Here is a 55,611-nt window from a genome sequence, read left to right on the forward strand (position 1 = left end):
CCGCCCACCGCATGCTCAGCCGCATACTCTCGGCCACCGCCTTATCGGTCGCGGGCAAGGCGGGGCATTCGTCAAAACACATCACGATGTCAGACCCCAGCAACCGCTGGATTTCCATCGACCGCTCGGGCGTCAGCTCATGCTTGGACCCGTCGATATGGCTCTTGAAGGTCACACCCTGCTCGGTCAGCTTGCGCAACCCTGCAAGGCTCATCACCTGAAATCCGCCCGAATCCGTCAGGATCGGCCGCTCCCAGTTCATGAACCGATGCAACCCGCCCAAGCGATCAATCCGCTCAGCCCCCGGCCGCAGCATCAGGTGATAGGTATTGCCCAAGAGGATATCCGCCCCCGTGGCGCGCACGCTTTCGGGCATCATCGCCTTGACTGTGGCCGCCGTGCCCACCGGCATGAAGGCTGGCGTGCGGATGTCACCGCGCGGCGCGCGGATCACCCCTGCCCGCGCCGCGCCGTCCTGTGCCAGTTTCTCGAACCCGAACCGCATGCCGTCAATTCCTATCGCTTTAGCCCTTTTGCCCCCCTTTAAAGCGGTTTACCCTGCCTTGTAAAATGCCGTCTTGGCCGCCCCAGTGTGAGAGTTCCCATGACCGAAGACATGATCCTGAACCTGATTTCCACGAATGTCGTTTGGCTGCTGATTGCGCTTTTGGGGATCATCATAATCTTTCGCGGGGTCAAGATCGTGCCCCAGTCAGAGCAATATGTCGTCGAACGCTTTGGCAAACTGCACAAGGTGCTTGGCCCCGGCATCAATCTGATCGTGCCCTTTCTCGATGTGGTGCGGCACAAGATTTCGATCCTTGAGCGGCAATTGCCCAACGCAAGCCAGGATGCCATCACCCGCGACAACGTGCTTTTGCAGGTCGAAACCTCGGTGTTCTACCGCATCCTCTACCCGGAAAAGACCGTCTACCGCATCCGCGAGGTGGATGGCGCGATTGCCACCACCGTGGCCGGCATCGTGCGCGCCGAAATCGGCAAGATGGACCTAGACGAGGTGCAATCCAACCGAACTCAACTGATCACCACGATCAAATCGCTGGTTGAAAACGCCGTCGATGACTGGGGCATCGAAGTGACCCGCGCCGAAATTCTCGATGTCAATCTTGATCAGGCCACCCGCGCCGCGATGCTGCAACAGCTCAACGCCGAACGCGCCCGCCGCGCGCAGGTGACCGAGGCCGAGGGGCATAAACGTGCCGTCGAACTTCAGGCCGATGCCGAACTTTACGCCGCCGAACAGGCCGCCAAGGCCCGCCGCATCGAGGCCGACGCCGAGGCCTATGCCACCGGCGTGGTCGCCGCCGCCATCGCCGCCAATGGGCTGGAGGCCGCGCAATATCAAGTGGCGCTGAAACAGGTCGAGGCGCTCAACACCCTTGGCAATAGCCCCTCGTCCAACACCATTCTCGTGCCCGCCCACGCGCTCGAGGCGTTTGGCAATGCCTTCAACATGCTCAAGGGACGCGGCTGATGGAAACGGTCCTGTGGCATCTCTGGTGGGTCTGGCTTGCGGCAGCCCTTGGGCTGGCCATCCTCGAAATCCTCGTGCCCGGTTTCATCTTTCTGGGCTTCGCCATTGGGGCTGCCCTCGTGGCGCTGCTGGTACTCTTGCCGCTTAATCTTGGCCTCACCGCGCTTCTCGCCCTCTTTACGCTCCTCTCCTTGGCCGCCTGGGTGATCCTGCGGCGGCTCTTTCGCGCTCCCGATGACCAAAGCCGCGTGATCCGCGAAGATATCAACAAGTAACCTGCCCCCCCATTCCTTGCATCCTCAGGGCCATCCCAAGTAGAGAGGCGGCACGCGCGCCCCCGCCGCGACTCAACGCAACAGGACACGCCCGATGACCGATACCCCCGACAGCCCCCAGCCTCTCCAGTTCGGCTGGGAGGAATGGGTCAGCCTGCCTGATCTTGGCGTCCCCGCGATCAAGGCCAAGGTCGACACCGGCGCGCGCACCTCGGCGCTGCATGCCTTTGACATCGAAACCTTCGGTCCCGCCTCGCGCCCCAAGGTGCGCTTTACCGTGCATCCAATTCCCGGCCGTGATGATCTGATCATCCCCTGCTCCGCCCCGATCATCGACCGGCGCGATGTGACCTCGTCGAATGGCGAGCGGGAATTGCGCTATGTCATCGCCTCCAAGCTCTCGGTCGGCGGCGATACATGGCCGATTGAGATCACGTTGACCAATCGCTCCAGCATGACAAGCCGCATGCTCTTGGGCCGTCAGGCGCTCAAGGATCATATTTCCATCGTCGCCACAGACCGCTTTCTGCAACCCGAACTCAGCTATGATGTCTATCACACCGCCCGCGTCCGCACCGCACAGCCCAAACGCGCCCTGCGTATCGCCGTGCTCAGCCGCGAGGATAATTACTCCACCCGCCGCATCGTCGAGGAAGGCGAGGCGCGCGGTCACACCGTCGAGGTGATCGACACCACCCGCTGTTACATGGCGATCAACGCGCTCGCCCCCGAAGTGCATTACGATGGCAAACGCCTGCCCCGCTATGACGCGGTGATCCCGCGGATCGGCGCGTCCATCACCGCCTACGGTGCCGCCGTGATCCGCCAGTTTGAAACCATCGGCACCTTTTGCGTCAATCCCTCGGCGGGCATCATTTCCAGCCGCGATAAACTCTACGCCCACCAGCTGATGGCGCGCGCACAGGTGGGCATGCCCAACACCGCCTTCGCCGCCTCGCCCAAGGACACCGGCAATCTCATGGGCCTTGTCGGCACAGCCCCCCTGATCGTCAAACTGCTCGAATCAACCCAAGGCAAAGGCGTGGTTCTGGCAGAGACCAAAAAGGCCGCCGAGTCGGTGATCGACGCCTTTCGCGGGCTCAAGGCCAATTTTCTCGTACAGGATTTCGTCAAGGAAGCGGCAGGCGAAGACATCCGCTGCCTTGTTGTCGGCGGCAAGGTCGTGGCCTCGATGAAACGCACCGGGGCCGAGGGCGATTTCCGCTCCAACCTGCACCGTGGCGGCACCGCCAAGACCATCCGCATCACCAAGGCCGAGCGCGATACAGCCATCCGCGCCGCCCGTGTGTTTGATCTTAACATGGCGGGCGTAGACCTTTTGCGCTCCGACAGCGGCCCCAAAGTGCTCGAGGTCAACTCCTCCCCCGGCTTTGAGGGGATCGAAGGGGCCAGTGGCAAGAACATCACCGGCGCGCTTTACGAAATGATCGAGACCCGCGTGCGCCCGGTCCCGGTACGTCGGCGCAAATCTGGCACCGACTAAGCTGCGTGGTGCCCGCTGACGTCCCCCTCTGGACGCGGGCCTCGATAAACCCTATATGTTTGCTCAGGATAACCGCAGGATACGATCATGATGAACAGTTCAGAGCCGCTCGAAGGCGCCCCCTTGATCGCGCCCTCCAGCACCGATCACCCGCTCTTCGAACAGGTGGTCGAGGCCTGCCGCACCGTCTATGACCCGGAAATTCCGGTCAATATCTACGATCTTGGCCTCATCTATACTATTGATATAGATGCCGAAAACACAGTCTCGATCACCATGACCCTGACCGCCCCCGGCTGTCCCGTGGCAGGCGAAATGCCCGGTTGGGTGGCCGACGCGATCGAACCCTTGGCAGGTATCAAACAGGTTGATGTCAACCTCGTTTGGGAACCGCCGTGGGGTATGGATATGATGAGCGATGAAGCCCGCCTTGAACTCGGGTTCATGTAACGAAATCAATCGACTGGAAGGCTGACCTCATGTTTGGCATACCCGGAAAACCGCCCGTCTCCATAACCCCGGCCGCCGTGACCCAGATCACCCGCCTGATGCAGCGCGACGGGCATCAAGGGCTGCGGATCGGGGTCAAAAAGGGCGGCTGTGCCGGTATGGAATACACCATGGACTACGTGACCGAGATTGATCCCCATGACGAGGTGATCGAACAGGACGGTGCGCGCGTTCTCATTGCCCCTATGGCCCAGATGTTCCTCTTCGGCACCGAGATTGACTACAAGACATCGCTCCTTGAATCCGGCTTTGTCTTCAACAATCCCAACGTGACAGAGGCCTGTGGCTGCGGCGAGTCGATCAAATTCGCCAATATGTGAGCTTCGCCTCACAAGTCTTTGTAATAAATGGACAGTGCACGTATGAGACGCAAGCTTGCCGCCGGCAATTGGAAGATGAACGGCACCAATGCTAGCCTGACGGAATTGCAAGCTCTCATCGCCGCCCATCCCACACCGCGCGTGGATACCCTGATCTGCCCACCCGCCACGCTCATTGTGCAGGCCGCAGGGCTCAGTGCCGACAGCCCCCTGATGATCGGCGCACAAGACTGCCACGCTGCCGCCTCCGGCGCGCATACCGGCGATATTTCCGCACCGATGCTGGCCGATGCCGGTGCCGTGGCGGTCATCTTGGGCCATTCCGAACGCCGTCAGGATCATGCCGAGTCGAGCACCCTTGTCGCCGCTAAGGCCACCGCCGCCCATGCCGCCCATCTCACGGCACTCATCTGCCTGGGCGAATCCTTGGCCGAACGTGAGGCGGCACAAACCCTTGATGTCATCGCCGAGCACCTGCGCCACTCTCTGCCCGACAGCGCGACTGCGGCCAATACCGTCATCGCCTATGAACCGATCTGGGCCATCGGCACCGGCCTCACCCCCAGCCCTGCACAAATCTCCGAGGTGCATCGCTTCCTGCGCGCAGAACTTACCGCGCGCTTTGGGGCAGAAGCCGCCCAAGGCATCCGCCTGCTCTATGGCGGCTCCGTCAAACCCGCCAACGCCCCCGAGATTTTCGCACTGGCCGATGTCGATGGCGCGCTTGTGGGCGGCGCAAGCCTGACCACCGCCGAGTTTTCGCCGATCATCACCGCGCTTGAACAGGCCTGATCCCGCTTCTTTTTGGCAAAAATACTCCGGGGGTGGCCGCCGCAGGCGGCCGGGGGCAGCGCCCCTATGCCCCGCTCAGAGCGGCAGCATCGTGGTTGATTTGATCTCTTCCATCGACAAGAGCGCTGTCACATTATGCACCTTCACCTCTGAAATCAGGGCTTGATAAAACACGTCATAGGCCCGCGCATTGGCCACCCGAACCTTGAGGATATAGTCGATATCCCCCGCCAGCCGGTGCGCCTCCTGCACTTCGGGCCGCGCCTTGAGCGCCCTGAGGAATGCCGCCTGCCAACCCGCATCATGCTCTGACGTGCGGATCAGCACGAAAAAACACGCCTCGAACCCCAGCGACTCAGGATCCAGCAAATAGGTCTGCTGCCGGATCACCCCGGCCTCACGCATTTTGCGAATCCGGTTCCAGACAGGCGTCTTGGAACTGCCGACGTTCTTGGCGATATCATCCAGCGACTGCCCGCCATCCTCCTGCAGCTGCACGAGGATTTTCCGATCCAGATCATCGAGACGAACAGCCATTCCAAATTCTTCCTTTTGCCGAAACTTTCCAACTGACCTGCGCTGCAATTGGAACAAACTTCCTTATTCCGCCCAGCATATGGCGCTTAACCGGGAATATTTCCTATATTAGCCGCAGAGTCAAACCGTTCCCCGAGGCCCGCCCGATGAAACATTTCCCGATCTTTGTCGCCGTCGAGGGACGTCGTATCGTGCTTTCCGGTGGCGGCGAGGCCGCTCTGGCCAAACTGCGCCTCCTGCTCAAGACCGAGGCGCATGTGACCGTCTTCACGCTCGAACCTGCCCCCGAAATCGTACAATGGGCCGCCGCAGGCCGCCTGCGCCTGCAGCAGCGCGCCATGCAGCCCGGTGATGCCCTTTGCGCTGTCCTGTTCTATGCCGCCGATGAGGATACCGCCGAGGATGCCCGCACATCGGCCATCGCGCGGGCGGACGGGGCGCTCGTCAATATCGTGGACAACCTCGAGGATAGCCAATTCATCACCCCCGCCATCGTCGATCGCGATCCGGTGACCGTGGCGATCGGTACAGAAGGTGCCGCACCGGTGCTGGCTCGCGCCATCAAATCCGATCTCGAGGCGCGCCTGCCCACCACGCTTGGCCCTCTTGCCCGGTTGGGCAAGGCCTTTCGCAAGGCCGCCGATGTGCTGCCCATGGGCCGCCGCCGCCGCGATTTCTGGGCCGATTATTATTTCAACGCAGGCCCCCGCGCGATGGATCAGGGCGGCGAAGAGCAGGTCAAAACCACGCTGCACGCAATCCTTGATCAGCATCTGAACGCACAAGAACGTGACGGCCACGTCGCCTTTGTCGGGGCCGGTCCCGGCGATCCGGATCTTCTGACCCTCAAGGCGCGCAAGGCGCTCGACACCGCCGATGTGGTGATCCACGACCGTCTGGTAACGCCCGCCATCCTCGAACTCGCCCGCCGCGAGGCAATCCTGATTGACGCCGGGAAAGAGGGCTTTGGGGCCTCCATGTCGCAAGACGCGATCAACGCGCTCATTGTCGAACATGCCGCCACCGGCGCGCAGGTCGTGCGCCTCAAGGGTGGCGATCCCACCGTCTTTGGCCGCTTGGATGAGGAAATTGAGGCCGTGACCGCCGCTGGCATCGCGTGGCATGTGGTGCCCGGCATCACTGCCGCCTCAGCCTCGGTGGCCAGCATCGGTCAAAGCCTCACGCAACGTGGCCGCAACGCCTCGGTGCGGTTTCTCACCGGCCATGACATGAAGGGCTTTGCCGATCACGATTGGTCCGCGCTCGCGCGGCCCGGCGAGGTGGCCGCGATCTACATGGGCAAGAAATCCGCCCGCTTCATCCAAGGCCGCCTGATCATGCACGGGGCCGACCGTGCCACGCCCGTGACTGTAATCGAGAATGCCAGCCGCCCCGATCAACGCATCCTAGCCACAACGCTGGATCGCTTGCCCACGGATCTCGCAGAGGCCGCAATCACCGGCCCCGCCCTCACCTTTCTCGGTCTCGCGCCCCGCGCGGCAGAGGCCCAAATTGCCCAATCCCAACAGGAGCTTGCCTGACATGGCCCAAGAATTCACCCCCAAGGTCGTCACCGCCAACGCCCTGATCGAGGGCGATGTCGTCTATCTCACCGCCGCCGACACATGGGCGCGCGATCTGGCTCAGGCCGAGGTGCTGACCGACGAGGCCGATGCCGACTATCGCTTGCTGCAAGCACAAGCACGCGCAGGCGAAATCGTCGGGGCCTATCTCGCCGATGTCAAACATGGCCCAAACGGCCCCGAACCTACCCATTTCCGCGAGGATTTCCGCCGCAAGGGCCCCTCGAACCTCTTTCACGGCAAGCAGTCCGAAGGACTGTCCCGGGCTTGACCCGGGACCTCCCAAGGTAAGGAACCCAGAAAATGTATCAATACAACGACTTCGACACCGCTTTTATCGCAGAGCGTAACCGCCAATTCCGCGCGCAGGTGGACCGCCGCGTTGCCGGCAACCTGACCGAGGATGAATTTCGCCCCCTGCGCCTGATGAACGGGCTCTACCTGCAACTGCACGCCTATATGCTGCGCGTGGCGATCCCCTATGGCTCGCTTGATCCGGCCAAGCTGCGCCAACTGGCCTATCTGGCAGAGCGGTGGGACAAGGGCTATGGCCACTTCACCACCCGCACCAACATTCAATATAACTGGCCCAAGCTCAGCGATATCCCCGATATGCTCGATGCTCTGGCAGAGGTGGGGATGCACGCCATCCAAACCTCTGGCAACACCATCCGTAACGTGACCTCCGACCATTTCGCAGGCGCCGCTGCGGATGAAATCGAAGATCCGCGCCCGGTGGCCGAACTTGTCCGGCAATGGTCCACCGACCATCCTGAATTCCAATTCCTGCCGCGCAAGTTCAAGATTGCCGTCATCGCCTCTGACAGCGACCGCGCCGTGATGAAGAGCCATGACATCGGCCTCAAGATCGTCGAGCGTGATGGCGCGCGCGGCTTTGAGGTCTGGGTTGGCGGTGGCATGGGCCGCACGCCGATGGTGGCCAAACTGCTGCGCGATTTCCTGCCGCGCGCAGATTTGCTGCCCTATCTGGAATCGGTGCTGGCGACCTACAACCGCATCGGGCGGCGCGACAACAAATACAAGGCGCGTATCAAGATCACCGTGCACGAGAACGGCCTTGATGAGATCCGCGCCCTGGTCGAGGAGGAATTCCCCCGCCGCCGCGCCGCCTTCTCTGGCGTCGATCAGGATTGGCTGGCGCAGATCAACGCGGCCTTTGTCACGCCCACCCTCTCAGAACGGGATGCCGCCCCCTATTACGCCGCCCGCGATGCCGATCCGGTGTTCCGCGCGTGGGCCGATACCAATGTGACAGCGCACAAACACGCCGATCACGGCATCGTCACCATCAGCCTCAAGGCGCATGGGCAAACACCGGGCGACGCCTCCGCCGACCAAATGCGTCTCGTGGCGGATCTGGCGGAAAACTACGGCCATAACGACATCCGCGCCACCCACGCGCAGAACCTTGTTCTGCCGCATGTGGCCTTGGCTGACATTCCCGCCGTGCATGCGGCCCTGAAAGCTGTCGGGCTGGCGACGGCGAACATCGGCCTTGCCTCGGATATCATCGCCTGCCCTGGCATGGATTATTGCGCGCTGGCAACCGCCCGCTCGATCCCCGTGGCCCAAGGCATCGCCACCCGCCTCGAAGAGCTCAAGATCGAGCATGAGGTGGGCCACCTCCAGATCAAGATCTCGGGCTGCATCAACGCCTGCGGGCATCACCATGTGGGCCATATCGGCATTCTTGGCCTCGACCGTGCGGGCGTTGAAAACTACCAGATCACCCTTGGCGGCGATGCGTCGGAAAAAACGGCCATCGGCACCCGCACCGGGCCGGGCTTTGCCTATGACGAGATTGTGCCCGCCATCGAGCGTCTGATCTTTGCCTATCTCGATCTGCGCGAAGGACCGGAAGAGACCTTCCTCGAGGCCTATAATCGCCTCGGGATGGCCCCCTTCAAATCCGCGCTCTACGATGCAGAGGCCCGCGCCCATGCCGCAGAGTGACCTGACCACAAGGGTTCACGCGCTCAACGACCGATACCGCCATCATTCGGCGGTGTCGGTGCTCGAGCATGCGTTGCGCGATCCACAAGCGGGCAAGCTGGCGCTTGTCTCAAGCTTTGGCGCGGAATCCGTCGTGCTCTTGCACATGGTCTCAGTCACCCGTCGCGACACGCCGGTGATTTTCATCGACACCGAAATGCTCTTTGCCGAAACGCTTGTCTATCAACAGGAATTGGCAGAGCGGCTCAACCTCAGTGGCCTGCGCATCATCCGCGCGGACGCGGGCGATCTGAGGGCCCAAGACCCCGATGCGACCCTGCATCAACGCGATACCAATGCCTGCTGCGCCCTGCGCAAATCCGCGCCGCTACAACGCGCGCTCACAGGCTTTGATGGCTGGATCACCGGGCGCAAACGCTATCAATCCGGCACCCGCGCCGCGCTCGATTTCTTCGAGGTCGAGGACGAGACCGGGCGCATCAAGGTCAATCCACTCGCCCATTGGGCACCCGAAGATATCCGCACCTATATGGACGAAAACCGCCTGCCCCGGCATCCGCTGGTCGCGCGCGGCTACCCGTCCATCGGCTGCATGCCCTGCACAACACCCGTTGCACCGGGCGAAGATCCCCGATCCGGCCGCTGGCGCGATCAGGACAAAACCGAATGTGGCATCCATTTTGTCAACGGCAAGATGGTGCGAAAAGGAGTATCCGCATGACTGTCATCATCACCGACCGGGGCTTTGCGCCCGACGACTGGACCGCCCCGATTACACCCTTGGCCGAGGCGGGTGCCGAGACGACAGCGCTCGATTTGCCCAATGACACCAACCCCGCTACGCTCGCCGGGCGGCTCGAGGGTATCACCTTCATTCGCGTCGATTTCCCCGCGGCTGCTGACGGGCGCGGCTATTCCATCGCGCGTCAACTGCGGCTCATGGGCTATACCGGGCGCTTGCGCGCGCGCGGCCATGTCATCGCCGATCAATACGCCATGGCGCGGCGGTCGGGTTTCGACGAGGTCGAGATTTCCGATACCCTCGCCGCCCGACAGCCCGAGGCAGATTGGCTTTTTCGCGCCGATTGGCAGGCGCATGACTATCAGGCGCGGCTGCGCGGCTGATTAGCCCTTTCACCTGACCTGAATCAAAGATTAGAAAAGGATGTCGGTTTAAATGACCGGCAGTTGACACCATGAACGAGATAACCGCCGTGACCCAAGCGACCGCTAAAGCGCCCAAAACCCTTGCGATCCCCGATGCGCAGATCGTGACAGAGGTGAAACACTGGACCGACCGGCTGTTTTCGTTCCGCGTGACGCGGCCCGCCAGCTTGCGCTTTCGCTCGGGCGAATTCGTGATGATCGGCCTCATGCAAACGGATGAGAAAACCGGCAAGGAAAAACCGCTTCTGCGCGCCTATTCCATCGCCTCGCCCTCTTGGGATGACGAGCTGGAATTCTACTCGATCAAGGTGCAGGACGGCCCGCTCACCTCGCGCCTCCAGCATATCGAAGTGGGCGATGAAATCATCCTGCGCCCCAAACCCGTGGGCACGCTGGTGCATGACGCGCTCTTGCCCGGCAAGCGGATCTGGTTCTTTGCCACCGGCACCGGCTTTGCGCCTTTTGCCTCGCTTCTGCGCGACCCGCAGACCTATAGCGATTATGACGAGGTCATCATCACCCACACCTGCCGCGAAGTGGGCGAATTGCAATATGGCGCGGATCTGATCGAGAGCATTCGCAACGACGAAATGCTGGCCGAACTGATCGGCGAAGGCTTTGCCGACAAGCTGCGCTATTATCCCACCACCACGCGCGAAGAGAGCCCCAAGATGGGCCGGATCACCGACCTCATGCGCTCGGGCGAGGTCTTTGCTGATCTGGGTGTGGCCCCGCTCAGCCCAGAGACCGACCGCGCCATGGTCTGCGGCAACCTGGCCTTCAACCTCGAGATCAAGGACATGCTCGAGGGCTACGGGCTGCGCGAGGGGGCCAACTCCGACCCCAAGGAATATGTCGTGGAAAAAGCGTTCCTCGACTAAAAACCCCAAGTGTCAGGCATAAAAAAACCCGCGCAAGGCCAACACCTTGCGCGGGCTTCTTCATGTAATCTCAGGGCTCAGTAGCCGAGCGCCGCGCGCGCTGCTTCAAGGGCCGCTTTCAGCAGTTCGGGATTGTCCTGCGCCGCCTTAACGCCTTCCAGCAGCATCGTCTTTTGCAACGCACCAACGTCAGAGCCTTCAATCAGCGTCTGAACCGTGGCCAGGTCAAAACCCTCAACCGTCAGCGCCTCCGGGGCCACTTCTGCCGCCGTCGCAGGCTGATCAACCGCTGCCGAAACCGCATCCGCCGCGGCCTCTGTGGCCGTATCCTGCGCGCCCTCAACCGCCTCTGTGGCCGTCTCCTGTGCTGCGTCCGCGGCCTCGGTCGCGGTCTCGGTTGCAGCCGTGGCTGCTTCGGTCGCGGTGTCTGCGGCCTCGGTGGCCGTGTCCTGCGCGCCTTCAACCGCCTCTGCGGCAGTCTCCTGTGCTGCGTCCGCTGCCTCGGTCGCAGTCTCGGTCGTGGCGTCTACTGCGGTTCCTGCGGCCTCGGATGCCTCGGTCGCGGTCTCTGTCACAGCCTCTGTCGCGCTCTCAACCGCCTCTGCTGCGGCATCGCCTGCGGCCGCTGCCGTATCGCTCACAGCCTCAACGGCTGTCTCGGCGGCCTCTTGCGTGGCCTCGACCGCCTCGGCTGCGGTGTCCGCCACGGCCTCTGCCGCGTCACCAACTGCCGTTGCCGCATCTTCCAACGCGGCCGGCGCTTCGACTTCGGTCTCGGTCGGGCTCACGCTCTCGACAACCTCTTCCACCGACTTGCCGGAAAAGAGCAGATAGCCCCCCCCAGCACAACCGCCGCCACGAGAATCCAAATCAGGTTTTTCATAACCATCTCCCCAAAACTGTCTGGCCCGCACGCTTGTCGCGCGGTCCTTGGCTAACTCCCTCCCAAATGTAGACACAAAAGGAAAGGCGCAAGGGGGAATTGACCGGCTTTCGGCTCAGATCAGCCTATTTGCAGCTTGAAAGCGCGGCGCACCGCGTTTACCTTGCAGCGTCAAATTCACCCGACCCGAACAACAATCGAAGGAACAAAGCCATAGCCCGCAGACCCCACAACGCGCCCCCTACGCGCGAAACCGGCCCCCGTATCAATGACCGCATTCGCTGTGATGAAATTCGCCTGATCGGCGCAGATGGCGAAAACGTCGGGCTCATAACCCCACAACGTGCGCTTGAAATGGCCGAAGAGGCAGGACTTGATTTGGTCGAAATCTCGCCAAGCGCCACGCCGCCGGTCTGCAAGATCATGGATTTCGGGAAATACAAGTATGAGCAGCAAAAGCGTGAGGCCGAGGCCCGCAAGAAGCAGCACATCATCGAGATCAAGGAAATCAAGTTCCGCCCCGGCACTGACACGCATGACTATGACGTCAAGATGCGCAGCGTCGTGAAATTCCTGCAAGGCGGCGACAAGGTAAAGATCACCTTGCGCTTCCGTGGTCGCGAAATGGCGCATCAGGACTTGGGCCGTCAACTTCTTGAACGCATCGCCGATGACATCAAAGAGGTGGGCCGGGTCGAGAACATGCCCAAGATGGAAGGTCGCCAGATGATCATGGTGATCGGACCGGGCCCCAAGTAACCCTACCCGCCTTGCCCAAATGCACAGCCCCGGACCCATCGTCCGGGGCTTCGTGTTTCGCTTGCGCCCCCAGACCAGTCGCGTAAGGTATGGCGCCTGCATCAATCCGGAGCTGCAAATGCCCCTTTTCGAATACAAGGTCCTGCCCGCGCCCACCCGTGGCCGCAAGGCCCCCGGCGTCAAAACCCCCGAGGCGCGCTTTGCCTTGGGCGTCGAGGATCTGCTCAATGATATGGCGCGCGCCGGTTGGGAATATCTGCGAACAGACATTCTCCCCAGCGAAGAGCGGCAAGGCCTGACCTCGACCCACACCGTTTATCGCTCGGTCGCGGTCTTTCGCCGCGAGGTGGTGATCCCCGGCACGGCACAGGCCGCCGCGCCGGATACAGCCAGCATCCCCCCACGTGCCCCGGATGTGATTGAGACGGATTGACCACCGCCTGACCCTGCGCACGGGCTCTCTGTCAAGCCCCGAATGCGCGCCCCGACCCGGAATATTTTGCCCGCCGCCCCTTCAATTCCGCGCGTTTTGGCATACACTCTCGTCTCCGACTCGCAAAGGTAAGCCCCATGTCCAAATCAGATCCCTTCGGTTTCGATATGTCCGTCTCCTCGGCCAAGAAAAAGAATCCGCGCGGTCGGCGGGGCATGTCCGGCGCTTCCGAAACCTCGACCCGCGTATGCGATCACGAGGGCTGCGAAGAGGCGGGCAAATATCGCGCCCCCAAGGCGCCCGATGTGCTTGATGATTATTTCTGGTTCTGCCAGCAGCATGTGCGCGACTATAACCTGAAATGGAACTTCTTTGATGGCACCACCGAGGCAGAGTTGAACGCGCAGATGTCCAAGGACAAGGTGTGGGAGCGTGAAACCCGCCGCATCACCGATCCTGAGGCGCGCGCTTGGGCACGCCTGGGCATCGAGGACCCGCATCAGGTGCTGGGCGTCAACGCCACCCAGAACCCCGGCAAGAAAAAAGGCGGCACCCGCAAACTGCCCCCCACCGAACGCCGCGCCATCGAGATCCTCGAGGCCGAGGATACCTGGACCAAGGCCGAATTGCGCAAAGCGTATAAATCGCTGATCAAGGTGCTGCACCCGGATATCAACGGCGGCGACCGTAGCCAGGAAGAACAGTTGCAACAGGTGGTCTGGGCGTGGGAACAGATCAAGGAAAGCCGCAACTTCAAATAGGCGGGCAGAGCGGGCGTTGCCTGAGCGTACGCCCCTACCCCGCCTTGCGCGTCACGTCATGGCCATAAAGCCAGTCAAACTGCCGCAGCATGCGCTCGGGCGCGAATGCCCCGCCGGCCCGTAACGCCGTATGCGCCGCCCAACGGAGCGGCGGAAAACTCAGGTGGTATTTCCACGCATTGCGATTGGCCGCCTCAACCACCCGCCGCACCCGCGCGTCGCGCCGCCCCTGATAGGCCGCCAGCCCCTCGGCAAGCCCCTCCGCCGCACTCAGAGCATCGACCAGCACCCAGGCATCCTCCAGCGCCATCGACGCCCCCTGCGCCATAAAGGGCAAGGTCGGGTGCGCGGCATCCCCCAAAAGCGCCAGCCCGTCCCGCTGCCAGACCTGCGCCACCGGATGCCGGAACAGCCCCCACAGATGCACCTCCTCGACCGCCGACAGCATCGCCTGCACCTCTGGCCCGAAATCGCCAAAGGCCGCGCGCAGCGCCATCGGATCATCCTTCTGGCTCCAGCTTTCCTCGGTCCAGGCGGCGCGCTCTTGTACCGCCACCAGATTAAGCAGCGTGCCCCCCCGCAACGGATAGCTCACCACATGGCGCATCGGCCCCATATGCACCTGCGCCTCAGGGCCGCGCCCCCAAAGATTGGGCACCACCGCCCGCCATGCCACTTGCCGGGTAAAGAACGGCGCCAGTGTGCCATTCAGCGCGCGCCGCACCACCGAATGCAGCCCGTCCGCCCCGATCACCAGATCCGCATCAAACCGCGAGTCATTGGCCATCCGCACGCAGGGGCGCTCGCCGCCCTCGACCGCACTGACCTTTTGCATCAGCCGCACCTTGACCCCGACCTCGCGTGCGCCCTCGGCCAACACGTCGATCAGGTCTGCACGGTGGATGAAATGATAATTTCGATCCTGTAACCCCGCCAGATCCAGCCGCAGCACCTCGCCCCGCTGATAATCGCGCAGACTGACAGCTTGCGCCTGCATCGACCGCGCCACAAGCGGCACATCCAGCCCAAGCGCGCGCAGCACGGCAAAGCCATTGGGGCTGATCTGCAATCCAGCCCCCACTTCGGAAATCTCGGGTGCTTGCTCCAACAGGGTCACATCCGCCCCGCGCAGGCACAACGCGCGCGCGACGGCCAGCCCGCCAATTCCGGCCCCAATGACCGCGATGTTCAGCCCATCCAGTGTCATGGCACCTCTCTTGATACGAAACGCGCCGGGAGGAAAGTCCCGGCGCGCTCTGTCGTTTAAATTTCGCTGTTGGGCCGTGAGCTCAATCGTCGCGATGCACCTTTTCGCGCCGCTCATGGCGCTCCTGCGCCTCCAGCGTCATGGTGGCGATGGGCCGCGCGTCCAGCCGCTTGAGGCTGATCGGCTCGCCGGTCATCTCGCAATAGCCAAATTCGCCATCCTCGATCCGCCGCAACGCGGCGTCGATCTTGCCCACCAGCTTGCGCTGACGGTCGCGGGTGCGCAATTCCAGCGCACGATCCGTTTCTTCGCTGGCTCGGTCGGCCACATCCGGAATCGCCCGAGTGCCATCCTGCAATCCTTCGATTGTCTCCCTGCTGCCCTCCAGCAACTCCAGCCGCCAGGCAATCAGCTTGCGCCGAAAATACTCCAGCTGCCGGTCATTCATGAACGGCTCATCTTCCGCTGGCTGGTAATCTTCGGGCAGAAATACTTCCGCTTTCATCTCGATCCCCTCATCAAGGCCAGTGTCTGGCATAATGAACTCCTCAGACAGTCGGCGCCCCATGGGCGGTGATCTACACGCCACATTCAGGATTGTCACTAGCCAATCACGCGCCATTGATGTGAATTGTCTAACCGTCTAGGTTGCCACCGAATACAGCGCCGCTGACCTCTGACAGGATTGAAAAACCGATGAAATTCCAAGGCACCGAGGCCTATGTCGCCACCGAAGACCTGACCGTCGCCGTCAACGCCGCCGTGACATTGGAACGCCCCCTGCTGGTCAAGGGCGAACCCGGCACAGGCAAGACCGAATTGGCCCGGCAGGTGGCAGGTGCGCTTGGCCTGCGGCTGATCGAGTGGAATATCAAATCCACCACCAAAGCCCAACAAGGCCTTTATGAATACGACGCCGTCAGCCGCCTGCGCGACAGCCAGTTGGGCGAGGCGCGGGTGCATGATGTGGCCAATTACATCAAACGCGGCAAACTCTGGGAGGCCTTCGCCTCTGACGAAAAGGTCGTTCTGCTCATCGACGAGATCGACAAGGCCGATATCGAGTTTCCCAATGACTTGCTGCAAGAACTCGACCGTATGGAATTCCATGTCTACGAGACAGGCGAGACCATCCGCGCCCGCCACCGCCCCGTCATCATCATCACCTCGAACAATGAAAAAGAACTGCCCGACGCCTTTCTGCGCCGCTGCTTCTTTCACTACATCCGCTTTCCCGATCCCGAAACCCTGCGGCGCATCGTCGAGGTGCACCATCCCGGCATCAAGGACGCGCTCCTGTCGACCGCCCTCACCCAGTTCTTCGAGATCCGCGATCAGCCGGGCCTCAAGAAAAAACCCTCGACCTCCGAAGTTTTGGATTGGCTCAAACTGATCCTGGCCGAGGATCTGACCCCCGAGGATCTGCGCCGCGACGGGGCAGATGCCCTGCCCAAACTGCACGGCGCGCTTCTCAAGAACGAGCAGGATGTGCATCTATTTGAGCGTCTCGCCTTCATGGCGCGCCGCCAGAGATAAAAGTTTCAAGGGATATGCCCTTGTTTTAGAATGCTATTCAACCATGGCATGCGCCCCGTTCCGTGCTAAGATGCGGTTGCCACAATTTTGCCGCAAATGCTCCTTACGCGGGACAGGATGAAAATGAATTCTACCCCCGACCCGGCAAAGGCCGTGGCAGGGATACGCTGCGCAAGGCCGATGGGTCTTGCACGCCCCTTGCCCGCCCCCGTCGGCGACTGGGCCCGCGCCACGGCGGCTGCGGGCTCCTTGGTTTCGATTTAGGTTACGGGGGTCTTATGCGTCGTGTCATTCTACCGATCTGCCTGCTGCTAGGGGCCTGTGTGCCCGGCACCTATAGCTATCACGAACCGGCCACCCGCGCCGCGATGCCGGAAGAGGCCGGGATGCCGCCGATGAAGGCGTTTTCCGCCCCCCGCCCCCTGCCCCCGCAACGCTCCAACCGCGATATTCAACGCGACATCCTCGATCTTGGATTTCAGCTTGAATCGGGCCGCATGCTGCAACATTTCTCGCGCTTCGAGGGGCCGATCACCGTGCGCGTGACCGGCGAACCTCCGATCACCCTCATATCAGACCTCAACCGCCTGATGCACCGCCTGCAAACCGAGGCTGGGATCAACATCAGCCGCGTCTCCGAAGGCCCCGCCAATATCACCATCGAGGCCGTCAGCCGCGACGCCATCCAGCGCAGCCTGCCCAAGGCCGCCTGTTTCGTCGTGCCCAATATCTCGCGCCTGTCGCAATACCGCGCCGCCCGCAATTCCCGCGCCACGGATTGGAGCCAGCTGCGCCAACGCGAGAGAATCGCCATCTTCGTTCCCAATGACACCAGCCCGCAAGAGGTGCGCGATTGCCTGCACGAGGAACTCGCGCAGGCCCTTGGCCCCCTCAACGATCTTTACCGCCTTTCGGACAGCGTCTTTAACGATGACAACGTCCATGCCGTGCTCACCGGATTCGACATGCTAGTGCTCAAGGTGTTTTACGCCCCCGAATTGCGCGCCGGCATGACCCGCCGCGAAGTCGAGGAACGTCTGCCTGCGATCCTGTCGCGCCTCAATCCCGCCGGGGATGGGTTGGCCCCGCGCTTTGCCGGGTCCACCCCCCGTGCTTGGATCGACGCCATCCAGACGGCTCTTGGGCCAGGCGCGCGCCCGCTGGAACGCCGCGCCGCCGCAACAGATGCGGTGCGCATCGCGCAGGCCGTCGGCTGGAACGATCACCGCCGCGCCTTCAGCCATTTCGCGCTCGGGCGGATCACCCAAGCCTCCGATCCCGATTTCGCACAGGAACAATTTGTCCTTGCCGAACGCTTCTACGAGGCGAACCCGGGCACAGACCTGCACCGTGCCTTTGCCGCCGCCCAACTGGCCGCCTATGCCATCGCGCAGGGGCGCGGCGAGGATGCGCTGATGCTTATCGGCCCACATCTGGCCACGGCTGAGCGCGCCGAAAACGCGGCCCTCTTGGCCACGCTGATGATGCTGCGCGCCGAGGCGCTCGATCTCTCGGGCCGCGTCTCAGAGGCGCAGGCCGTCAGGCTGGACAGTCTGGGCTGGGCGCGTTACGGGTATGGCGCGGATTGGGCCGTGCGTGCCAAACTGCGCGAAGTTGGCGCGCTCAGCCCGCTCAAAGGACCGAACGGGTAAGGCATGATCGTAATCATCGGGGCACTACTGGGCGCGCTCACCGGCGCGTTCATGGCACGGCGGCGCAAGGGCAAGCTGGCGGATATTCTGCAATACGCCTTTGTATATGCCCTTATTTTCGCCCTTCTGGGTCTCTTTGCGACGCTGATCATCCACCGCAGCGCGCTCTGATCCGCGATGTTCCTGCCGTTCTTTGAGAACCTCAGACGCGCGGGCCTGCCGGTTTCCCTGCGCGAATACTTGACCTTTCTCGAGGCGATGGGGCGCGGCCTTGTCACCTATGACGTCGACGGCTTCTACTACCTCGCCCGCACCGCGATGGTCAAAGACGAGCGTCATATCGACCGCTTCGATCAGGCCTTTTCCGCCAGCTTTTCCGGGTTAGAGGCCATCAGCACCCAAGACGTGCTTGATGCCGTCGACCTGCCCGCCGAATGGCTGCAAAAACTGGCCGAAAAGCATCTGACACCCCAAGAGCGCGCCGAAATCGAGGCGCTTGGCGGCTTTGACAAGCTGATGGAAACGCTGCGCGAGCGCCTCAAGGAACAGCAGGGTCGCCATCAGGGCGGCTCGAAATGGATCGGCACCGCTGGCACATCGCCCTTCGGGGCCTATGGCTACAACCCCGAGGGTGTGCGCATTGGTCAGGATGAAAGCCGCCACCGCCGCGCGGTCAAGGTCTGGGATAAACGCGAATTCCGAAATCTCGACGACTCGGTCGAACTGGGCACGCGCAACATCAAGGTCGCGCTGAAACGCTTGCGCAAATGGGCGCGCGACGGGGCCGCCGAAGAACTTGATCTTGACGGCACCATCCGCGCCACCGCCGAACATGGCTATCTCGATGTGCAAACCCGGCCAGAGCGGCGCAATGCGGTCAAAGTGCTGCTCTTTCTCGATGTCGGCGGCTCGATGGACCCGCATATCAAGGTGGTCGAGGAACTTTTCAGCGCCGCCCGCGCCGAATTCAAACATCTTGAGTATTACTACTTCCACAATTGCCTCTATGAAGGCGTGTGGCGCGACAATGCCCGCCGCTGGAATGCCCAGATCCCAACCCAAGAGGTGCTGCGCACCTATGGGCCGGATTACAAATGCATCTTCGTCGGCGACGCCAGCATGTCACCCTATGAAATCGCCTATCCCGGCGGCGCCAATGAACACTGGAACGCCGAAGCCGGACAGGTCTGGCTCGCGCGCGCGCGCAGCCAATGGCCGCATCACCTCTGGATCAACCCGGTGCCACAGGGCGAATGGGGCTATACCCAGTCCATCGCCATGATCCGCGAGATTTTCGAGGACCGCATGGTGCCCATGACCCTCGCCGGGCTCGATCAAGGCATGCGGGCACTGCTGCGTTAACCCTCTGCGCGCACCAGCCCGCGCGCGCACATTTGCCCCAGAAGGTCCGACAGGTCGTCGGCAATCATCGTTTGGGGCGTGCCCACAAAGACCTCTGCCAGCGTTTCGGCAATGTCATGGCCATAGCACGGCTCCTCCAACAGCGCCCAAACCGCCCCGGCTACGGGATTGAGGCGAAAGAAATTGCGCCCCGCCATCTGCCACAAAAACACATCCTGCCCGATCTCGCGCGCGCTGACCTCTTCGGCGCGGCAAAACACCTGCGCCAGATCGGCCGGCACGGTCTCCGCCTCCACCGGATCAGGTGGCAGCATCGGGCCAATCTGCACGCCGCCCCCCGGCAATTGTGGCGCAGCACAGAGATCGCGCACCACCTGCACCGCCTCCTCCAGATCGCTATAGACCAGCGTCGCGCAGAAAAGCTGCGCACCAAGCGCCGAAAGCCGATCATAATGCGCCTCGGTCTCGCCGGGATCGGCGATATTCTGGCGGATCATATGGGCCACCGCATCCGCAACCCGCATCCGGTGCAGCCGCGCCGGGCCAGAGGCTTCGCGCCGCAGCACGATCAGCCCCGCCAAGGGGGCCGGCGTACCCAGCGGGGCCTGCCCGTCACACCGCACATAGCCATAGCGCCGGTCCTGCACCGTCAGATGATCCGCAACATAGGCGCGAAACCCATCCGAAACCCCCTCAGGCAAGGGCAGGCGCAGGCGCGGCTGAACCCCAAGCGCCACGCCCTGCCCGTCTGGGTTCACCGGCAACACATCGTCGCAATAAAGCCGCACCCCCGGCTCTGCCGCCAGCCGCGTGACCAGTGTCGTCTTGCCCGCCCGATATGGCCCGGTAAAGGCCAAGAGATGCCCCCCCACCTCGACCGCGCCACAATGCAGCCCGATCATTTCAGGGCGCGCATCGCAATAGCTTTGCACCAGGTCGGCCACCACGCCACAGGTCGCCCCCGCCAGCCCCAGATCGGTCAACGGCGCGCGCGACCACCACGACTGATAGCTATAGCGCCCGCTGTCCTCTGCTGTGACCCGCGTCACCGGCACGGCCTCAGAGGGCGCTCCCGGCAGGCTCCGACAGCCCCAGCCCGGCATCACCTCTGACAACGCCCCGGCCACCGCCTCGGCGCGGCTTAGCACCACCTCCTGCGGCACGGTGTCGAATCGCAACAGGCATTCTGCGGAGTCAGACGCCGCGCGCAGCCGGGCCGCAAACTGTCTTACCGGATGCAACATGGCGCGCATGTCACCGCAGCCTGTTCAAATCGTTCAAGGTGCCGATGATGCCATCGACCACCTGACCCGTACTTACATAGCCGTGCCTGCCACGGCCCGACGGCCCCGACCCATAGGACCCCCGGCTTGATCCGCGCCCGTAATAATACCCGCTGCGGGAATAGCCCCCACCCGAACCGCGCGATCCCCGTGATCCGCGTGATCCGCGTGATCCGCGCCCGCTGGCCTCAGAGGCATGCGCCGCCCCCAGATGCACCATCACCGGGGCCACATAGGCCAGCCCGCTCGCCAGCCCCAACCGCATCAGCAAGCGCCGCCGCGTGAGATGAGTCTCGTCCTTATGTGCCATATCATTCATCCTGTGCTTGTTTCATCAGATGGGCAGAGCCACCCAAAAGGGGATCCTGTCGTAAAACCTAATCTGGCTGGACAGAAAATCCCGATTTGCGCTCTGATGCGCAGGCTTTCGCCGACCCTGCCCAACGCCTTGCGCGGTGAGTGCGGACGATCAGGGCACCGCTGCGCCACGATCGCCCGTTGGTCCTAGCGTCCCGAAGGACCAGAACTGCGGTTGGATCCGCGCCCCGAAGGACCCGAGCCGCGCGCATTGCCAGCCCCACCGCCCGAGCCGCCGGGGCCGGACCCACCACCGCCGCCCGAGCCACCGGGGCCAGACCCGCCACCGCCAGACCCGCCACCACCCGAGCCGCCGCCGCCGTCACCGCCGCCACCATCACCGCCTGCGCCCGACGCATGCGCCGCCCCCAGATGCATCATCACCGGGGCCACATAGGCAAGCCCGCTCGCCAGCCCCAAACGGGCCAGCACGCGCCGCCGCGTCAGCATTGTATCCTTGTCCTGTGTCATGGTTCTCTCCTCTTGTGATCCACACCCCGGCAACGGGGCGGACAAGAGAGAAACGTCGCGGCGCAAGGATTATTCCACCCACGCCGGAAAAAAATGCAAAGGCCCGTCAGTCAGCCCCAAGCGCCTTGGCCAGACGCGGCAACTTGGCCTTTTTCAAAAGCGGGCGCATGTCCCAGTCGCGCTCCGACAGCGCCCGCGCCTTGTCCAGCACCGTTTCGGCCACCGCCGCCACCAGGCCCGGTTGCGCCTGCCAGATACCGTGCAAAAACCCATCCGGATCGGCCCGCCAAACCCCTTCTTCGGCCAGCGTTTGGCGTGGAAAATCGCGGGCATTCAGCGTGAGGATCCCATCCGCAGAGCCAGCAATCGCCGCTGCCAGCACATGGCGATCCGCCGGATCAGGCAACCACAGCCGCGCCTCCAGCGACGGCGGATAGGTCACTTGCGCCCGCGGCCAGCGCGCGGTCATCATCGCCGCCTCGCCCGCCGCCTGCGCCTCGGCCCCAGGTCCCAGCTTGACCACCGCGCGCAGCCATTCGCCAAGGATACGCTCAGACCAAAGCGGCTCAAACGCGCCGCCCGCCGCGACCCCCAGGATCATTTCCCGCATCACCGTGGGATAGATCACGCAGGTGTCGAGCAAGACTTTCATAACCGATAGAACAGCGCCTTGAGATAGCCAGACTCTGCCAGATTGGCATGCAGCGGATGATCCGGCCCGGCAAAGCCGGTATGGATCAACGGCCCCACCCGCCCCGCGCGCCCAATGCCGCGCGTGCAGGCAGCGCGAAACTTGCTCAAATCCGCCGCATGCGAACAGGAACAAAGCGCCAGATAGCCGCCCGGTGCCACCAAAGGTGCCGCAAGCCGCGCCACCCTCTCATAGGCGCGCAGCCCCTTTTCCATCGCCTGTTTGCTCGGCGCAAAGGCCGGCGGATCACAGATGACCACATCAAATTGCGCGCCCTCTGCCGCCAACGCCTCCATCACGTCGAACGCATCGCCGCGCCGCGTCTCGAACCGCTCGGCCAGACCCATGCGCGCCGCACCTTGTGTTGCAAGGCCCAGCGCAGGCTCTGACCCATCGACCGCCAGCGCATACTCTGCCCCCGCGGCCAGAGCGGCCAATGAGAACCCGCCCACATGGCTGAACATATCCAGCACCCGCGCGCCCTTTGCCAGACGCGCCGCAAAGGCGTGATTGGGGCGTTGATCATAGAAAAGCCCGGTCTTCTGACCGCCCAAGAGATCGGCCATATAAATGGCCCCGTTCATCGGCACCGGCACCGGCCCTTCGGGTGCCACACCCGCCAGAACAGCGCTATGATCGTCAAGCCCCTCCAGCCCCCGCGCCCGGCCCCCGGCGTTCTTGAGCACGGTGCCCACGCCTGTCACCTCTTGCACGGCGGCCACCAGATCGCCCAGCATCGCCTCGGCCCAGGCTGCGTTGGGCTGGATCACGGCAATATCGTCAAAGCGGTCAATGACAACGCCGGGCAGCCCATCGGCCTCGGCATGTACCAAACGGTAATAGGGCGCGTCATGCATCCGCGCGCGCATCTCATAGGCGCGGGTCAGACGCGCCACCAGCCACGCACGATCAATGGCCACGCTGACATCGCGTTCCATCATCCGCGCCATGATCTTTGACGCCATATTGACCGCGACAAGGCCCAGAGGCGCGCGGTCCGCATCCTCCAAAAGCGCGATAGTGCCCGCACTCAGCGCCTTGGTGCGCCGGTCGGTCACGATTTCATTATCGAATACCCAAGGCGCACCATGACGGATGGCGCGCGGCTCGACATTCGGGCGAAGGCGGATCACAGGATAAGGGGGCGGTGTCATACCGCCCCCTTACGCCGATTGTAGCCCATGGAAAAGATCCGATTTACTCGGTCACGCTCAAGGCCGCGACCAGATCGGTCTCAGCGCGCGGCGGCAGACCCAATTCGCCTCGGATCACTTTGGCCAGATGATCGGTGATCCGCACCTTTTGGGTGATCCCGCGCTGCTCTGCGGCCACCGCTGCCTGTCCCCCATAGGCCTTGAAACTGGCTTTGACAGGTTTCGTCGGACCATAAGGTGCACCCGTCTCGGGGTTGCGCAGGGTGATGGTGAAATGGATCGAATGCATGCCGCCGATGGTATAGCGCGCCTTTTCACTCAGCGCATGGAACCGGGTGACCTGGACATCAAGCACCGCAGGCATGCCGCCCGGCACACCGTCGCCCACACCGCGCGCCAGCGCCGTCTCAACGATGGACTTGACCTGCGCATGGCGATCCCCCGGCCTATCCTCGCGCCAGACGATATCGCCCATGGGATAATAGCTGTTAGCCTCCGAGACCTTGAGGGATTTGGGCACAGTCACCCGAATTTGCTGGACATCCAGTGGCACAGCGGCTGCCCGCAGGGCTGGGGTTTCCAGCGGGGCGTTGCGGGTTGCCGTCTCGACGCTCGCACAGGCCGACAGCGTCAATCCCAGCATCGCCACCGTAATGATTCTCAAATAGCTCATGTCTTCCTCCATGGGCTGTGTCCCTTGTCGCAACCTATGGATGACGCCGGATTAGGGCGCATTTGAGACAAACTCGGTGTATTACGGTGTCATTCACCACCCAAGCGGGAACTCAACCCATGCGAAACACGCAGGGTTATGACTGGTCCCCTGTGTCGCGGGGTCGGGATCGCCCCCCCCCCGCCTGCGCGCCGGGGCAGCGCTAACCATGCCCTCGCGCAAAACCCGCGTCATCGGATGATCAGGATTATCACCACCATATCGCGCGACCATTTCAGTAATGGCACCCGGCACCTCCTGCCCCACTGGCAGCGACAACGCCCAGTCAAGGAACACCGACCGACATTCCGGCTCGGTAATGCCCTCGATGCGGTAGGATTCGGTGATCAGCCCCTTGGGGTCCATGGGATCACGTGCCATGGCTCAGCGCCCCTTGGGCAAACGCACAAGCGCCGCACCCATCACCTCGGACGCCTCTCGGCTCAGTGTTTCCAGCCGCTCTTGCAACATCGCCAACCCCTCCTGCCCGGTCTCACGCAACAAAAACGCGGCACCACCTTCGCCCATACGCTCAGGCTCCAGCGGCTTGTCGCTGATCAGCCGCGCCACCATCTGCACCCGCCAGCAAAGCGCATAAGCCGCGTTCAGCGCTGCGCTATCCCCGTCACTCAGCCATCCGATTGCGACACCACCCGCAAAGCCAGAGACAACATCGCGCGCCGCCTGCCCCGCCAAAAGGTTGCCCGCCTGCGCCATCAACTCCAACTCCAAGAGCCGCCCCGCCCCCAGCTTGGCATCCCATGGCCCGGCAGGTGCCTTGGCGCTCGCCACCCGCGCGCGCATTTCGGCCACCGCCTCCAGCACCGCCTCGGGCGCACCCTTTTCCCTGATCAACCGCTCGCGGAACGCCTCCACGTCCTGCGCCAAACCCGGCTCGCCCGTGATCACCCGCGCCCGCGTCAGCGCAAGATGCTCCCAGGTCCAGGCCTCCTCCTGCTGATAGCTCTGGAAACTTGGCCAGCTTGTCGCCACCGGCCCCTGATTGCCCGAGGGGCGCAACCGCATGTCCACCTCATAAAGCCGCCCCTCGGCCATCGGCGCGGTCAACGCCGTGATCATCGCCTGTGTGAGACGCGCATAATAGGGCCGCGCGGCCAAGGGCCTGCGCCCATCCGAGCTTTCGGCCTCGCCAGCGTCATAGATCACAATGAGGTCAAGATCAGACCCGGCATTCAGCCGCCCCGCCCCCAGCGATCCCATCCCAAGCACCACCGCACCCCGTCCCGGCGGCGTCCCATGCTTTTCGGCAAATTGCGCCAGAACCATTGGCCAGACGCCCGCAATCGCCGCGCCCGCCAGATCGGCATATTGCGCCGCCGCACGGTCGGCCCTGGTCAACCCCCGCAGATGATGCACCCCGATCCGGAAATGCCATTCCTTGCGCCAACGTCGCGCCGCATCAAGCGCCCGCTCATAATCAGACTCCGCCGCGAGCCGCGCCGCAAGCTCTGCCTCCAGCGCCGCCCGCCCCGGCCAATCGGCAAAGAAATCGCCCGCGATCACCGCATCGAACACGCCCGCATTGCGCGACAGATGCGCCGCCAGCGCAGGGGCCGTGCCAACAATATCCACCAGCAGGTCAATCAACTGCGGATTGGCCTCGAACAGCGAAAACACCTGCACCCCAGCAGGCAAACCCGCCAGAAACCCATCAAACGCCACAAGCGCCTCATTGGGATGCGCCGTGCGTGCCAGCCGCCCCAGAATATCCGGCTTCAGCCGCTTGAAAATCTGCACCGCCCGATCCGAGCGTAACGCCGGGTAACTCGGCCAACGCGCGATCACATCGCCATTCAGCGCCTCCGCCGCCTCAGGTGTCTCCGGCGCTTCCTCGGGCCGGAAAAATCCTTCGATCAGATCATGCACCTCGGTCAGCCGCGCTTTGATCTCGGCGCGCAACTCGGCCGTGTCACGCCCCATAAAGGCGGCCAGCCGATCAAACTCCTCTGCCGAATTGGGCAACAAATGCGTCTGCGCATCGCGCAGCATCTGCACCCGATGTTCTACCTCGCGGTGAAACCGGTAATGCCCGGTCAGCGTCTCGGACGCCGCCTGCGGCACCCAGCCTTTCTCGGCCAGCCGCGCCAGCCCCGCAACCGTGCCCCGCACCCGCAGGTCGGCATCCCGCCCACCCGCGATCAACTGACGGGTCTGGGTGAAAAACTCGATCTCGCGTATCCCACCCCGGCCCAGCTTCATGTTGTGCCCTTCAAGACACAACGCACCCCCCAGCCCCTTATGCTCGCGAATGGCCAGACGCATGTTATGCGCATCCTCGATCGCGGCAAAATCCAGATGCTTGCGCCAGACAAAGGGCTTGAGCGTGCGCAAAAACCGCTCCCCCGCCGCGATATCCCCCGCACAGGGCCGCGCCTTGATATAGGCCGCACGCTCCCATGTGCGCCCAAGGCTTTCGTAATAGGCCTCTGCCGCTGCCATCGCCATGCAGACCGGGGTAACCCCCGAATCCGGGCGCAGCCGAAGATCGGTGCGAAACACATAGCCCTCGGCGGTGCGGTCATTCAGCATCGCAGACATCTTGCGCGTGGCCCGGACATAGGCGGTGCGCGCCTCGTGAAAATCCTCGCGTGCCAGCCGCGTCTCATCAAAAAGGCAGATAAGGTCAATGTCAGAGCTGTAGTTCAGCTCATGCGCCCCCATCTTGCCCATGGCCAGCACCACCATGCCCGCGCCGGTGGCCACATCCGCCTCGGTCATACCGGGCAGCTTGCCGCGTTTGATCTCTGCCGCCAGCGCCGCCTTAAGCGCCAGATCGCAGGCCAGATCGGCATAGTCCGTCAGATGCCCCGTCACCTCCTCCAGCGGCCAAACGCCCCCCAGATCAGCAAGCCCGGTGATCAGCGCCACCCGCCGCTTGCCCTCGCGCAAGCCAGAGGCCAGACGCTCCGCCGGGGCCTCCTTCAACGCCCCAAAAAGCGCGACCAGCGCCGCCTCAGGATCGTCAAACGCGCCCTCCAGCCACGCGGCCTCTTGCAGGATCAGCGATTTCAGAAACGGGCTGCACCCTGCCGCCCCCGCCACCAGATCCGATAGCTTGGGGTCAAGACCGGGCAAGGCGTCACGCGCCTCCTCCCCCTCGGCTGGATCAAAGGGGCGCGGCAGGCGGGTGAGGCGATCAAGAAAATTCATGACCCGAGTGATACAACCCGCGCAAGGCTGGTCAATGCCCCACGCGCCTGAAATACTGTGAAAAAACCGGAGAAGATCATGAGCAAGAGCCTCAGACGCGTGACCGAGGCCCTGCAATTGGCAGGGCATGACATCACCCCCCAAGAGATCGGCGATGCCACAACGGCGCAAATGGCGGCTGATCTGATCGGCTGCTCCATCGCGCAAATCGCCAAATCCATCATGTTTCGCGGCGAGACGAGCGGCGCGGCGCTCCTTTTTGTCACCTCCGGTGCCAACCGCGTCTGCGATCACCGCGCCTCTGCCCTTGCAGGCGAACCTCTGGGCAAGGCCGATGCCGCCCTCATCCGCGCGCAGACCGGCTTTGCCATTGGCGGCGTGGCGCCTTTGGGCCATCTCACCCCGCCGCGCGCCTTCTTTGACCCGCATCTTTTGACCTTCCCAATGGTCTGGGCCGCGGCCGGCACGCCCCGGCATCTCTTCGGCATTGACCCCGCACAGCTTTTGCAGATTTCCGGCGCCACGGTCGAGGATTTCACCGCCTGAACCCTTGCAATGCCCCTGCGCACCCCCAACCTTGAGGGCGCAACAAGGATACTGATTGACCCCATGACCGATACAAGCTGGCACCTGCCCAATCCCGACACCCAGCCAGAGTTTTACGCCGATGTGCCGCTCAAGCGGCTTTTGGCCTTTCTCGTCGATACGGTCGTGATCATCGGGATCAGCCTGTTGATCGTGCCGTTCACCGCCTTTACCGGGATTTTCTTCTTTCCCCTGCTCGCGGCAGTGGTGGGCTTTGCCTACCGGGTCGTAACCCTCGCACGCGGCTCGGCCACATGGGGCATGCGCCTGACAGCCATCGAATTCCGCGATGCCAAGGGCGCGCGCTTTGACCTGTCGCAGGCTGTCTTGCACACGCTTGGCTTCACGGTTTCTTTGAGCATCCCGATCCTACAGGTCATTTCCATCGTGCTCATGCTCACCGGCGAGCGGGCGCAGGGCCTCACCGACAGGGTGATGGGATGCGTCGCGATCAACCGCCGCGCGGCCATGTAACGCCCCCATGACAAGCCTCTTGGCGGGGCGCTTTATCGTTGTTATCGTGCCGCTTAGACAGATAACGGATCAACCATGCGGCATACTCTTCCCATCGCGCCCCAGTTCTACGTGACGGCGCCACAGCCCTGCCCCTACCTTCCGGGCCGGATGGAGCGTAAGCTTTTTACCGCGCTTCAGGGCGAAGGCGCGCAGCGTTTGAATGACGGTCTGTCGAAACAGGGCTTTCGCCGCTCGCAAAACGTGCTCTATCGCCCCTCCTGCGCCGATTGTGCCGCGTGCCTCTCGGCGCGTATCAACGTGGCAGAGTTCACAGCCTCCAAAGGTCAGCGCCGCACGCTGCGCCGCAATGCAACCCTCAAGCGCCGCGCCACCTCGCCTTGGGCCACCGAAGAACAATACAGCCTTTTCCGCCGCTATCTCGAAAGCCGCCACGCCACCGGCGGCATGGCCGATATGGATACGTTCGAATTCGCCGCCATGGTCGAGGAAACCCCGATCCGCACCCGCGTCGTGGAATACACCGAGGCCGAAACCGGCGCGCTGACCGCCGTCTGCCTCACTGATATTCTCGATGATGGCGTGAGCATGGTCTATTCCTTCTACGACCCCGAGCGCAGCAGCGAATCGCTGGGCACCTATGTGATCCTCGATCACGTCGCCATCGCGCGCGAAAATGGGCTTCCCTATGTCTACTTGGGCTATTGGGTGCCCGGCAGCCCCAAAATGGGGTACAAGGCCGCCTTCTCGGGTCTCGAAGTCTATGTCGGCAACCGCTGGCAGAAAATGCGCGATCCCGAGGAATTCCGCGCGCAGGCGCATCCCCTCGTCAACGATCCGATTTCCGAACAGGTTGCCAATATCTCATTGCCTGATGGCCGCCCGCTGCGCGCCCGGTCTGTCTAGGGCAAAGCCAAAAACGGGCCGGTGCCGTCCAGCACCCTTGTCCCGGTCAATCGCCCCTCAAACCACCCTTAGCCCGCCGGACAGCCGCGAATATCAACCGCATCGCCACTGCTCAGGATCGTGAGCCGCAGCCCGCTGCGGTCAAGCATGAAGCCGCGCCCCTCCGCATGAAAAATCTCGGCTTCAGCGCGCAAACGGTTGCCCTGCCGCACGCTCTTGGATTGTGCGACCCAAAGCGCAGGATTGGCAGTCTCGACCACCATCATCTCCTGCGCGCCCATTGCCGCCACATCGACCTCTGCCACCAGATGCACGCCACCGCCCTCTATGGGCGACACCTTGCACACCACCCGCCCCACACCGGCCTCTGCCTGCGTATAGGGCCGCGCGGCCAAGGCAGCGGCAATCTGCGGATCAGGCCGCCGCGCATCGCTATCCAAGCCCTGCGCCACCGTCAAAGACACCGGCACGCAGATATCACTGCACACGCCGATCTCCATATCCACACTCAAGGTGATCGGCTGTCCGGCACGTTCCGGCGTCAAACGCAGCGGCAACACCAACACATGCTCATACCCGATGGTGCGCATGCCATTGGTCACGGTCTGTTTGGGTGTCGGCCATTCAATCTCGACCCGCGCCAGATTGCGCGACCCGCGCCAATCGAACCGCGGTGGAATCCCCGCCTCACCGGGCGCGCGCCAATACGTTTTCCACCCCTCGGCCAGGTCGAATTTCAGCGCAGCCACATGGCTGCCATCAGCCGTTTGCCAGCCGTTCACGATGCTGACCGCGACCATATCCTCCTGCGCCCGCGCCCCCGAATGGGGCACCAGAACCGAAAGAACCGTCAGAAAAACGATGCGCCAAACCTGTATCATGCCGCTGACATGGGCCATTCCGCGCCGATTGCCAACTCACAATCCGGCGAGAATTCTTGCCAAAGGATGAAGAGATGGCTTGCACCCCCGGCCCGCTCGCCCCATTTTCATGAGTAACAAGCACAGGGACAGCCCGTGACCCGAACCAGTCAAGATATGGATCTGACAGGCAAATTGCTCATCGCCATGCCCGGCATGGGCGATCCGCGCTTTGCGCATTCGGTCGTGCTGCTCTGCGCCCATTCGCCCGATGGGGCCATGGGGCTGATCATCAACAAACCAACCAGCGATCTTCGCCTGCGCGACTTGCTTGAACAACTCTCGATTGCACCAACCGGCCAAACCCGCAATCTGCCAGTGCATTTCGGCGGCCCGGTCGAACACGGGCGCGGATTTGTTCTGCATGATCGGGGGTATCAATCCACTCTCACATCGCTTGAGGTGAATGAGGATTTCGCAATGACCGCCACGCTCGACATTCTCGAGGATCTGGCCCGTGGCACCGGCCCGGATCGCGCCCTGCTGGCACTTGGCTATGCCGGTTGGGGGCCGGGTCAACTCGAATCAGAACTTGCGGAAAACGGCTGGCTCACCTGTGACGCTGATATGGAACTGGTGTTCGACACCCCAAATCCCGCCAAATGGGAGGCCGCGCTAACCCGCCTTGGCATCTCACCCCTGATGCTCTCATCGGATGCTGGCCGCGCCTGACCTTTGGGCTTTGCCACTGCCCAAGCGCCCCCGCGCTCCTCTCTCAAAACCAAGGGCGGATCAACCGGCCCCCTGACACCGCAGGCCCGGCCCGCATGGTTTTTTCAGGTCTGAGACCCAAACGGTTTGAAAGCCCACAGAACCACACTACCTACGGTCCCGGCACGGGATTTCCTTTACCCCGCCACATTTCAGGGCTACCCAATGGGTCCGCCCCCGATACAGGAGCACCACCCGTGACCTCAGACACCCTCAGCGTAGACCGCGACGCCTTCTTGGCCGCCATGCGGCAGGTCGCGGCCACTGTGACGGTTGTCACCACCGACGGGGTCTCAGGCCGCGCCGGGGCCACGGTCAGCGCCTTTTCCTCGCTCTCCGCTGATCCGCCCTCGGTGCTCATCTGCCTGCGCACCGACAGCCGCATCGCGCGCGCGGTGATCGAAAATGGCGCCTTCTGCGTCAATGTCCTGCCCGAGGATGCCGTCGAGGTGGCGCGCGCCTTTGCCGGTTCCTCGCCGGAAAACCCCGCCGCGCGCTTTGACGGGCTCACGGTCACCCCCCGCCCCGAAGGCCCGGTGCTGCCGCGTGCAACCGCCTTTTCCTGCCTGCTCACAGACCGGATCACCCATGGCAGCCACGCCATCTGCATCGGCACCGTCACAGCCCTCACCAATGCTGGGCAAAAACCGCTGACCTATCTCAGTGGCGATTACCACATCGTGCGCCCGCACGGGCACTGAACACCCCCCGCGTCTTCTTCGTCAAAATACTCAATTCCACCGCTGGCCAAACAGCGGCCCCCCTGCCATATCTGCGCCCACCCCGGAACAGGAGCCGCCCATGACCCGCATCATCACCGCCCTCAGCGATATTTCCGACAAATATGACGCGCTCTTTGTCGATCTCTGGGGCTGTGTGCATGATGGCGTGCGCGCCCTGCCCGATGCGGTCGCAGCACTTCAGGCCTACCGCGCGGGCGGCGGCACCGTGGTGCTTGTCACAAACTCGCCCCGCGCGCGGGGCGGCGTGGAAAAACAACTCGACGGCTTTGGCGTGCCCCGTGACGCTTGGGATAGCATCGCCACCTCCGGCGACAGCGCGCGCGCCGCCATGTTTCAGGGCGTGGTGGGCGAAAAGGTCTGGTTCATCGGCCAGCCGTTCGATGACCGCTTCTTTGACCCACTCCACCTGATTGAAAACCCCGTGCCCATCTCCCGTGTGCCTCTGGAAGAGGCCGAAGGCATCGTCTGCATCGGCCCCTTTGATTCTTTGGCCGATCCCGCCGACCTGCGCCCGCAGTTTCTTTATGCCAAGCAAAAGGGGCTCAAACTCCTCTGCGCCAATCCCGATATCGTGGTGGATCGCGGCGAGGTGCGGGAATGGTGCGCAGGCGCTCTTGCCCGCCTCTATACCGAAATGGGGGGGACAAGCCTCTATTTTGGCAAACCGCATCCCCCCATCTACGACCTTGCCCGCCGCAGGCTCTTGGCGCTTGGTCGCGATGTCGAAAACGGCCGCATTCTGGCCATCGGCGACGGGGTGCATACAGATATCGACGGGGCCATGGGCGAGGATATCGATTCCCTCTTTATTTCCGGCGGCTTGGCCGCGGCCGAGACCAAAACGTCGCACCAGCCCGATGAGGCCGCGCTAACCGCTTATCTTTCCAAGGAAAACTCTGCGCCCACCTATACGATCGGATTCTTGCGCTAAGAGAAAGCGCTTGATTTTTCTGCATCCGCAAAGTAATAAAATTCCAACATGGGCCAAAATACAGCCCAATAATTGCGCACCAAACCTACTGGAGGGGCGAATGTTGGACAATATGCCACGCGGCACGATCTGCATCGAAGACATCGAGATGGGCATGACCCGCCATCTGCGCAAAGTCGTAACCGACCGCGATATCGAACTCTTCGCCGAGGTCTCTACCGACCGCAATCCGGTGCATCTCGATGACGATTATGCGCAAGACACCATCTTTGAGGGGCGTATCGCCCATGGCATGCTCACCGCCGGCCTCATCTCTGCGGTGATTGGCGAGCAATTGCCGGGGCATGGCACCGTCTACATGGGCCAGACCCTGAAATTCCTCGCGCCCGTGCGTCCCGGCGACATGGTCCATGCAGAGGTCGAGGTGATCGGCATCGACCACGGCAAGCGCCGCGTGCAACTCGACTGCCGTTGTCTGGTGAATGGCAAAAAGGTGTTGATCGGCGAAGCCACGGTTCTGGCCCCCTCGCGCAAGTTCGACTGACAGCTCTTGCGCGCGCTGCGGCCTGACCGCATTCTGTGCCCATGAACGCAGCACCCAACTGGGGCGTGGTCGCCACGATCAAGGCCCCCACCCGCGACATCCTCACGTTTGCCGCCCATCATCTCGATCTGGGCGCTCACCGGGTTCATGTCTATCTCGACGCCCCCGACCCGCAGGCCGAAGCCGCCCTGCGCGCCCATCCAAAATGCCGTGTCATCCTTTGTGACGACGACTATTGGAACCGCCGGTCACGCAAGGGACGACCCGACAAACACCAACCGCGCCAAAGCCTCAATGCCACCCACTGCCTTAACAAACGTCCGCAGGTCGATTGGTTGGCACATATCGACGTGGATGAGTTTCTCTGGTCCGAAATCCCCATCGCCGACCGTCTCGCGCGCGTCGCCCCGGACCGCCTCAGCGCCCGTGTTCGCCCCATCGAGGCATTGGACCCCGGACCTTACAAAATCGAGGCCGAACCTTACAGAGCTTACAAATCCTGCGCCCTCTCACAGGCTGACCGCCGCGCCCAGACCAACGCCATTTATCCCACCTACGGCCCCTATCTCAACGGCGGATTCCTCAGCCACGTGGCAGGCAAGGTCTTTGTGCGGACCGGGCAACCAGATATCAGCCTGCGCATACATAATGCATTTAGAAACAAAGAGATGGATGACAAAGCTGAGGAATTACATGAGCTTCGCCTCTGTCACCATCATGCCGCCACCTGGGATCACTGGCTCGCCGCCTACCGCTACCGCCTCAGCCTGGGTTCCTACCGCGCCGAATTAAAGCCAGCCCCCCACTCCGACGGCTATGCCTTTAATATGCATGAATTTTTTCACATGCTTGAGGAAGACGGAGGGGAACCCGCCCTGCGCCGCTTCTTCTCCGAGGTCTGCACCGCCACCCCAGAGTTGCATAAACGCCTTGCGTCTTACGGCCACCTTCATCACATCAATCTCGACCTTGACGCAAAGCGCGCCCGCCACTTTCCGGAACATAGCTAAGTGTTTCCAGTTACTGCATAATCCCTCTCCGCACCCCTTGGATTGTTGCGCGGATTATGCGGTGCATTGACGCTGGTGACGTTCTCAGGTAAGTGCAGCGCAGCGGGGCATCCATGTGGAGAACCACAGGCCCATGAGGGGCCCGAACCCGCATCAGTCGTACGGGCCATGATTGCGTCCGTAAACCACGGATACACATGACAAAATTTTCCGATCTGAACCTGAATCCCAAGGTGTTAAAGGCCATCGAAGAGGCCGGTTACGAAACGCCCACCCCCATTCAGGCCGAAGCCATCCCTCACGCGCTCGTCGGCCGCGACGTTCTCGGCATCGCCCAAACCGGCACCGGCAAAACTGCCAGCTTCACCTTGCCCATGCTCTCGCTTTTGTCACGTGGACGCGCCCGCGCCCGCATGCCGCGCAGCTTGGTCCTGTGCCCCACGCGCGAACTCGCAGCCCAAGTGGCTGAGAATTTTGATACATATTCCAAACACTTAAAGCTCACAAAGGCGCTGCTCATCGGCGGCGTCAGCTTCAAGGAACAGGACAAGCTGATCGACAAGGGCGTTGATGTTCTCATCGCAACGCCAGGTCGTCTGCTCGACCATTTCGAACGCGGCAAGCTCTTGCTGACCGGCGTTCAGATCATGGTCGTGGACGAGGCTGACCGTATGCTCGACATGGGCTTTATCCCTGATATTGAACGAATTTTCAGCCTCACCCCCTTCACCCGTCAGACGCTTTTCTTCTCTGCCACCATGGCACCCGAGATTGAGCGCATCACCAATACCTTCCTGTCGAACCCCGCTCGGGTCGAGGTTGCCCGTCAGGCCACCGCCTCCGAGACGATCGAGCAAGGCGTGGTGATGTTCAAACCGTCCCGCCGTGAGAATGCCGATAGCGAAAAACGCAAGTTGCTGCGCGCGCTGATTGACCGCGAAGGTGCTGCCTGTAGCAATGCCATCATCTTTTGCAATCGCAAGATTGATGTAGATGTGGTCGCTAAGTCTCTGATAAAATACGGATATGATGCGGCACCTATTCACGGTGACTTGGACCAAAGCCAGCGCACACGCACACTCGACGGCTTTCGCGCAGGCACGCTGCGCTTTCTGATCGCCTCTGACGTGGCCGCCCGTGGACTTGACGTGCCAGCGGTCAGCCATGTGTTTAACTTTGACGTGCCCAGCCATGCAGAAGATTACGTTCACCGCATTGGGCGCACCGGCCGGGCCGGGCGCAGCGGCAAGGCGCTGATGATCTGCAACCCGCGCGACGAAAAGAACCTTGCCGGGGTTGAATCCCTGATTCAAAAGGAAATTCCCCGGGTCGAAAGCCCCGTGACCTTCACCCCTCCGACCACAGAAACCGAACCGCCGCAGGGCAGCGAGGAGCGCCCCGCCAAACCGCGCCGCGCACGCAATGTCAGCCGCGGAAAGCCCGAAGAGCGTCCCGCCGCCAGCCACAAGGCCCCGGAAACCGTTTCCGAACAGGCAGTTGAGGCGACCCCACCGCAGGAACGCCCACAGGAACGCCGCCCCGAGCGGACGCCGGAACCCCGGCAGGACCGCAATCGCGACCGCAATGACGATAACGCCCCGCGCCACAGAGAGGGCCGCGGGCGTCAGGATCACGGTGGCGGGCCGCGTGTCATGGGTCTTGGGGATCATCTGCCCAGCTTCATCGCACTCAGCTTTGATGAGAGGCGCACCGGGTAACCCGTTACTTTCGAAGCATTTTATCAAAAATCATTGCGCGCTGAGATGAGATCATCGCGCAATGACAATATCCGCGCACAGGCCACCTAGCCGCGCGCTCTCTCCCAATCTCAGCGTGCCACCATGTGCCCGCGCCACATCTAGCACGATGGACAAGCCCAAGCCGACCCCCATGCCGCGATTCTGGTTTCGCGCAGGTTCCAGCCGGGTGAATGGCTTGATTGCATCGTCCCTGCTATCAGGCGGAATCCCAGGCCCGTCATCCTCAACCCTGATTCTCAATGATTTTTCGGTCATGACCACCGAAACCTCAGCCCGCGAGCCATAGCGCACCGCGTTGTTGATCAGGTTCTCGACTGCCCGGCGAATATTCTCCGCCCGCAAAGCCACCGTGCCCACGCCCCGTGCCTCTACCAAAGTCACGTCATTCTGTGCGCGTTGGGCATCTTCGACAATCTGTGTCACAAGCGCAATCGGATCAACCGGTTCCGGCTCGCCCTCATGCGCCCCGCGCGCAAAGGCCAGAAACCCTTCCAGCAATCGCTCCATATCGCGCACGTCGCGCAGCATGGGGGCCGCCTCTTCATCCTCCAGCATCGCAAGGCTCAATCTCAGCCGGGTCAGCGGCGTTCTCAGGTCATGGCTCACGCCCGAGAGCATCAGCGTACGCTGCTCAATCTGCCGTTCAAGCCGCGCCCGCATGTCGAGAAAGGCATTGCCCGCAGCCCGCACCTCTAGGGCACCAGAGGCCCGATAGGGCACATGCCGCCCGCGCCCAAAGGCCTCTGCCGCCTCAGCCAGCCGGGTAATCGGCTTGAGCTGTTTGCGCATGTAGACATACGAGACAACGGTCATGAGGATGCCATAGAACGCCAGATTGAGCAGCACTTGATAGGGCCGCCGAGCGGACACCCGGCGCCGGTCAAACACAAGCTCGACCACCCCACCATCCCTATGAAAATAAAGCATAACAAACTGATTATCGGTCAGTGAAACACGCTCGAGATCCTCGAAATAGCCACGCAATTCGCGAATAACCACGCTTCCAGAAAGGTCGAACCAATCATAGTCATCGGCCTCTGGCATCTCGGATGCGGGCACCCGCCGCCGCTCGATTTCCAGCATTTCTGACACCGGGCTGCCTTCGGGTTCATCAAGCACCAAGCGCACCTCGCGCGCCACCGTCTTAACCATTTGCTGCGTGACATCGTCAAACAGCCTCTGGGCAAACACGAGCGACACCACCAAGAGCAGCGTGATCACCGGCAAAAGCAGGATCAACACGGCCCGTGCATAGAGACTTCGCGGAAGATAGGGTTTGAGCCAACGCAACGACATGGCTAAACCTAGCCGCGCGCGCAGCCATAAGGAAGAGCCATGCAAGCCGACCAAGGAAAAAGCCCCCCTGTAGGCATGGCCGAGGATGTCGGACAGGCGATCCGTCGCATTCTTGCGCCCAACCCCTCGCCCATGACGTTTTGGGGGACCAACACCTATCTTGTGGGCACGCGCCGCCTTGCGGTGATTGACCCGGGCCCCGACACCCCTGCCCATCTCGCAGCGATCCTTGCGGCCTTGGGTCCGGGCCAGAGCGTGAGCCATATTCTTGTCACGCATGCGCATCTGGATCATTCCCCTCTTGCCGCGCGCCTCTCGGCTGAAACCGGCGCACCGGTGCTGGCCTATGGCGATGCCACCGCCGGGCGCAGCGCCGTGATGCAGAGCCTTGCCGAAAGCGGGCTTATGGGCGGTGGTGAGGGCGTGGATACGGAGTTTGCCCCCGATCTGGTGCTCTGCGACGGGGAACGGATCATGGGGGATAACTGGCAGATCACCGCGCATTGGACACCGGGGCATTTCGGCAATCACATGAGCTTTGAGATCGCAGACAGCGTGCTGTCCGGCGATCTGGTGATGGGCTGGGCCAGCTCTCTGGTCTCGCCACCAGACGGCGATCTGACAGATTTTCTGCGGTCTTGCGCGCGTCTTGGCGCGCTGAAGGCGCGGCGCTTTCTGCCCGGCCACGGGGCAGTGATCGAACATCCCAAGGCCCGCGTCGACTGGCTCGTCGCGCATCGCAAAGCGCGCGAGGCGGCAATCCTAGAGGCCCTCACGCGGGCACCGCTGACCGCCACCGAGATTACCAGCCGCGTCTATGCCGACACCCCACAAAGCCTTCTCGCCGCGGCCCGCCGCAACGTGCTCGCGCATCTCATCGACCTTATGCAGAAATCCCAAGTCGCGCCAGTCGGCGCACTACAGGCAGACGCAAAATTCGCACGCCTCCAAACCACCTGCACCTCGTCCTAAATTTTTGTCACAAAGCCTCTGGACCTCCCCGAATCCGGTTGCTATACGGCCCAAGTGTTCCGGCGTAGCTCAGCGGTAGAGCAGTTGACTGTTAATCAATTGGTCGTAGGTTCGATCCCTACCGCCGGAGCCAAAGATTTCAAGGGGTTAGCGGGAAACTGCTAACCCCTTTTCCTTGGGTTAGTCGCTTATTTCAGCCTAGTAGCGCCATTTTTGAGGTGTCCTGCGCTGCTTCGCAACGTAGTGCGGCCGGTTCAGCAAATTCATGATGAGAGCCACTGCGGCGGTCTCAAATTGGCCAGTGGCATTCACACGAAACTCGCCTAGTTCTTTACTGTCTTAGTCATCTGCCTTCATCCGCAACGTAGCGCATCTGTCCTTGACGCTTGGTGTGTCGAAGGTTGTATGGATATCGTGAGCGAAGGCGTTGCGTAGCTTGAGTGAGCAATGGAACATGGCAGAGAACGGTATGACTTACGCGGCTTCAGCGTAAGCTCGATAAATCGCCAAAGTCCGATTTTGTTTTGCAATCAGACTTTTAGGGTAGGAAGCGCTTCGGGCATCTGTCCCAAACACATCATGCGCTGTGCGAGGCGCAGCATAAGCTCGTCCTGGATTTGAGCATGTCGTGGCACACCAAACAGGTTCGTCGTCTCGTAACGATCCCGCCGCAGATCGAACAATTCGCCTTTGTCCTCACCGTAAAGGCATAGCTTCCAGTCCTCCGTACGCAGCATTGATCCAGGTCCAAACGCCGTCGGTGGCATTGCCCCTTTGATGACATGGCCGGATATCGGCTCTAGGGGCTGTCGCACAAGCATGCCTGAATCGGCGTAAACGTCACGTCGTCCCACCACCGTGCCCGCCATCGACCGGGCATGCGAGCCTTCTGGCTGCTTGAGACCGCATAGATCGAGAACTGTCGCCATGCCGTCCATCAGCTCGACCAAGCCAGAACACACGCCGCGCGGCACGCGCCCGGTCGGATCCCAAATCACCATCGGCGCCCGGATCAAGCACTCGTAAAACGCTGGAATCTTGTGGATCACACCAAAATCACCAATGAATTCACCGTGGTCGCTCCAGAAGAGGACGATCGTGTTTTCAAGCAGGTCTAGAGCCTCAAGCTCGTTCAGAATACGCCCAACCTGATCGTCAACATACCGGATCTGCCCGGCGTAGATCGCCATCGCCTGTTTGAGCTCTGCGACCGGCATGTTGATTTCATTGCTGTGAATGCGCCAGTTTGTCAGCCGGGTGATTTCTCCGTCCACTGGCGCCTTGCGATAATTTGGCGAAAGCTCAAACTGATCTGGGTGAAACAAGGACGAGTAGGGTTCAGGACAGGCAAAAAATGGATGCGGGTCCTGATAATTGAGGGTCAAAAAGAATGGCTGGCTTGTCCGAGCTTGGCGATGGATAAACGCGAGCCCCTCATCTGTGAGACGCTTGGTCAGGTTCCACTTTGACCCAACATCAAGGCTCGTGCTGTCCCATGCGTTTATATAGTCTGGGTGGCCACCCATGATCCCTAGGCAGATGTCCTCGCCTTCATCATACAGGCTACCAATCACATTTCCTTTGAAGGTGTGGTCCTTGCCCCAAATCCCTCGCACATAGCCCGCGTCACCCAGCACGCGCAGGGCATTGGGCTGCGCCTGATCGTAGGTGCCACCATATTGCCGAATGCCGTGTTCGATAGGATATTTCCCAGTTAGAAAACTCGTCCGGCTCGGCCCACACATAGGGCTTGCCGCAAAGGCGTGGCTGAACCGCGTTCCCATCGCTGCCAGCCGGTCCAAGTGCCGGGTAGCAATGAACGGATGGCCCTGACACGAGGCGTAGTCCCACCGCATTTGATCTGGATTGATGATGACGATATTTGGTTGCATGGGCAGGAACCGCGTAAGGGATCAAAAGGAGTAACCGAAACGATCAATCTCGGGCGCGAATTTTTCGGCCACGAGTTCGATAACATCGTCTCGGACGAAATAGGATCTATAGGCGTCGCGCACAGAAGCATTGAGGCGCGGAAGAGCGACGTCACCAAGCCCAAGCCGTCCGCAAAGTGCCTTGAAATCCATCTCAAGAGTTTCGTACTTCAAGATGACATCGACGTTGTCAAACGGATCGCTCTTCAGATCATCAAGGGTAAGATAGTGCGCATGAGGATGGACCGTATTGCTGATAAAATGCGCGAAGTCCTGCTCTGACCACACCACAGCTCCGCGGTGCGGCGAAAAATAATACGAGACGCAGCGGTCCCACGGATTTCGCACGCAGGTAACTTTGATCAGCCGCGCATAGCGCTCCTGGTCCAATTGGCGTCGATAATCCTCCAACGTCGCGTGCTTGTGAATTTGGAATTCAGGAGAACGTATCTCAAATCGATTTATCCCGTCGTGGTGAGGTCCAATCAAGGCAATGCGATCATCACTGTAGGGTAAGAGAGCCTTTTGAATTGAATTGCCGCCCGTCTTTGGCACGTGAATAAAGATAAAATTGAATGAGCTAGAAAGCATCGTAGTGCGGCCCTCCCGATATATGGACCTGATATATCCCTGGGCGTTATCTCGTCTTAGCGGTTTATATGACCGACGGGTTGCCTGCAAACTGATAAACATCTACGGGGTCATCTTGGCCGTTTGGGTGGACATGCGACAGCCGCTTACACAAAGTCAGTGACGGGCATAGCCCTCTCTAATAGCGCCTCGTAGACCATGCGAACTTCAGGCTCCATTGACTGCGTCATCCCTTCGTCCTCATCGCTTGTGCGCAGGCTCTGTTCGTAAAAAGGCGCCTCTGTCAGGCCTTCCGTCGAGACACCAAAGCTATTGGAAATATAATCCACCGCCTTGTTATAAACATCGGCAGGCCAGTCAAAACTGACCAGCGGGATGTCATGGGCCGTGATATGCTGCAGCAGTCGAAGGTTATATTTCATCCACAAATCAATGGGGGCGATAACGGGGAGTAGGTTGGGGCCACGGCGCTGAAGTGAGCGAACCACGGCAAAGGGGTCACGAAAGGTGGCGACATAGTGCATATTCGGCACCGCCTCCTGCCAGAATGGCAATGTGAAAACGGTGCGTGGATCCTTGAATCCCCAAATCGGACGGCTGGCAAGGGATGCAATATGTGCATCCCGACGCGCCCGAAGCTCATCGCTCCATCGCATCTCTTCGGGTGGATTGTCCCAAGTGCCGCCATTCAGCTTCAGAAGGTCATTGTTGATTTGCATGATCTCGGGGTTTTCCTTGTTGCCCCGTCGATTGAACTTGGCAAAATTGATCACATCACCAAGAAACAGACCGCGTTCCTCCAGACATCCAGCCAGACAGCTCGTTCCGCTCCGATGCATCCCAAGGATGCAAACAGTCTTTGCCGCGTAGGTATTTGCCATCTAAAGCCGCCCTGCTGTGCCGAAGAACCATCGCTCACGTTGGTCCGATTTGGTATGTAGTTTAATTCGTCACGCCGGTCGATGTCGTCTCTCTGCTCGTTGACACTAAAATGGTTACCCCGCAACACAGCTTGCAGAACAGGATCATCTGGTCAAATCGCATATGAGTTCGAAAAAGCTGTCCATCGTATGCGAAAAAGAGGCTGGCTCGCGTGCCTCGGCCAGACGGTTTCGAATATCTGCATCCATGGTTACACGTTGAACAATGGCCGCGATGTCCTCGCATGGCTGGTCTTCGGCCATATGTGCGCCAAGCCCAAGTGCCGCAATTCGTCGGGCGTTTTCCAGCTGATCCCCGATAAATCCGGGGGCTACGATCATCGGTACGCCGTTTTGCAAACAGTGCCAGATCGTGCCGACACCACCCAAAAACAGAAACGACGATAGACCCGGCATTACCGTATTGAATTCAATCCACTGGTGCAATTCGACATCCTTGCCACGACTGACCGAGTGGAAATGCGCGTGCAGGTCAGGATGATTGCCTAAAAAAAGGCTTACACCGTTGCCTTCGGGTATGTTTGCGATCAGCGCCTCTGTGAGGCGTAACAGATGTTCTGTGGAACCCTGATTTCCGAAGGACACCCCGATACGGCGGACATTGGGTGCGAGCGCGGGCGAGGTATGGTTGTGGATGCTGATGCTCGCTGGATCGTTCACGTGCGCATAGAACCGCGTCGGCAGAAACTGCACGTTCAGATACGGTGATCGGAGCCATCCACTGTCCAGCCCGCCCTTCTGCCAGCCAAGCTCGTCCTTCAAGCGCTCACCAAGATCATGATACTCCTTAACCGGCTCCGGCCAAGAGTGAATATTGAGGTGCCCTTGGGCCGGGTCTGGGAAGAAACGCCAATACCCACCCGGCGTTCCCATCGCCGCATAAGGCACATCAAGCTGAGCGACAGCAAGTCCAGCTCCTACAAGCAGGCGGTCGATAAAGACCATGTCAGGCCGATGCTGCGCAATGCGCTCCATAACGCGCCGCAAACTTGCGACCCTACCGTCATGTCCTGCTGGGTTTTTCGCTATGTCGTCGATATGCGGCATGGGCATCAGGCGCAGCCGGTTCAGATCGCCCGCTTGCTCCACGTCGCAGCCATGTCCGCGTAACCGCGCGACTTGATCCCCATATGTGATCCACACGCTGCTGTGCCCTGCGGCCTCAAACTTCTGGCTAAGGCGCAAGAACCCCAGACCGCCAAAATCCATGTGCCCATAGGCGCTTGACACAAGAAACAGGACTTTGATGCCGCTACTCCCAAAGCTTCTTCAAGGCTGCGCAATCTAAGCGTTCAGCCTAGACCGCGATTGCGTCGAATATCGCGAATGCAACCATCCGTATCAAGGTCTTTGCTCACAAATCCTTCGACCATAGAGTGATTTAAACTATCCCCATGTTACTCTCGCAACTCGCAGAAGGCGTCAGGTGGCTTTTCGCTGAGCTGAACACTACGGACCTAGAGAAACCGATCCATTTTGAGGGCATCAAGCGGGGCATTTGCGGGGCATCCTGATATGATATCCGCCAAAACTTCGCCGGTTTTGGGGGCCATCATCAGCCCATAATGGCTGTGCCCGAAAGCCGCAAAGAGACCATCCTGCCCCGGCACCGCGCCCAATGCGGGCAAGCTGTCGGGAAATGAAGGTCTGCGGCCCATCCAGAAGGACCCTTGCGCAGTGCTTAGATCAGGGCACATCGCCTTGGCTTGACGTGTCAGAATAGCTTGTTTCCGGGGATCAGGTGGCGCGTCAATGGCCGCAAACTCTGCGGTACCAGCCAAACGCAATCCGCCAAGCATGGAACTGGCGACGGCCTTGCCATCGACATCCATCACCGAGTGATTGAGAGTGACACCGGGGGCCGCAAACTCCACATGATACCCGCGCTCGGCCACCAGAGGCAGGGTGATCCCAAGGGCCCGCAGCAAGTCTGCTGACCAAACCCCCGCAGCCAGGACAACGCGCGGTGCTGTGAAATTTTGGCCTTTGGCGAAAATCGTCCAGCTGCCATTTTGATGCGACAGACGGATCACTTCAGCCTGAACCACCTCGATCCCAAGCCCCCGCGCCTTCGCGGTCAGGACCTGACCAAGCTGACCGGGTGCGCGGGCACGCGCCTGACCTTTGATCACCACCGCGGCCCTGAAGTCAGACGAAAGTCCGGGCTCCAGCGTCTGCAACTCCCTTGGACCTATCAGAGCCAGATCCCCGCCCTTTTCCACACGGATGCGGTAATCAAGGTTCTTCAGACTGGCTTTGTCCGCAGTGCGAAAGGCGTGGATATAATAGCTCTCAGCAAGCAAATCCTCATGTCCGGTTCCGGCAAGAAGACGGCGATATAGGTCCACGGATGGACCGCACAGATACTCCATACAATCGGACGCGGCACGCGCCTTTTCCTCTGTTGCGTGTCGTAAGAAGCGCAGCCCCCAAGGGATCATGCGCGGCCAAAAGCGGGGTCGCACCGAAAGTGGGCTATCTCGGCCCAATAGCAATCCAGGCAGAGTCTTCCATATCCCTGGCATGGATTGCGGGATAATGGACCACGGAGAGATAACACCGGCATTCCCGAAAGAGGTTTCTTGTCCGGGTATGCCTCTGTCAATCAGGCGTACCGAGAAACCACGCTCACAAAGGGAAATCGCCGTGCAAATCCCGACAATACCGGCACCGATGATGGTTACATGACCGTCCATACCTCAGACCGCCGCAGGTGTTGAACGCCGTTTGAAAAGCTGGCTCAAAATGGCCGGAGCAGCAATCAACGCGGCAATCAAATCGGCCTGCAGCGAGGGCGCAATGAACACTATGCCCGACACTGCCAGCAATACTCTCATGAAGGCACCCATCGGGGCCTTCCAGTATCCAACAACCGCCATTGAAAGCGCCAGAACCCCCAAAATGCAGCTCGTGGCGGTATAGGTGAACTCCCATAAATCAAATCCCGTTGAGGAAACGATAAGCAGGACAGGCGCGTACACAAAGGCCATTGGCGCGACGACTTTGCCCAAGCCCAAGGTAAAGGCTGACACACCTGTCCGGAAAGGATTGGAGTTGGCGATGGCCGCCGCCGCATAGGCCGAAGTACAAACGGGGGGCGTAATTTCCGATACGACACCATAGTAGAGCACAAACATATGGCTGGCGATCGGAGGCACGCCAAGCTGTGCCAGAGCAGGCTGAGCCACCGACGCAAGCATGATGTAAAGCGCTGTCGTCGGAACGCCTGCCCCCATCAAGATGCAAGAAATCGCGATGAACACCAGTGACAGGAACAATTGCAGATCTGGGGTTGAGATCATTTCCCAACCGCCAAAGGTGAACATATCATTCAAGCTCATGGCCATCGAACCCGCGCCTTGGGTCACCATAAAGCCCATGCGAAACCCAATACCCGTGGTATTGATGACACCGACGACAATGCCCACAGCCGCCGAGGCCGCCCCGACAGCCAGGGCATATTTTACACCCACTTCTAGCGACTCTGCCATTTGAGGCAGCCGAATACGCGCTTGCGGGTTCAAGGTGGCAACAACCGCACCGATCACAAGCAGCAGGGCCATTTGCCCCTCAAATCCTTGGCCCATCCATTTCCACAAAACAAAGGCAATGAAGGCCGCAGGATAGATCAAAGTGGTCGGTTCACGTAACCGCGCCATGCCCGCGATCACTGCCAGAGAGATGCCGCAAAACGCAGACATGTAAGGCGTGTAGCCAGAGAAAAGCACAACCAGCAGGCCGATCAAGGGAATGATATTCGCCCAGCCTTCTCGCCATACGGCCGCGAATTGGGGCAGGCTGTCCTTTGCCATGCCCTTCAAGCCAAGTTTCAAGGCCATTAGGTGCACCACAGCGAACACACCGACGTAATGCAATACCGCCGGGACAATCGCTGCAATCACGATTGTGGTGTAGGGTAGCTGTAGAAACTCTGCCATGATGAAGGCTGCGGCGCCCATGATCGGCGGCGTAATTTGACCACCCGCCGAGGCAGCGGCCTCAACGCCACCTGCAAAATGTCCGGGGTAGCCCAGCCGTTTCATATTCGGAATGGTAAGGGCCCCCGTCGACACTGTGTTCGCAACGGAAGAGCCGGAGATTGTCCCGAAAAATGCAGAGGATACGACCGACACCTTTGCCGGACCACCGACATAGCGCCCGGCAAGAATGGTTGCATTGTCTATGAATAATTGCCCCAAACCGGTGCGCTGCGCGATGACGCCAAACAGGACAAAGTGAAATACAATTGTTGAAACGACCCAAAGGGTGACACCGAAAATACCCTCTTGCGGGAAATACATCGACGAGACGAAAGTTTTGAAATTCACGCCGGGATGCTGCAACAAACCGGGAAAATAGGTCCCGAAAAGCGCGTAGGAAATGAATACGCAGATGATGAGCGGCAAAACCCAACCAAGTGTCCGCCGTGCAATATCCAAAACCAACAGGATTATAATGACACCAAAAAATACGTCATACCCGTTGGGATTACCCATTCGGAAAGTTTGTTCCTCGATGCCAAGCGCCGGAATGCCGCGCCACGCCAGGCCCACATACAGCGATGACGCCACGCCCAATGCCATGAAGACCAGATCATAAAGGGGGATATTCCCCAGCCGAAGGCGGCTGACCTTCATTGCAAAGGCGCTGTCACTCTTGAAAATTGGAAAGAGCGCGTAGGTGAGAATGAATAATCCCGAAAGATGCCAGCCCATGTGCCAATGATCGGCCGGAAGACCAAACCCCGCAGTCACAAAGTGATAAAGCGCAAAGACCAGTGCCACGGCGCGCAAGACCATGCCAACGTTTGGGCCTACTGCGCGCGTCGCAGCGCCTTCGTCATATTTCCGCTCTATCTCGGCCAACTGCTCTGGGGTCAGCTTGGCCAGTTCTTCGGCGCTCAGGTCATTGCTGCTGTTGGTCACGGGCCTGCCTTGTCATTCATGAAAAGAGGTTGCGATGCCCGCTGGGGGCATCGCTTGGAATGTTTCCTAGAATGAAGACGGCTTACTTGAGCAGCCCTGCTTCGCGATAAAAGCGCTCTGCTCCGGGATGCAGCGGCACCCCAAGGCTATCCACCCCGTTCAACGCCGTTTCCGGCCGGATCAGCTTGCCTTTCGCATGCCCATTGTCGAGCAAGTTGCGGGTATTGTCATTCCAGAGCGCCTTGGTGATCCCGTAAACAAGATCGTCCGAAAGATCCGAGGAGACAACAAGATATGCCGAAACCGCAGGGGTCATCGTATCGTTATCAATACCCTCATATACGCCACCGGGGATCTTTGAGGGAATGTAGGCAGGCACCACATCGTTGATTTTCTGCATTTCTTCGTCGCTGAAGGAATACAGCGTCATGCCCTTGGTCGAGGCAAGCTGAACCATCGCCGCCACAGGCCAACCCGCCGCATAAAAGAAGGCGTCCAATTGCCCATCCGCCAGACGTTCAGCCGATTGCGAATTGTTCAGCTCGGCCTCTTCCATGTTGTCGCGGTTCACACCCCATTCTTCGAGCATTTTCAGAACAGCCACTTGGGTGCCAGACCCCGCCTGCGCAATGCCAACCCTTTTGCCTGCCAGATCACCCAACCCGTCCAAGGTTGCCCCGGCGGGCATCACAAGATGCAGGTCTTCTGGAAAGAGGTTGGCGACAAGTCGCAGCTTGTCATGCTTTTTGCCCTCAAATGTGCCAACACCAAGGTACATCTCACGCGTCACGTCGGCAGCAGCAAGGCCGGCTTCCAATTCGCCGTTCTGCACAGCCGCGTTGTTAAAAACTGATGCGGTTGTAGATTGTGCAATCGCAATCAGTCCGGGAACGCCGCACTGTCCCCCTTCTTCGCAGGGTCGAGATCCGGGAGGAGAGGAAATCCCATTGGCGATCGTTCCGCCAATCGGGAAGTAAGTTCCGCCCGCACCGCCGGTTCCAATGCGAAAAAAAGTTGGGCTTTGGGCCATTGCCGTGCCGGCCATCAAGGCCGTTGCCAAAGCTGCCACTGCCATTTTCTTCATCAATGCCATTCTAAACTCCCCGTTTTTATAGGCTTTACCTCCGCGATGCGAAGGTTTGTCGTGGTCGCGAGCTTAATGGTAGCGTTGATAAAGACAAATTTGTTATAACTCTAAAAAACAAGGAAAAACTTATATAGTGAAGCTCCAGCAACTCTCTGTTTTTCGTGAAGTCATGGCTACCGGGTCCGTCTCGCAGGCGGCGAGGCGTTTGGGGCGCACGCAGCCTGCGATCAGCCTTTCCTTGCGAGAACTCGAAGCGTCGCTCGGTATCACTCTTTTTGAACGTGAGGGGCGCCGCCTTATCCCGGTGCCAGAGGCCTATTACCTGCTGGCAGAGGCGGATGAAGTGCTAGACCGACTGTCTACAGTGTCTCGCACCATGAAAAGCCTCGGGGATGCCGCGAGCGGCAATCTGAAGGTTGCCGCGATGCCCGGACCATCCAGTTATCTTTTCCCCGGATATATCAGTCGGGTTCTCGGCGATTTCAGGGATATCAAGCTGACATTGACGATGCGAAGTTCGCAACAGATCCTCGAGTTGGTGGCCACCCAAAGCATTGATTTCGGCTTTGCGGATCTGGATTTTCAGCTTGAAAAGCGCAAAGGTCTTTTGACGGCAGAAACCTTTTCTGCGCGCTGCTTCTGCGCCTTGCCTCAGGCGCATCCTTTAGCTCAAAAAGCCGCGCTATCTTGGGAAGATTTGCATGATCAACCGATGGGCGGCTTGCACAGCGCGCATTGGCTTCAAAAACGTATTCACATGGCATTTCAGGGGCATGGCGCGCGGTACAATCAAATCATCGAAAGCCAGTTTTTCATCCCGCTTTTGCAATTTGTGTCCCAAGGGCAATGCTGCGCCATCGTCGATCCGATGACCGTGGCCAGCGAACAGCAGTCAAGGCTGAACGGGGATGCGTTGGTATTTCGTCCGCTCGCTCAAGACCTTCGATATGATTGCGCCATTTTTGTCCCCAGATTGCGCCCGATGTCGCAGTTGGCAAGGCGGGTAAAAGACGGATGGAAGGCCGAGGTGCTACGCCTCATGACGGTGCTTGGCGCAGATCCGATGACGGACATTTACTCCAATGAGTGAACACGAGGTCGGTGCCGCGGCGCACCTCCTCGAGTCGTCCGAGGATGCCTTGCGACTGCGGATATCAGCCTAGGCCAAAGCGAGTGATCTGGTTCCACATAGAACCGAGATGAGCTTAACACCACATCCATTTGTTTACCGGCACAAGGTGCGCTTTTCCGCAGACAGAATATGTTGGGCCCCCCGCAGATGGCGAGGGGCCCTGCCCCATGTCCGGCTCAGCCGAAGATGAAGTCACCACCATCCAGCGTTGTCGCCTCTACATCGACCAGTATGATCGTGTGGTCCAGATAGCTGACCTGTGTCGCACCAGAACCGTCAAAGGTTGTCGCAGCAATGCTCAGACCCTCAAAGCCGCCGATCACTCCACGCAGATCCAGCAGATCACCCGCAGTGTCGAAATCCGAGATCACATCAACCTCTCCGGCATTGAAGCTGTTGAAGACAAAGACATCCGCCCCGTCCCCGCCTTGCATCTGATCGTCGCCGTTGCCGCCATTGATGGTATCGTTACCCTCACCCCCAAGAAGCGTGTCGCGGCCATTGCCGCCAGCAACAAAGTCATCGCCGACACCGCCATCCACCATGTCGTTGCCAAAACCGCCACCCATTTGATCGTTACCAGCGCCACCGCTCATGACGTCCATTCCGGTGCCGCCCCCCATCAGGTCGTCGCCATCGCCGCCGCTCAGCGTATCCGCTCCTTGGCTGCCGCCCATACTGTCGTTCCCGGCCCCGCCCGTCAGAACATCGTCACCGCCGCCACCATTGACGAGATCATTCCCGTCGCCGCCATCTGCGGTGTCGTCACCAAGGCCTGCGCCAATGACATCGTCGCCCGCATCGCCGGACAGCTGGTCATTTCCAAGCCCCCCACCGATCCGATCATCCCCGTCGCCGCCCATGGCCACGTCATCACCATTCCCTGAGGAAATGATGTCATCGCCGCCATTGCCAGAGAGCACATCATTGCCGTCACCTCCAACGATGCTGTCCGCGCCGCCGCCGCCGCCAATGTCGTCGTTCCCTGCCTCACCAGCTAGGAAATCATTGCCACCCGCACCACGCAGAATATCGTCACCTTCACCGCCAAAGGCCACATCTCCCATGACGCCGGTCGAGATATTGCTCAGACCCTCATCGCCATCCGACCAGCTTCCGGTGTGAATCTCGTCATTGCCCGCGCCGCCAAAGATCGTATCTGATCCGTCGGCACCTGCATCAAACACGCCCCCTGTGGCGGTCGAAACGCGGCTATCATCATCGCCGGTGATGATGTCATCCCCCGCGCCACCTTCGATCAGGTCATCACCCGCACCGCCAGCATAGCCATTGTCGTATTCCGACAGGGGAAGCGCGCCCGAAGCCCCAAAGCTGGCCGCATTGAACGGGTCGTCATCGTCGCCCGGCCCAGCCCTCAGCGTGTCATTGCCCGTGCCGCCATCAAGCACATCTGCACCTGCATTGCCGAACAGCACATCATCGCCCGCGCCGCCTGTGATGCTATCTGCACCGCCGCCGCCACCGACATCGTCATTGCCAGCATCGCCGTTGAGGATATCGTCGCCACCCGCACCGCGCAGGATGTCATCGCCGTCCCCACCGTGGGCCACATCTCCCATGACGCCAGTCGAGATATTGCTCAGACCCTCATCGCCATCCGACCAGCTTCCGGTGTGAATCTCGTCATTGCCCGCGCCGCCAAAGATCGTATCCGATCCGTCGGCACCTGCATCAAACACGCCCCCTGTGGCGGTCGAAACGCGGCTATCATCATCGCCGGTGATGATGTCATCCCCCGCGCCACCTTCGATCAGGTCATCACCCGCACCGCCAGCATAGCCATTGTCGTATTCCGACAGGGGAAGCGCCCCCGAAGCCCCAAAGCTGGCGGCATTGAACGGGTCGTCATCGTCGCCCGGCCCAGCCATCAGCGTGTCATTGCCCGTGCCGCCATCAAGCACATCTGCACCTGCATTGCCGAACAGCACATCATCGCCCGCGCCGCCTGTGATGCTATCTGCACCGCCGCCGCCACCGACATCGTCATTGCCAGCATCGCCGTTGAGGATATCGTCGCCACCCGCACCGCGCAGGATGTCATCGCCGTCCCCACCGTGGGCCACATCTCCCATGACGCCGGTCGAGATATTGCTCAGACCCTCATCGCCATCCGACCAGCTTCCGGTGTGAATCTCGTCATTGCCCGCGCCGCCAAAGATCGTATCCGATCCGTCGGCACCTGCATCAAACACGCCCCCTGTGGCGGTCGAAACGCGGCTATCGTCATCGCCGGTGATGATGTCATCCCCCGCGCCACCGATAATCAGGTCGTCTCCGTCACCTCCGGCATAGCCGTTGTCGTATTCCGTGCGCGGCAATGCACCCGAGGCCCCAGTATCAGCGCCATTCGGGATATTGGCATCGCTGCCTGCCATGATCACGTCATCCCCTTGGCCGCCGTCAATGTCGTCACTGCCGCCGTTGCCTGTCAGGGTGTCCTTGCCGCCAAGTCCGATGAGCACGTCATCGCCTGCCCCGCCGATGATGACATCGTCGCCTTCCGTGCCTGTCACGGTCTCGCCCGTATCGCCCAACGCGAGGGTGACACCGCCCATGGCCCGCTGTTCGTCAAGAAGCGACAGCGCTTGTTCCAGCGTGATCTCCTCGATCTCACCCGCCGCCGCAGGCAGAATAGGAACAAAACCATCCTGAAGGCCATTTACCTCGCCCGGTGTCCCTGCCCCAATGCCATTTGGCACCGACACCCCATGCAGAACGATTTCCCGCAAGGTGAGTGGAAGAATATCCGCGCCCAAGTAATCATTCATTGTGACAGGGCTAAAGAAATTTGCCGCATCGTTCAGGTCAAAGGCCCGAATATAGGTGAAAGAACCATCCGCATTGGTCATGGGAGCAGCGCCGTCTTCGGTCAGAGTTAAGAGCACGTCGCCATATTGGCTTACCCCTTCCAGCACTTCCACCAATCCGTCCCGGTCAGTATCACTGTTGATATCCGGGGTTTGTGAGTTAACAGGATTTCCCTCCAGATCAAAAAGACCGTGAATATGCTGCGGAACAGGTTGGTTAGGCTCCATGCCCTCTACGGTGATGGAGACGTTCAGATATTGTTCGCCGGTGGCTTCAGGCGCACCAATCGCAAGGATCGCTGTTCCACTGACACCCGAGCCGTTGAGAGCAATGAAATCTACAGTATAGGTAGACTCAGCGCCCCGCAGAAAGGTTTCAAAAGAGGAATAGTTCGTCGCTAGATGTGCCATGGTTTGACCTCCCGTTTGCATGCATCACAGAGCAGTCACGGGACACCGCCGCCCAAAGTTTCAGACACGACAGAAAAAACTTAAGGTCGCGGGCTTTCAAAGATGGATCAGGCTACCTTGGCGAAACCGGATCGCGCCCGCGTTTGGAAAAGAAGCCAACCTTAACAAGTATAGAGACGACAATCGTCACTGACCGTACCAGTGCCGCTTCTTTGCCACCACCGCAGCAAACAGGGGCCCATCCCCGGCCCTCACACCCATCACTTGCCGCAAAGAATTGCTGTTGCGCATATCAAGGGGCGGCTTGCAGTTTTTGATCAATCTGACAGCCGCGCGGCAAACAAGTGGCAGATGGTTCAAGACTTCCGCGACCACGCAAATTGAACAACCCATCGCTGTCAGTTGCCTGCGCGTTCCATCAATGCGACTGGCGCAAGCATGATCGCTGTGGCCTCTTGGGCCAGCAGCATTGTCCCCGGAAGAAGCCCCGCCCGCCCAGAGGGATCCGTCTCAAGGTTACGTCGCACGGCTTCGGTTTGCTTGAGAAAGCTGATAACTGAGGGCGATGTCAGCGCAGCAAGATGGTTCGAAGCCGCGTCTTGGGCGGACGACAGGTTGATGACTGTCACATTCAACCCGGCCACCTCCTCAACGCCCGTTATATTTCCAAGACGCCTGGGAACGCCCGTCAACCGTGCGGACAGTCGCAAGGCGGGATCGTTCTGCGAGGTGAAAATGACAAACGGATCAGGCAAGTCACCGATGGCCTCTGCCTGAGCGCGAAACACCGACGGGGCAATGTCTGGCGAGAGCAGGACCACCGCAGATATCCGCGACAACATTGCCTCGTCCTTGCGGATCGCCATTTGGCGCAGCACCTCCATCGTCAACTGGGCCCCCATCGAATGCGCGACAAGGACAATGTCGCGCGCGCCCGCACGCCCAAGATCCTCGAGCATCTGTTCAAGCCCGTCCCGCGCAATGAGAACTGCATCCCGATCTGCGGCATAGCCCAGAGGCGCCCCCCGCGACGGCCAAGCATAGTGAACGGTCAACGCGTCTATATCAAAGTCGCGGATCATCTGCGCAGTTCGAAATACCCCGTCCCCCAAGGTATTGTTGAACCCATGAATTGTGACCACCACTTCCTTGTCGGTGATCCGGTCCGAGGCCAAGGCGCGCGCGACCTCCTCGCGGAATGCAGCCCGACCAGAGAAAGAGACCACCTCGCGCGTCAAAAAATGCCTGTCAGGGTCCGGGTGCATACCCGGCAGCATCACAATCCCGGGCCTGCGCGTTTTTGGAACGCTGACGTCCACCCTTGCATAGGTCAGAGGCCCCGCAAACTTGGACGACCATCCCCCTGCCGCCTCTTGCGCGCGGGTGGTGCCGACATAGACCGGAACGATGATCTCTCCCGTCAGAGCGGCGGCATCGGGAACCATATCCGCACGCGGCGCGCATCCGGCAAGCCAGATCAAGACCACCCCGAAGCAAAGCCAGCGGTCCATCTTGTGGGCCTGAAAGATGGAAATGGCTGTGCGTGTGGGCATAAGGGCACTCTTCTTCCGACGACACCCAAAGGCCCTGACGGAACACACCTTTGGTTGAGGATTGACTTCGCAAGCTTCAGCCAGAAGGGTTATAGCAGGACCGGGGCCACCGATAGCGGCGTCCTGCTCAAAACGAGCATGTCCTCAGGGGCGATGACAGAACCGAAGCGATTTTTTAGACCTTTGTAGCGTGGGAGCCGACAAAGCCGATGTCAGGAAAAGCGTTCACCATGGGCACATCGCCCGAACCCAAAGGCACAATCGGGGCGGCCACGGCAAAATCCAGACGCGCAACCGAGATACGTGATATTTTCGCCGAGAATTACCTCGACTACCAGTATCGCTTTGTCGAATTTTTCGTCGAACATCTAGAAGACGTTAGCCGCGCCTTTCGTGGGGACCTACAGCAGATGCTTATTCTGGCCATCATCGGTCAGGTCACGCTCAGGGCGGTCCGCGATGCGGGTATTCGCGACCAAGACCCGTCCCTGTCAAACCTCGAGCGGCCGGGCATCAGCGCGTCCCGTATCGCCGATGTGACCGCCATTCCCCGCCAGACCGTGCGCCGCAAACTTGAACTTCTGCGGCAAAAGGGATGGATCACGCAGTTGCCAAACAACAGTTGGACAATGTGCCACCGGGACGGGATATCCGGGGCAAGGGTAGATCTGAATGAGGTGGATCAGCGCGCAATTGACCGGGTCGCGCGCCTCTTCACCGACCTTGAGGCGCTGGTGAATACGTGCCGCTGACGGGCACATTCCTGATGACCAGATGTTGAGGGAATAGAGCCGCGATGCGCCCGGGGTGACTGGCCATTTCGAGCGCCTCATCGCTTGCTCTAAATTCAAAGGGCACATAGCATTTCTGGCACGGTACCAAACGCGAGCGCCTGCAATGCCACCCAGAGCCTCTTATTCCGCCACGCGCGCATTCCGCGATGGACCTTGCCGGTGCAAGGCTTGCGCCCTTTCCACTTTTGCCCCGTGACGGAGACCCGGCAATGAGCCTCCGCCTGATGGTTTTCCTGGCCGCTCTCTCATTGACGACCTGCGACGACGACGAAGACCCGGCAGACCCCAAGCCGCCACGCGCTGTCCGCACCATGATCGTCGCCCAAGGGGGCGAGGACGCGTATCGAACCCTACCCGGCGTGCTGACCGCAGCCGAGACGATGCGCCTTGCCTTTCCCGTGGCGGGTAGGTTGATCGACGTGCCGCTGCGCGCGGGCGATCGGATGACCCAAGGAGAGGCGGTCGCCCGCCTTGATCCCGCCGACATCGAGCGGGAAATCACGGCTGCTGAGGCAAAACTTGCGGCAGCGCTTGCGCGCCTTGATGCCACGGACGCCGAATTTCAGCGACAGCGCACGCTATTTGAGCGCGGCCTTGTCGCACGCGCCGGGTTTGAACGCATCTCGGCGGATCTTTCCGCCGCCTTGGCCGACCGCCGTGTGGCAGAGACAGACCTTGCCGCCGCGCGCGACCGGCTGGACCGCATCACGCTGCGCGCTCCACGCGAGGGCGTGGTGACGGCCCTGCTGGCCAATCGGTTCGAGGAGCTTGCAGCGGGCCAGCCTGTCTATGAGGTTGCCGTGACGGCGGCGCTTCAGGCCGAGGTGCTCGCCCCCGAGGCGCTCTTGGCCCTGATCGCGCCGGGAACGCCGGTCGCGGTGCGGCTACCCGCTTTCCCCGACCAAAGCTTTGCCGCCGAAGTGACAGAAATCGCCGCTGACGCCGAGGCGGGTGTCGCTTACCGCGTCAAGGCGCGACTGGCTGATCCGCCCGAAGGCGCAAAGACCGGGTTTTCGGCGGCCGTCCTATTCACGCTGCCGCGCGCTGCCGGTGCCATCGACATACCCTTGTCCGCACTGATCTTTGCAGACACGCG

Annotated in this window: 56 protein-coding genes and 1 tRNA gene (2 of these 57 running past the window's edge); 33 read left to right on the plus strand and 24 right to left on the minus strand. The window is 60.8% G+C overall.

What is annotated here, in order from left to right; translation table 11 throughout:
* On the minus strand, positions 1 to 505 hold the beginning of the coding sequence (gene tgt / locus ACLGGT_RS18175; protein ID WP_437197117.1) for a tRNA guanosine(34) transglycosylase Tgt. It extends 620 nt beyond the left edge of the window; the window shows 505 of its 1,125 coding nt (coding positions 1–505); it begins with the start codon at positions 503 to 505; its stop codon lies beyond the left edge, outside the window.
* A gap of 99 nt (positions 506 to 604) precedes the next feature.
* On the opposite strand from tgt, the gene ACLGGT_RS18180 reads away from it, so the two are divergent.
* The 6 genes from ACLGGT_RS18180 (at position 605) to tpiA (ending at position 4,896) form a co-directional block, all read left to right on the plus strand.
* Positions 605 to 1,495, plus strand: a complete 891-nt coding sequence (locus tag ACLGGT_RS18180; protein WP_375553506.1) for an SPFH domain-containing protein — start codon at positions 605 to 607, stop codon at positions 1,493 to 1,495.
* Positions 1,495 to 1,770: a hypothetical protein gene (locus ACLGGT_RS18185; protein WP_008281147.1), complete on the plus strand. Its 276-nt coding sequence runs from the start codon at positions 1,495 to 1,497 to the stop codon at positions 1,768 to 1,770. Before ACLGGT_RS18180 ends, ACLGGT_RS18185 begins: the two co-directional genes overlap by 1 nt.
* 94 nt (positions 1,771 to 1,864) lie before the next feature.
* On the plus strand, positions 1,865 to 3,274 hold the full coding sequence (gene rimK, locus ACLGGT_RS18190) for a 30S ribosomal protein S6--L-glutamate ligase (protein WP_081506273.1): 1,410 nt from the start codon (positions 1,865 to 1,867) through the stop codon (positions 3,272 to 3,274).
* Positions 3,275 to 3,361: 87 nt separating this feature from the next.
* Positions 3,362 to 3,724, plus strand: a complete 363-nt coding sequence (locus ACLGGT_RS18195) for an SUF system Fe-S cluster assembly protein (RefSeq protein WP_008281149.1) — start codon at positions 3,362 to 3,364, stop codon at positions 3,722 to 3,724.
* A 29-nt stretch (positions 3,725 to 3,753) separates the two neighbouring features.
* Positions 3,754 to 4,104, plus strand: coding sequence for a HesB/IscA family protein (locus tag ACLGGT_RS18200; RefSeq protein WP_008281150.1), 351 nt, complete (start codon positions 3,754 to 3,756; stop codon positions 4,102 to 4,104).
* A gap of 42 nt (positions 4,105 to 4,146) precedes the next feature.
* Positions 4,147 to 4,896: a triose-phosphate isomerase gene (tpiA, locus tag ACLGGT_RS18205; protein WP_437197118.1), complete on the plus strand. Its 750-nt coding sequence runs from the start codon at positions 4,147 to 4,149 to the stop codon at positions 4,894 to 4,896.
* Positions 4,897 to 4,971: 75 nt separating this feature from the next.
* Here the strand turns inward: tpiA and ACLGGT_RS18210 are convergent, their stop codons facing one another.
* On the minus strand, positions 4,972 to 5,433 hold the full coding sequence (locus ACLGGT_RS18210) for an Lrp/AsnC family transcriptional regulator (protein ID WP_037297758.1): 462 nt from the start codon (positions 5,431 to 5,433) through the stop codon (positions 4,972 to 4,974).
* 146 nt (positions 5,434 to 5,579) lie between these two features.
* Between ACLGGT_RS18210 and cysG the strand changes: the two genes are divergently transcribed.
* The 6 genes from cysG (at position 5,580) to ACLGGT_RS18240 (ending at position 11,038) form a co-directional block, all read left to right on the plus strand.
* Positions 5,580 to 6,974: a siroheme synthase CysG gene (gene cysG, locus ACLGGT_RS18215; protein ID WP_437197119.1), complete on the plus strand. Its 1,395-nt coding sequence runs from the start codon at positions 5,580 to 5,582 to the stop codon at positions 6,972 to 6,974.
* 1 nt (position 6,975) lies between these two features.
* Positions 6,976 to 7,287, plus strand: coding sequence for a DUF2849 domain-containing protein (locus ACLGGT_RS18220; RefSeq protein WP_008281154.1), 312 nt, complete (start codon positions 6,976 to 6,978; stop codon positions 7,285 to 7,287).
* Positions 7,288 to 7,319: 32 nt separating this feature from the next.
* The gene (locus ACLGGT_RS18225; protein WP_437197120.1) at positions 7,320 to 8,990 is read left to right on the plus strand and encodes a nitrite/sulfite reductase; all 1,671 of its coding nucleotides are present in this window, start codon (positions 7,320 to 7,322) and stop codon (positions 8,988 to 8,990) included.
* The gene (locus ACLGGT_RS18230) at positions 8,977 to 9,711 is read left to right on the plus strand and encodes a phosphoadenylyl-sulfate reductase (RefSeq protein ID WP_008281156.1); all 735 of its coding nucleotides are present in this window, start codon (positions 8,977 to 8,979) and stop codon (positions 9,709 to 9,711) included. Before ACLGGT_RS18225 ends, ACLGGT_RS18230 begins: the two co-directional genes overlap by 14 nt.
* Positions 9,708 to 10,115: a DUF934 domain-containing protein gene (locus ACLGGT_RS18235; protein WP_081506279.1), complete on the plus strand. Its 408-nt coding sequence runs from the start codon at positions 9,708 to 9,710 to the stop codon at positions 10,113 to 10,115. The genes ACLGGT_RS18230 and ACLGGT_RS18235 overlap by 4 nt, the downstream gene beginning before the upstream one ends.
* A gap of 71 nt (positions 10,116 to 10,186) precedes the next feature.
* Complete coding sequence (locus tag ACLGGT_RS18240; RefSeq protein WP_437197121.1) at positions 10,187 to 11,038, plus strand: ferredoxin--NADP reductase; 852 nt, start codon at positions 10,187 to 10,189, stop codon at positions 11,036 to 11,038.
* 77 nt (positions 11,039 to 11,115) lie between these two features.
* On the opposite strand, the gene ACLGGT_RS18245 is transcribed toward ACLGGT_RS18240, so the two are convergent.
* The gene (locus ACLGGT_RS18245) at positions 11,116 to 11,907 is read right to left on the minus strand and encodes a translation initiation factor 3 (RefSeq protein WP_437197122.1); all 792 of its coding nucleotides are present in this window, start codon (positions 11,905 to 11,907) and stop codon (positions 11,116 to 11,118) included.
* Positions 11,908 to 12,050: 143 nt separating this feature from the next.
* Between ACLGGT_RS18245 and infC the strand changes: the two genes are divergently transcribed.
* The 3 genes from infC to ACLGGT_RS18260 all read left to right on the plus strand — a co-directional run bounded on the left by infC (position 12,051) and on the right by ACLGGT_RS18260 (position 13,874).
* Positions 12,051 to 12,680, plus strand: a complete 630-nt coding sequence (gene infC, locus ACLGGT_RS18250) for a translation initiation factor IF-3 (RefSeq protein ID WP_008281160.1) — start codon at positions 12,051 to 12,053, stop codon at positions 12,678 to 12,680.
* A 118-nt stretch (positions 12,681 to 12,798) separates the two neighbouring features.
* A complete protein-coding gene (locus tag ACLGGT_RS18255) occupies positions 12,799 to 13,113 on the plus strand; it encodes a hypothetical protein (protein WP_422001031.1) in 315 nt (104 codons plus the stop codon).
* A gap of 137 nt (positions 13,114 to 13,250) precedes the next feature.
* Positions 13,251 to 13,874 (plus strand): J domain-containing protein, encoded by a 624-nt coding sequence (locus ACLGGT_RS18260; RefSeq protein WP_008281162.1) that lies wholly within the window; start codon positions 13,251 to 13,253, stop codon positions 13,872 to 13,874.
* Positions 13,875 to 13,908: 34 nt separating this feature from the next.
* Here the strand turns inward: ACLGGT_RS18260 and ACLGGT_RS18265 are convergent, their stop codons facing one another.
* Together ACLGGT_RS18265 and dksA are read right to left on the minus strand one after the other, a co-directional pair.
* Positions 13,909 to 15,081, minus strand: coding sequence for an FAD-dependent monooxygenase (locus tag ACLGGT_RS18265; RefSeq protein WP_437197123.1), 1,173 nt, complete (start codon positions 15,079 to 15,081; stop codon positions 13,909 to 13,911).
* An 82-nt stretch (positions 15,082 to 15,163) separates the two neighbouring features.
* Positions 15,164 to 15,619 carry an RNA polymerase-binding protein DksA gene (gene dksA / locus ACLGGT_RS18270; protein WP_232279198.1) on the minus strand — a complete coding sequence of 152 codons (456 nt, stop codon included), beginning with the start codon at positions 15,617 to 15,619 and terminating at the stop codon, positions 15,164 to 15,166.
* Positions 15,620 to 15,777: 158 nt separating this feature from the next.
* Between dksA and ACLGGT_RS18275 the strand changes: the two genes are divergently transcribed.
* The 4 genes from ACLGGT_RS18275 to ACLGGT_RS18290 all read left to right on the plus strand — a co-directional run bounded on the left by ACLGGT_RS18275 (position 15,778) and on the right by ACLGGT_RS18290 (position 19,631).
* Positions 15,778 to 16,617 carry an AAA family ATPase gene (locus ACLGGT_RS18275; RefSeq protein WP_008281165.1) on the plus strand — a complete coding sequence of 280 codons (840 nt, stop codon included), beginning with the start codon at positions 15,778 to 15,780 and terminating at the stop codon, positions 16,615 to 16,617.
* Positions 16,618 to 16,895: 278 nt separating this feature from the next.
* A complete protein-coding gene (locus tag ACLGGT_RS18280; RefSeq protein ID WP_008281166.1) occupies positions 16,896 to 18,269 on the plus strand; it encodes a DUF2927 domain-containing protein in 1,374 nt (457 codons plus the stop codon).
* A 3-nt stretch (positions 18,270 to 18,272) separates the two neighbouring features.
* Positions 18,273 to 18,440 carry a hypothetical protein gene (locus ACLGGT_RS18285; protein WP_008281167.1) on the plus strand — a complete coding sequence of 56 codons (168 nt, stop codon included), beginning with the start codon at positions 18,273 to 18,275 and terminating at the stop codon, positions 18,438 to 18,440.
* Positions 18,441 to 18,446: 6 nt separating this feature from the next.
* Complete coding sequence (locus ACLGGT_RS18290; RefSeq protein ID WP_437197124.1) at positions 18,447 to 19,631, plus strand: vWA domain-containing protein; 1,185 nt, start codon at positions 18,447 to 18,449, stop codon at positions 19,629 to 19,631.
* Here the strand turns inward: ACLGGT_RS18290 and ACLGGT_RS18295 are convergent.
* The 8 genes from ACLGGT_RS18295 to ACLGGT_RS18330 all read right to left on the minus strand — a co-directional run bounded on the left by ACLGGT_RS18295 (position 19,628) and on the right by ACLGGT_RS18330 (position 27,470).
* Positions 19,628 to 20,809: a PqqD family peptide modification chaperone gene (locus ACLGGT_RS18295; RefSeq protein WP_437197126.1), complete on the minus strand. Its 1,182-nt coding sequence runs from the start codon at positions 20,807 to 20,809 to the stop codon at positions 19,628 to 19,630. The genes ACLGGT_RS18290 and ACLGGT_RS18295 overlap by 4 nt on opposite strands.
* 76 nt (positions 20,810 to 20,885) lie before the next feature.
* Entirely contained in the window at positions 20,886 to 21,224 is a 339-nt protein-coding gene (locus ACLGGT_RS18300; RefSeq protein WP_437197127.1) for a hypothetical protein, read from the minus strand.
* Positions 21,225 to 21,418: 194 nt separating this feature from the next.
* Complete coding sequence (locus ACLGGT_RS18305; protein ID WP_081506286.1) at positions 21,419 to 21,742, minus strand: hypothetical protein; 324 nt, start codon at positions 21,740 to 21,742, stop codon at positions 21,419 to 21,421.
* Between the two features lie 106 nt (positions 21,743 to 21,848).
* Complete coding sequence (locus tag ACLGGT_RS18310) at positions 21,849 to 22,394, minus strand: RSP_2648 family PIN domain-containing protein (protein ID WP_219434538.1); 546 nt, start codon at positions 22,392 to 22,394, stop codon at positions 21,849 to 21,851.
* The gene (locus ACLGGT_RS18315) at positions 22,391 to 23,587 is read right to left on the minus strand and encodes an RSP_2647 family RNA methyltransferase (RefSeq protein ID WP_437197130.1); all 1,197 of its coding nucleotides are present in this window, start codon (positions 23,585 to 23,587) and stop codon (positions 22,391 to 22,393) included. Before ACLGGT_RS18315 ends, ACLGGT_RS18310 begins: the two co-directional genes overlap by 4 nt.
* Before the next feature lie 43 nt (positions 23,588 to 23,630).
* Positions 23,631 to 24,260, minus strand: a complete 630-nt coding sequence (locus ACLGGT_RS18320; protein ID WP_254700187.1) for a DUF6778 family protein — start codon at positions 24,258 to 24,260, stop codon at positions 23,631 to 23,633.
* 93 nt (positions 24,261 to 24,353) lie between these two features.
* Positions 24,354 to 24,680, minus strand: coding sequence for a hypothetical protein (locus tag ACLGGT_RS18325; RefSeq protein WP_437197132.1), 327 nt, complete (start codon positions 24,678 to 24,680; stop codon positions 24,354 to 24,356).
* 3 nt (positions 24,681 to 24,683) lie between these two features.
* Entirely contained in the window at positions 24,684 to 27,470 is a 2,787-nt protein-coding gene (locus ACLGGT_RS18330) for a glutamine-synthetase adenylyltransferase (protein WP_437197134.1), read from the minus strand.
* Positions 27,471 to 27,548: 78 nt separating this feature from the next.
* On the opposite strand from ACLGGT_RS18330, the gene ACLGGT_RS18335 reads away from it, so the two are divergent.
* The 3 genes from ACLGGT_RS18335 to ACLGGT_RS18345 all read left to right on the plus strand — a co-directional run bounded on the left by ACLGGT_RS18335 (position 27,549) and on the right by ACLGGT_RS18345 (position 29,435).
* The gene (locus ACLGGT_RS18335) at positions 27,549 to 28,016 is read left to right on the plus strand and encodes a YbaK/EbsC family protein (protein WP_437197136.1); all 468 of its coding nucleotides are present in this window, start codon (positions 27,549 to 27,551) and stop codon (positions 28,014 to 28,016) included.
* A 63-nt stretch (positions 28,017 to 28,079) separates the two neighbouring features.
* On the plus strand, positions 28,080 to 28,529 hold the full coding sequence (locus ACLGGT_RS18340; RefSeq protein ID WP_037298841.1) for an RDD family protein: 450 nt from the start codon (positions 28,080 to 28,082) through the stop codon (positions 28,527 to 28,529).
* 75 nt (positions 28,530 to 28,604) lie between these two features.
* Positions 28,605 to 29,435, plus strand: coding sequence for an arginyltransferase (locus ACLGGT_RS18345; RefSeq protein ID WP_437197137.1), 831 nt, complete (start codon positions 28,605 to 28,607; stop codon positions 29,433 to 29,435).
* A 68-nt stretch (positions 29,436 to 29,503) separates the two neighbouring features.
* Here the strand turns inward: ACLGGT_RS18345 and ACLGGT_RS18350 are convergent, their stop codons facing one another.
* The gene (locus ACLGGT_RS18350; protein WP_037298843.1) at positions 29,504 to 30,316 is read right to left on the minus strand and encodes a protein-disulfide reductase DsbD domain-containing protein; all 813 of its coding nucleotides are present in this window, start codon (positions 30,314 to 30,316) and stop codon (positions 29,504 to 29,506) included.
* 156 nt (positions 30,317 to 30,472) lie between these two features.
* Between ACLGGT_RS18350 and ACLGGT_RS18355 the strand changes: the two genes are divergently transcribed.
* The 6 genes from ACLGGT_RS18355 (at position 30,473) to ACLGGT_RS18380 (ending at position 36,012) form a co-directional block, all read left to right on the plus strand.
* Positions 30,473 to 31,027: a YqgE/AlgH family protein gene (locus ACLGGT_RS18355; protein WP_037298798.1), complete on the plus strand. Its 555-nt coding sequence runs from the start codon at positions 30,473 to 30,475 to the stop codon at positions 31,025 to 31,027.
* Positions 31,028 to 31,263: 236 nt separating this feature from the next.
* A complete protein-coding gene (locus ACLGGT_RS18360) occupies positions 31,264 to 31,767 on the plus strand; it encodes a flavin reductase family protein (RefSeq protein ID WP_008282993.1) in 504 nt (167 codons plus the stop codon).
* 100 nt (positions 31,768 to 31,867) lie between these two features.
* The gene (locus tag ACLGGT_RS18365; protein WP_437197140.1) at positions 31,868 to 32,740 is read left to right on the plus strand and encodes a TIGR01459 family HAD-type hydrolase; all 873 of its coding nucleotides are present in this window, start codon (positions 31,868 to 31,870) and stop codon (positions 32,738 to 32,740) included.
* A 100-nt stretch (positions 32,741 to 32,840) separates the two neighbouring features.
* On the plus strand, positions 32,841 to 33,284 hold the full coding sequence (locus tag ACLGGT_RS18370; RefSeq protein ID WP_008282995.1) for a MaoC family dehydratase: 444 nt from the start codon (positions 32,841 to 32,843) through the stop codon (positions 33,282 to 33,284).
* Between the two features lie 41 nt (positions 33,285 to 33,325).
* Positions 33,326 to 34,294 carry a glycosyltransferase family 2 protein gene (locus tag ACLGGT_RS18375; protein ID WP_437197142.1) on the plus strand — a complete coding sequence of 323 codons (969 nt, stop codon included), beginning with the start codon at positions 33,326 to 33,328 and terminating at the stop codon, positions 34,292 to 34,294.
* Positions 34,295 to 34,491: 197 nt separating this feature from the next.
* Positions 34,492 to 36,012, plus strand: coding sequence for a DEAD/DEAH box helicase (locus ACLGGT_RS18380; RefSeq protein WP_151979334.1), 1,521 nt, complete (start codon positions 34,492 to 34,494; stop codon positions 36,010 to 36,012).
* A 51-nt stretch (positions 36,013 to 36,063) separates the two neighbouring features.
* On the opposite strand, the gene ACLGGT_RS18385 is transcribed toward ACLGGT_RS18380, so the two are convergent.
* On the minus strand, positions 36,064 to 37,350 hold the full coding sequence (locus tag ACLGGT_RS18385) for an ATP-binding protein (protein ID WP_008282998.1): 1,287 nt from the start codon (positions 37,348 to 37,350) through the stop codon (positions 36,064 to 36,066).
* Between the two features lie 39 nt (positions 37,351 to 37,389).
* On the opposite strand from ACLGGT_RS18385, the gene ACLGGT_RS18390 reads away from it, so the two are divergent.
* Together ACLGGT_RS18390 and ACLGGT_RS18395 are read left to right on the plus strand one after the other, a co-directional pair.
* Positions 37,390 to 38,322 carry an MBL fold metallo-hydrolase gene (locus tag ACLGGT_RS18390; RefSeq protein WP_375553484.1) on the plus strand — a complete coding sequence of 311 codons (933 nt, stop codon included), beginning with the start codon at positions 37,390 to 37,392 and terminating at the stop codon, positions 38,320 to 38,322.
* Positions 38,323 to 38,380: 58 nt separating this feature from the next.
* Positions 38,381 to 38,455 (plus strand) — tRNA-Asn (locus ACLGGT_RS18395).
* A 397-nt stretch (positions 38,456 to 38,852) separates the two neighbouring features.
* On the opposite strand, the gene ACLGGT_RS18400 is transcribed toward ACLGGT_RS18395, so the two are convergent.
* From ACLGGT_RS18400 to ACLGGT_RS18430, 7 genes are all read right to left on the minus strand, one after another.
* Complete coding sequence (locus ACLGGT_RS18400) at positions 38,853 to 40,214, minus strand: sulfatase family protein (RefSeq protein WP_437197144.1); 1,362 nt, start codon at positions 40,212 to 40,214, stop codon at positions 38,853 to 38,855.
* 21 nt (positions 40,215 to 40,235) lie between these two features.
* Positions 40,236 to 40,844 carry a sulfotransferase family 2 domain-containing protein gene (locus tag ACLGGT_RS18405; RefSeq protein WP_081506300.1) on the minus strand — a complete coding sequence of 203 codons (609 nt, stop codon included), beginning with the start codon at positions 40,842 to 40,844 and terminating at the stop codon, positions 40,236 to 40,238.
* 146 nt (positions 40,845 to 40,990) lie between these two features.
* On the minus strand, positions 40,991 to 41,725 hold the full coding sequence (locus ACLGGT_RS18410; protein WP_437197145.1) for a hypothetical protein: 735 nt from the start codon (positions 41,723 to 41,725) through the stop codon (positions 40,991 to 40,993).
* A gap of 144 nt (positions 41,726 to 41,869) precedes the next feature.
* Positions 41,870 to 42,994, minus strand: coding sequence for a glycosyltransferase (locus tag ACLGGT_RS18415; RefSeq protein ID WP_437197147.1), 1,125 nt, complete (start codon positions 42,992 to 42,994; stop codon positions 41,870 to 41,872).
* A 248-nt stretch (positions 42,995 to 43,242) separates the two neighbouring features.
* Entirely contained in the window at positions 43,243 to 44,481 is a 1,239-nt protein-coding gene (locus ACLGGT_RS18420; RefSeq protein WP_437197149.1) for an NAD(P)/FAD-dependent oxidoreductase, read from the minus strand.
* A gap of 3 nt (positions 44,482 to 44,484) precedes the next feature.
* Entirely contained in the window at positions 44,485 to 46,710 is a 2,226-nt protein-coding gene (locus tag ACLGGT_RS18425; RefSeq protein ID WP_008283006.1) for a TRAP transporter permease, read from the minus strand.
* 82 nt (positions 46,711 to 46,792) lie between these two features.
* A complete protein-coding gene (locus ACLGGT_RS18430; RefSeq protein WP_037298807.1) occupies positions 46,793 to 47,803 on the minus strand; it encodes a TAXI family TRAP transporter solute-binding subunit in 1,011 nt (336 codons plus the stop codon).
* A gap of 127 nt (positions 47,804 to 47,930) precedes the next feature.
* Here ACLGGT_RS18430 and ACLGGT_RS18435 point away from each other — a divergent pair, with 127 nt between their 5' ends.
* Positions 47,931 to 48,887: a LysR family transcriptional regulator gene (locus tag ACLGGT_RS18435; RefSeq protein ID WP_037298811.1), complete on the plus strand. Its 957-nt coding sequence runs from the start codon at positions 47,931 to 47,933 to the stop codon at positions 48,885 to 48,887.
* A gap of 218 nt (positions 48,888 to 49,105) precedes the next feature.
* Here ACLGGT_RS18435 and ACLGGT_RS18440 read toward each other — a convergent pair whose 3' ends face one another.
* Both ACLGGT_RS18440 and ACLGGT_RS18445 read right to left on the minus strand, forming a co-directional pair.
* Positions 49,106 to 52,168: a calcium-binding protein gene (locus tag ACLGGT_RS18440; protein WP_437197153.1), complete on the minus strand. Its 3,063-nt coding sequence runs from the start codon at positions 52,166 to 52,168 to the stop codon at positions 49,106 to 49,108.
* A 398-nt stretch (positions 52,169 to 52,566) separates the two neighbouring features.
* Complete coding sequence (locus ACLGGT_RS18445) at positions 52,567 to 53,721, minus strand: alpha/beta hydrolase (RefSeq protein ID WP_437197154.1); 1,155 nt, start codon at positions 53,719 to 53,721, stop codon at positions 52,567 to 52,569.
* Positions 53,722 to 53,951: 230 nt separating this feature from the next.
* On the opposite strand from ACLGGT_RS18445, the gene ACLGGT_RS18450 reads away from it, so the two are divergent.
* Both ACLGGT_RS18450 and ACLGGT_RS18455 read left to right on the plus strand, forming a co-directional pair.
* Positions 53,952 to 54,473: a hypothetical protein gene (locus ACLGGT_RS18450; protein WP_437197156.1), complete on the plus strand. Its 522-nt coding sequence runs from the start codon at positions 53,952 to 53,954 to the stop codon at positions 54,471 to 54,473.
* A 251-nt stretch (positions 54,474 to 54,724) separates the two neighbouring features.
* Positions 54,725 to 55,611 carry the 5' portion of an efflux RND transporter periplasmic adaptor subunit gene (locus tag ACLGGT_RS18455; RefSeq protein ID WP_437197158.1) on the plus strand. The gene runs 211 nt beyond the window's last position, so the window shows 887 of its 1,098 coding nt (coding positions 1–887); it begins with the start codon at positions 54,725 to 54,727; its stop codon lies beyond the right edge, outside the window.

The sequence above is a fragment of the Roseovarius sp. MS2 genome (genome assembly GCF_051447875.1).
Classification (GTDB): Bacteria; Pseudomonadota; Alphaproteobacteria; order Rhodobacterales; family Rhodobacteraceae; genus Roseovarius; species Roseovarius mucosus_A.

What these genes read in the sequence shown, in the direction of transcription:
- ACLGGT_RS18180 (WP_375553506.1), top strand. Translation starts at nt 605, where the DNA reads ATGACCGAAGACATGATCCTGAACCTGATTTCCACGAATGTCGTTTGG.
- ACLGGT_RS18185 (WP_008281147.1), top strand. Translation starts at nt 1,495, where the DNA reads ATGGAAACGGTCCTGTGGCATCTCTGGTGGGTCTGGCTTGCGGCAGCC.
- rimK (WP_081506273.1), top strand. Translation starts at nt 1,865, where the DNA reads ATGACCGATACCCCCGACAGCCCCCAGCCTCTCCAGTTCGGCTGGGAG.
- ACLGGT_RS18195 (WP_008281149.1), top strand. Translation starts at nt 3,362, where the DNA reads ATGATGAACAGTTCAGAGCCGCTCGAAGGCGCCCCCTTGATCGCGCCC.
- ACLGGT_RS18200 (WP_008281150.1), top strand. Translation starts at nt 3,754, where the DNA reads ATGTTTGGCATACCCGGAAAACCGCCCGTCTCCATAACCCCGGCCGCC.
- tpiA (WP_437197118.1), top strand. Translation starts at nt 4,147, where the DNA reads ATGAGACGCAAGCTTGCCGCCGGCAATTGGAAGATGAACGGCACCAAT.
- ACLGGT_RS18210 (WP_037297758.1), bottom strand. Translation starts at nt 5,433, where the DNA reads ATGGCTGTTCGTCTCGATGATCTGGATCGGAAAATCCTCGTGCAGCTG.
- cysG (WP_437197119.1), top strand. Translation starts at nt 5,580, where the DNA reads ATGAAACATTTCCCGATCTTTGTCGCCGTCGAGGGACGTCGTATCGTG.
- ACLGGT_RS18220 (WP_008281154.1), top strand. Translation starts at nt 6,976, where the DNA reads ATGGCCCAAGAATTCACCCCCAAGGTCGTCACCGCCAACGCCCTGATC.
- ACLGGT_RS18225 (WP_437197120.1), top strand. Translation starts at nt 7,320, where the DNA reads ATGTATCAATACAACGACTTCGACACCGCTTTTATCGCAGAGCGTAAC.
- ACLGGT_RS18230 (WP_008281156.1), top strand. Translation starts at nt 8,977, where the DNA reads ATGCCGCAGAGTGACCTGACCACAAGGGTTCACGCGCTCAACGACCGA.
- ACLGGT_RS18235 (WP_081506279.1), top strand. Translation starts at nt 9,708, where the DNA reads ATGACTGTCATCATCACCGACCGGGGCTTTGCGCCCGACGACTGGACC.
- ACLGGT_RS18240 (WP_437197121.1), top strand. Translation starts at nt 10,187, where the DNA reads ATGAACGAGATAACCGCCGTGACCCAAGCGACCGCTAAAGCGCCCAAA.
- ACLGGT_RS18255 (WP_422001031.1), top strand. Translation starts at nt 12,799, where the DNA reads ATGCCCCTTTTCGAATACAAGGTCCTGCCCGCGCCCACCCGTGGCCGC.
- ACLGGT_RS18260 (WP_008281162.1), top strand. Translation starts at nt 13,251, where the DNA reads ATGTCCAAATCAGATCCCTTCGGTTTCGATATGTCCGTCTCCTCGGCC.
- ACLGGT_RS18265 (WP_437197123.1), bottom strand. Translation starts at nt 15,081, where the DNA reads ATGACACTGGATGGGCTGAACATCGCGGTCATTGGGGCCGGAATTGGC.
- dksA (WP_232279198.1), bottom strand. Translation starts at nt 15,619, where the DNA reads ATGCCAGACACTGGCCTTGATGAGGGGATCGAGATGAAAGCGGAAGTA.
- ACLGGT_RS18275 (WP_008281165.1), top strand. Translation starts at nt 15,778, where the DNA reads ATGAAATTCCAAGGCACCGAGGCCTATGTCGCCACCGAAGACCTGACC.
- ACLGGT_RS18280 (WP_008281166.1), top strand. Translation starts at nt 16,896, where the DNA reads ATGCGTCGTGTCATTCTACCGATCTGCCTGCTGCTAGGGGCCTGTGTG.
- ACLGGT_RS18285 (WP_008281167.1), top strand. Translation starts at nt 18,273, where the DNA reads ATGATCGTAATCATCGGGGCACTACTGGGCGCGCTCACCGGCGCGTTC.
- ACLGGT_RS18290 (WP_437197124.1), top strand. Translation starts at nt 18,447, where the DNA reads ATGTTCCTGCCGTTCTTTGAGAACCTCAGACGCGCGGGCCTGCCGGTT.
- ACLGGT_RS18300 (WP_437197127.1), bottom strand. Translation starts at nt 21,224, where the DNA reads ATGGCACATAAGGACGAGACTCATCTCACGCGGCGGCGCTTGCTGATG.
- ACLGGT_RS18305 (WP_081506286.1), bottom strand. Translation starts at nt 21,742, where the DNA reads ATGACACAGGACAAGGATACAATGCTGACGCGGCGGCGCGTGCTGGCC.
- ACLGGT_RS18310 (WP_219434538.1), bottom strand. Translation starts at nt 22,394, where the DNA reads ATGAAAGTCTTGCTCGACACCTGCGTGATCTATCCCACGGTGATGCGG.
- ACLGGT_RS18315 (WP_437197130.1), bottom strand. Translation starts at nt 23,587, where the DNA reads ATGACACCGCCCCCTTATCCTGTGATCCGCCTTCGCCCGAATGTCGAG.
- ACLGGT_RS18320 (WP_254700187.1), bottom strand. Translation starts at nt 24,260, where the DNA reads ATGAGCTATTTGAGAATCATTACGGTGGCGATGCTGGGATTGACGCTG.
- ACLGGT_RS18325 (WP_437197132.1), bottom strand. Translation starts at nt 24,680, where the DNA reads ATGGCACGTGATCCCATGGACCCCAAGGGGCTGATCACCGAATCCTAC.
- ACLGGT_RS18330 (WP_437197134.1), bottom strand. Translation starts at nt 27,470, where the DNA reads ATGAATTTTCTTGATCGCCTCACCCGCCTGCCGCGCCCCTTTGATCCA.
- ACLGGT_RS18335 (WP_437197136.1), top strand. Translation starts at nt 27,549, where the DNA reads ATGAGCAAGAGCCTCAGACGCGTGACCGAGGCCCTGCAATTGGCAGGG.
- ACLGGT_RS18340 (WP_037298841.1), top strand. Translation starts at nt 28,080, where the DNA reads ATGACCGATACAAGCTGGCACCTGCCCAATCCCGACACCCAGCCAGAG.
- ACLGGT_RS18345 (WP_437197137.1), top strand. Translation starts at nt 28,605, where the DNA reads ATGCGGCATACTCTTCCCATCGCGCCCCAGTTCTACGTGACGGCGCCA.
- ACLGGT_RS18350 (WP_037298843.1), bottom strand. Translation starts at nt 30,316, where the DNA reads ATGATACAGGTTTGGCGCATCGTTTTTCTGACGGTTCTTTCGGTTCTG.
- ACLGGT_RS18355 (WP_037298798.1), top strand. Translation starts at nt 30,473, where the DNA reads ATGGATCTGACAGGCAAATTGCTCATCGCCATGCCCGGCATGGGCGAT.
- ACLGGT_RS18365 (WP_437197140.1), top strand. Translation starts at nt 31,868, where the DNA reads ATGACCCGCATCATCACCGCCCTCAGCGATATTTCCGACAAATATGAC.
- ACLGGT_RS18370 (WP_008282995.1), top strand. Translation starts at nt 32,841, where the DNA reads ATGTTGGACAATATGCCACGCGGCACGATCTGCATCGAAGACATCGAG.
- ACLGGT_RS18375 (WP_437197142.1), top strand. Translation starts at nt 33,326, where the DNA reads ATGAACGCAGCACCCAACTGGGGCGTGGTCGCCACGATCAAGGCCCCC.
- ACLGGT_RS18380 (WP_151979334.1), top strand. Translation starts at nt 34,492, where the DNA reads ATGACAAAATTTTCCGATCTGAACCTGAATCCCAAGGTGTTAAAGGCC.
- ACLGGT_RS18385 (WP_008282998.1), bottom strand. Translation starts at nt 37,350, where the DNA reads ATGTCGTTGCGTTGGCTCAAACCCTATCTTCCGCGAAGTCTCTATGCA.
- ACLGGT_RS18390 (WP_375553484.1), top strand. Translation starts at nt 37,390, where the DNA reads ATGCAAGCCGACCAAGGAAAAAGCCCCCCTGTAGGCATGGCCGAGGAT.
- ACLGGT_RS18400 (WP_437197144.1), bottom strand. Translation starts at nt 40,214, where the DNA reads ATGCAACCAAATATCGTCATCATCAATCCAGATCAAATGCGGTGGGAC.
- ACLGGT_RS18405 (WP_081506300.1), bottom strand. Translation starts at nt 40,844, where the DNA reads ATGCTTTCTAGCTCATTCAATTTTATCTTTATTCACGTGCCAAAGACG.
- ACLGGT_RS18410 (WP_437197145.1), bottom strand. Translation starts at nt 41,725, where the DNA reads ATGGCAAATACCTACGCGGCAAAGACTGTTTGCATCCTTGGGATGCAT.
- ACLGGT_RS18415 (WP_437197147.1), bottom strand. Translation starts at nt 42,994, where the DNA reads ATGGATTTTGGCGGTCTGGGGTTCTTGCGCCTTAGCCAGAAGTTTGAG.
- ACLGGT_RS18420 (WP_437197149.1), bottom strand. Translation starts at nt 44,481, where the DNA reads ATGGACGGTCATGTAACCATCATCGGTGCCGGTATTGTCGGGATTTGC.
- ACLGGT_RS18430 (WP_037298807.1), bottom strand. Translation starts at nt 47,803, where the DNA reads ATGGCATTGATGAAGAAAATGGCAGTGGCAGCTTTGGCAACGGCCTTG.
- ACLGGT_RS18440 (WP_437197153.1), bottom strand. Translation starts at nt 52,168, where the DNA reads ATGGCACATCTAGCGACGAACTATTCCTCTTTTGAAACCTTTCTGCGG.
- ACLGGT_RS18445 (WP_437197154.1), bottom strand. Translation starts at nt 53,721, where the DNA reads ATGCCCACACGCACAGCCATTTCCATCTTTCAGGCCCACAAGATGGAC.
- ACLGGT_RS18450 (WP_437197156.1), top strand. Translation starts at nt 53,952, where the DNA reads ATGGGCACATCGCCCGAACCCAAAGGCACAATCGGGGCGGCCACGGCA.